Here is a 56528-nt window from a genome sequence, read left to right as displayed (position 1 = left end):
GCTCCATGCACATCCGAGCGGCAGTGTCGTAGGGTGGGCAAAGGCGCATAGCGCCGTGCCCACCAATTTTGGCAGTAAGCGAGAATGAGTGGGCACGCAGCGCTTTGCCCACCCTACGATATTTGAGCTTGTGACACGCAGACACGCTTCGCGGCCTCGCGGCGTAATTCGCCCGAGCTTTGCCTGGTCTCGCCGCCCTCATATGCAAGAGGGCGCAGGGAAGGCCGGGTGCCGGCGGCACCCGCGGTCCGCTGCGCGAAGATGTAGCGCAAAAAGACCGCACAGCAGCATACAGGTGAAGCCCAACACACGGCCTTCCCTGCGCGATGGTCGGACGGCTTATGCCGCGCTCTCCCGGGAGCCGAGTTCCTTCCGGCCTCCCTCACTCCCGCGAAAGTCACCGGTACCGCGCCGGTTGACGCGATCACCGCATTCGCCAGAGCTTGACCGTAGCAACGACGGCCAGGACCACACGGTTTTGCCGTACGCGCGGTTCGTTGGCGCCGCAGGGTCCGACGGCGTTGTGCACGTTGCCATCGACATGCCGGCGCGACGAACCTGACAGCGCCGCTCGTCCGCACGAAGCATCGGGCTCACGGAGAGCAATCCGCCCTGCCCTTGGCATCTCGTACACGACGCTGCCGCGTCCACCGCAAGCCCGGCTCGCGACAATGACGACCGCATGATCGCCCCTCGAGATGAGCCGGGATGGGCGAGACATACGACATTTCCGAATTTCGGTAAAGCGGAATGTTTTTGCACGAGCGGGTTGACAGCCCGGCGAAACACCCCACTCCCGTAGCCCAGATGGAGCGCGAGCGTAATCCGGGAAAGTGCACGATGCCGGGCGAGCGGCCCCGGATTAAGCTACCCGCTCCATCCGGGCAACCGGCCACCTGCAATCGCGACAAGTTGCTCGCAGCTGGCACGAGCTGCGACAATCTGAACGCGGTGCCGACACAAAGCTGCGGCATTTCTTCGCTTTCTCCTCCACCCCCGCCTGTACTTCCCCGGAGTTCCCATGTCTTCTGCCGATCGGCCGGCGACCCGCCTTGCCACCCGGCTTGCCTTCCTCGTCGCGGGCTTCGGCATCGCGTGCTGGGCACCGCTGGTGCCGTTCGCGAAGGCGCGGCTCGCCGTCGACGACGGGGTCCTCGGGCTGCTCCTGCTCAGCCTCGGCATCGGCTCGGTCGTCGCGATGCTGCTCACAGGCATTCTCAGCGCGCGCTACGGCAGCAGGCCGGTCATCGTCGCGGGCGGGCTTGGTCTGACGCTGGTGCTGCCGCTGCTCGCGATCGCAAGCTCACCGCTGTCGCTGGCGCTGGCGCTGATTGCGTTCGGCGCTGCGCTCGGCTCGATCGACGTTGCCATGAACATCCACGCCGTGGAGGTGGAGCGCGCCGCGGGACGCCCGCTGATGTCCGGGTTCCACGCCCTGTTCAGCATCGGCGGATTCGCCGGATCCGCGCTGATGACGGCGTTGCTCTCGCTGCAGCTCGGCGCGCTCGCCTGCACCCTGATCTGCTCCGTGCTGATGCTGATCGCGATGCTGGTGACCTGGCCGCGACTGCTTCGCTCGGTGCAGGTGCAGGAGGGCCCGTTGTTCGTGCTGCCGCACGGATCGGTGCTGCTGCTGGCGCTGCTCGGCGCCATCACCTTCCTGGTCGAAGGCGCGATGCTCGATTGGGGCGCGCTGCTCGTGATCGGCGCCGGGCTCGTCAGCGAGGCGCAAGGCGGCATCGGCTACATCGTGTTCTCGATCGCGATGACGGTCGGCCGGCTCGGCGGCGACGCGGTCGTTGCGCGCATCGGAGACCGCACGACATTGCTGTGGGGCAGCCTCATTGCGATCGCCGGCTTCGTGGTGCTGCTCACCGCCCCCGTGGCAGCGGTCGCCATCGGCGGATTCCTGCTGATCGGGCTCGGCGCCTCGAACCTCGTGCCTGTGCTGTTCCGCCGGGCGGCGCAGCAAAAGGTGATGCCCACGGGACTTGCGGTCGCGGCGATCACGACGGCAGGCTACGCAGGCGTCCTGCTCGGCCCTGCCGGCGTCGGCTTCGTCGCACAGCTCGGCGGACTGCCGATGGCATTTTGGCTGCTCGCCGCCTTGATGGGTCTCGTCACGTTGACGGCGCAGATCGTCACCGCGGAGCAGCGCCCGACCGGGCCTTAGCCTCCGACCGCCGCAGCGCGACGCGGCAGTTTCCAGCCGGGCCGGATGAAGTGGCAGGTGTAGCCGTCAGGATAATGTTCGAGATAATCCTGATGCTCGGGCTCGGCTTCCCAGAACTCGCGGGCGGGCGCGACCTCGGTCACCACCTTGCCGGGCCACAGGCCGGACGCCTCGACGTCGGCAATGGTGTCTTCGGCAATCCGCTTCTGCTCCTCGCTGGTGTAGAAGATCGCCGAGCGATAGCTCGTGCCGATATCGTTGCCCTGACGGTTGAGCGTGGTCGGATCATGGATCTGGAAGAAGAACTCCAGCATGGTCCGGAAGCTGGTCCTGGCTGGGTCGAACACGATCTCGATCGCTTCGGCATGGCCATCATGATTGCGGTAGGTGGCGTTCTTGACGTGCCCGCCGGTGTAACCGACGCGGGTGGAGATCACGCCCGGCTGCTTGCGGATCAGATCCTGCATGCCCCAGAAGCAGCCTCCGGCCAAAACTGCGCGTTCCGTCGTCATGTGATGTGCTCCCAATGATCGCCAAACGGCTCGTGCATCATATAGGCTTTCGGCCACCCGGCCGAAAGCCACGCATTGACGCGGGTCCATCCGGTGCCTGGACCGGACGGACCGGAAGCAAACGCTTGCCCTAGACCAGCTTGGCGTCGAGCGTGATGGCGGCGTTGAGCACCTTGGACACCGGGCAGTTCTTCTCGGCCTCGCCGGCGAACCGGGCGAAGCCGGCATCGTCGAGACCAGGCACTTTCGCCCGCAGGGTCAGCGCGGATTTGCTGATTTTGAAACCCTTGCCTTCGGGCTCGAGCGTGACGGCGGCTTCGGTCGAGAGCTCGTCCGGCGTGAAACCCGCCATCTGGAGGCCGAAGGCAAGCGCCATGGTGAAACAGCCGGCATGGGCTGCGGCGATCAACTCTTCGGGATTGGTGCCCTTCTCGTTCTCGAAGCGGGTCTTGAACGAATAGGGCGTCGCGGCAAGCACGCCGGATTCGCTCGACAGATGGCCTGCGCCATCGCGACCAGTGCCCTTCCAGACTGCTGTTGCCTTGCGGATCATCTCAGCTCTCCTTGCTTGTCTACACCGGATCGAACGCCCGGATCGGCGGCAGATTGCCGGTGAACTTCTCCACCTCGACGGTCGTCAGCTGGCCGGTGCAGCCCTGCGCCAGGGACGAGGTGCCGACGTCGCGGGTCAGCACGTTCGGATTGCCGTGAACGCAGAGCGGCGCCTCGTCTTCGGGATCCATCGGATCATACCACGCGCCGGTCGGAAGCTGAACCACGCCGGGCGCGATGCCGTCGGTGACGTGGACCGCGGCGAGGCACGCGCCGCGCTTGTTGAACAGGCGGATGATGTCGCCGTCCTTGATGCCGCGCGCTTGCGCGTCGACCGGGTTCATGCGCGCGACCTCGCGGCCGCGATGCTTTGCGGAGAGCGAATGCCCGCCGAAATCGAGCTGGCTGTGCAGGCGCGTCACCGGCTGGTTGGCGACGAGGAAGCACGGCGCTCCCGGCTTGGGAATATCGGTCTTGTCGAGCCAGACCGGATGGCCCGGACAATCCGCATCGCCGTGCGCTGCGATCTTGGCCGAGAAGATCTCGATCCGTCCGCTCGGCGTCGGCAAGGCGTGATTGACGGGGTCCTCGCGGAAGCGGCGCAGCCGGCCGCCGTCGTCGGGCTGCTGCGGCACGACCAGGCTGCCGCGCGCCCAGAACGCGTCGAAGTCAGGTGCCTCCAGGCCGCGCTTCGCCAGCGAAGCGCGCGTCGGCTCGTAGAGATGCTCCAGCCACTGCCGCGACGTGCGTCCCTCGGTGAAGGGCTCACGCGCACCGAGGCGTTCGGCGAGATCGGCAAAGATGTCGTAGTCGTCGCGCGCCAGCCCGAACGGCTCGGCGATCCGGTGCATGGCGACCATGAGCGGATCGTTGGTGGAATAGCCGATGTCCTCGCGCTCCAGCGTCATCGTCGCGGGCAGCACGATGTCGGCGTGGCGGGCGGTGGCGGTCCAGGCGAGCTCGTGCACGACCAGCGTGTCCACCTTCGCGAACGCCTTGCGCAGGCGGTTGATGTCCTGATGGTGATGGAACGGATTGCCGCCCGCCCAGTAGACCAGACGAATGTCCGGATAGGTGCGCGTCTCGCCGTTGTAGCGATACGTGCCGCCGGGATTGAGCAGCATATCGGCGATGCGCGCCACCGGGATGAAATCAGCAACGCCGTTGCGGCCCTGCCCCAGCGTCGGCCCCGGCACGTCGTTGACGCGGCGGCCGTAATAGCCGATCGCCCCCAGCGAATAGGCATAGCCGCCACCGGGAAGGCCGATCTGGCCGAGGGCCGCCGCCAGCACCATGCCCATCCACACCGGCTGCTCGCCATGCTCGGCGCGCTGCAGCGAATGGGAGACGGTGACGAGCGCGCGCTTTCCGGCAAGACGCCGCGCCAGCTTGCGGATCGCATCCGCCTGGACGCCGCAGATCGCGGCGGCCCATTCGGCGTGCTTGGCTTGCCCGTCGCTCTCACCGTTGAGATAGCGCAGGAAGATTGGCCAGCCCTCGGTGTAGCGATCGAGGAAGGCCTGGTCGTGCAGGTTCTCACCGACCAGCGTATGGACGATGCCGAGCATCAACGCGGTGTCGGTGCCGGGCACACAAGCCATCCATTCGGCGCCGGCTTCGACCGGCAGATCGTCGCGAAGCGGGCTGACCAGGATGAACTCGCAGCCGCGCGCCCGCGCCGCCGCCATGGCGCCGCGCTCGACATGCTTGCTGATCGAGCCGCCGGCCACCATGGAGTTCTTCAGCGCCATGCCGCCGAACGCCAGCACGATGTCCGTCTCGGTCGCAATCTGCTCCCAGGTAACGTTGCGCTTGGTGATGTCCTCGTAGCCGGCCAGGATCTGCGGCAGCAGCACCGAGGACGCACCGGACGAATAGGTGTTGACCGAGCGCACATAGCCGCCCATCGCGATATTGAGGAAGCGATGCACCTGGCTCTGGGCATGATGGAAGCGCCCGGCACTCGACCAGCCATAGGAGCCGCCGAACACGGCGCCGGGCCCACGCGTGTCGCGGATGCGGCCGAGCTCGTCGCCGAGGAGATCGAGCGCCTTTTCCCAGCTGACGGAGACGAATTCGTCGCGGCCGCGGCGATTGTCGGGGCCCGGCCCGCGCTCGAGCCAGCCGCGGCGGATGGCCGGCTGGGCGATGCGCGCCTGGTGGCGGAGCGCGCCGGGAAAATTGTCGATGATGCCGTTCGGATCGGGATCGCCCGCATAGGCCCTGACCTCCAGCCCGGCCGCGCCTTGGCGCGCGGAGAACACGCCCCAATGCGAGGTGTGCGGCTTGAAGCCGTCCGACAGGTCAAGACCGGGGTCGGGGAAGCCAATCGTATCGTCCATCTCTGATCCTCGTTCCGGCGGCGTCGGCAAAGGGTGGTAATATACCGATCCGCTCCGGACGTCGTCGAGATCAGGGTTGACGGGAACGCTGACCTGCCCCGCGCAAAGCCAGCCTCAGGGCTGTTGACACTCCCGAGTGTCATCGAGCGCGTTATGGCGCCGACGCTGCATCATCCGCGTGCGCAGCAATCGACCAGCAGATTCCAGATCCGCTGCGTCTCTTCTCTCTTGTTCGCCTCCGGCACGTTCTCCGCGCTCGACCGATCAAGCGCGGCGATAGTGGGGGGTTGGCGAGGCACGATCCACCGCTCCGAAATCGGGTCGTACCATTTGCCGATATTCATCTCAGTCACGACGGTCGACTCACAGATTGACAGGCTCGGGCGATGCGCCCCGCGCGGTCCTCATTGGAGCCCGTGTGGCGCGCCACCCGATTCACCAATCAGGAGATCGCACGTTGGTTCCAGGCCCGCTGCGTCAGCCTGGCGGGGCTGGATGCAGCGTGCGCGGATGCCGCTCGTGCAGCAATCGCGCGAGCTCCTCGCGCTCGGTGTCGCGGCCCTTCATCGCGGTCTCGAACAGTGCTTCCTGGATGTCGCGAGGCATGTCGCCCCACACGTCCATCGCCGCACGCCCGAGCAGGTCCGCAAAATGATCCACTCCATCGCTCATTCGGCTCTCCCGATCTGCACACGGGAATGGAACAGCGGCGGCCGCGCCGCGTTCCACTGCCATCATTGTGAAAAGGAGACGTCTTTTATGGGATTCTTCACCAAGGACATCAAATCGATGGAAGACCTGCTGCTGCACGGGCTCCAGGACATCTATTACGCAGAACAGCAGATCCTGAAAGCGCTGCCGAAGATGATCGACAAGGCGACCAACAGGGATCTCGTCGCCGGGCTGAAGGCGCATCTGGAAGAGACCAACAAGCAGGTCGAGCGCCTCGACAAGGTCTTCGCCAAGCTTGGCAAGGAGCCGAGCGGCATGCATTGTCCGGCCATCGACGGCCTGATCAAGGAAGCCGACGAGACCGCCGGGGAGATCGAGGACAAGGCCGTGCTGGACGCTGCGATCGTCGCCAACGCACAGGCGGTGGAGCACTATGAAATGTGCCGGTACGGCACGCTGATCGCCTGGGCGGAAGAGCTCGGCCACGACGACATCGTGCGCTTCCTCACCACCAATCTGAACGAAGAGAAGGCCGCCAACACCAAGCTCAACACGGTGGCCCTGCGCAAAGGCGTCAACGCCAAGGCGTCCAACGCCGCGTGATCGAGGCAGACTGAGCAAGACGATGGCGGCGCCCGCGGCGCGGCCATCCTGATCTCCGCTGCGAACAGATACGTCGGGTCAGATGAACGGCTTGCCACCGGTGACGGCCAACGTCGCCCCCGACGTGTAGCTCGAAAGCGGATCGGCCAGCATGACATAGGCCGTCGCGAGCTCGGCCGGCTGGCCGGCGCGCTGCATCGGCACCTGCTTGCCGAAGTTCTTGACCCTTTCCTCCGACATGGTCGAGGGAATCAGCGGCGTCCAGATCGGCCCCGGCGCCACCGCATTGACCCGGATACCCTTCTCAGCCAGCATCTGCGCGAGCCCGCCGGTGAAATTCTGGATGGCACCCTTCGTCGTGGCATAAGCCAAAAGGCTCGGGTTCGGCATGTCGGAATTCACCGAGGCCGTGTTGATGATCGCGGATCCCGGCCGCATGTGGGGGACGGCAGCCTTGGCCAGATAGAACATGGCGTGGATGTTGGTCTCGAACGTCCGCCGCCATTCCTCGTCGCTGATATCCGCGATGTCCTTGAACGTCGCCTGATGGGCGGCGTTGTTGACGAGGATGTCGATGCCGCCGAGCTCTTGGACGGTGCGACGCACGATGGCGCGGCAATGCTCGGGATTGCTGATATCGCCCGGGATCAGGACGGCCTTGTGTCCCTCCCGCTCCACCAGCGCCTTGACCTCGGCCGCATCCTCGTCCTCGTTCAAATAGGAGATGACGATGTCCGCGCCTTCACGCGCATAGGCGATCGCCACCGCGCGGCCGATGCCGCTGTCGCCGCCCGTGATGATGGCCTTCTTTCCAGCAAGACGGCCGGCGCCCTTGTAACTCTCTTCGCCGTGATCCGGGCGCGGCTGCATCGCCCGCGTCGAGCCCGGCATCGGCTGCTGCTGCGCAGGATAAGGCGGCTTTGGATAATCGATCATGGACAACTCCCGGCGTTTGCTGCGCTAACGGAGCGCCGCCGAAAGTGTTCCTGTTGTTTGAGCCTGCCGCCTGGGCAGGCCCGGTTCCGCCGCCGCCACGGTCCGCGACCGCGCGCGCGTCCCTAACCCGATGCCACAAAAGCTGCATCCCTTTTGGGACTGAGCCGCGCACCGCGTCTGCCGTCGTCGGCTGCCACAATCTGCACCTGCACGTCCCTCGGCTTAGCCAGATCTGCGCTCAATCCTCGACATAAACGAATTGATTTCCGGCGCCGGTCGCACGGCCCGTTGATGCCCCCATCACCGTCAGGCGGACGCGCGCCGCCATCCGATGCTACCCCTTCTTCTCATCAAGCAGCTTGGCCACACGACGCAAGCCAAGCAGATAACCCTGAGTGCCGAACCCTGCGATGACCCCATCAGCTCGTTTAGAGACGAACGAGTGGTGGCGGAATTCCTCGCGCTTGTGCACGTTGGAGATATGCACCTCGATCACCGTCCCCTCGAACGTATTCAAGGCATCCAGGATGGCGACCGACGTATGGGTGAACGCCGCCGGATTCATTACGATACCGGCAGCCGTCTCGCGCGCCTCGTGGATCCAGTCGATCAGCTCGTACTCCCTGTTGGATTGATGGAAGCGAATCTCCAGGCCAAGCTCCCCGGCCAACGCTCGACAATCCCGCTCCACGTCCGCAAGCGTCTCGTAGCCGTAGATATGGGGCTGGCGCTTGCCAAGCAAATTGAGATTTGGCCCGTTCAGGACGTAGACAAGACGACTCATGAGATAACTCCGTTCAATGATGGGCAAGGATCTCGCCGAGGAACTGCTTGGTGCGGGCATGCTGAGGATTGCGGAAGAAGGCGTCGGGCGCGCCTTCTTCGATGATCTGGCCTTCAGCCATGAAGATGACGCGATCGGCAACCTGGCGGGCGAAGCCCATCTCGTGGGTGACGCAGATCATGGTCATGCCATCATTGGCGAGGCCTATCATCGTATCGAGCACCTCCTTGACCATCTCAGGGTCGAGCGCCGAGGTCGGCTCGTCAAACAGCATCACCTTCGGCTGCATGCAGAGCGCGCGCGCGATCGCGACGCGCTGTTGCTGACCGCCGGAAAGCTGAGCCGGATACTTCTCGGCCTGGTCACCGATGCGGACGCGCTCGAGGTATTTTCGCGCGGTCGCCTCCGCCTCGGTCTTGCTGATCCGGCGCGCGCGGATGGGCGCGAGCATACAGTTCTGCAACACCGTCATATGCGGAAAAAGGTTGAAGCTCTGAAAGACCATGCCGACATCCTGACGTACGACATCGATGGCCTTGATGCTGTCGTCCAGCCGATGGCCGTTCACCACGATACTGCCCTGCTGGATCGGCTCCAGGCGGTTGATGCAGCGGATCAGCGTCGATTTGCCCGAGCCGGACGGGCCGCAAAGCACGATCTTTTCACCTCTGCGCACGGTGAGATCGACGTTGCGGAGAGCTTGGTATCCGCCGTACCACTTCTGCACGCCCTTCATTTCGATCAGGATCTGGCCCTGCATGCTGGTCTCCGCCGTTGGGCGGCGGCCAACGCGCATCGCGTCGGCCGCTCGCAGTGGCTTACTGGACGGTGAAGGGAACGCCGGGTACAGAGTCCGGGAAGACAGGGACCGGGACCTTCATCCATTTGGCGTAGAAAGCGGCCAACTTGCCGTTCGACTTGATCTGGTCGATGAACTTGTTGGCCGTCTCGTTCCATTCCTTGTCGCCCAGGCGCGTGCAAGCGCCGTTGTAAAGCGCGGTGAAGTGAAGCTTGGGCTCGAAGCCGAGTTCCGGCTTTGCGGCGTTGAGGCGCTGGGGATAAAACAGGTTCGCGCCGACCGCCTGGACCTGCCCGGAGAGCAGCGCCTGGATCGTAGCCGCGTCATCGTCGAACCTACGGATCTCGGTCCCGGACGGGGCATTGTTGGTCACCTGAGTATCCTGCGTGGAGGACCTGGGAACGCCGATGACGAATTTCCTCATGTCGGCATTGCTATTGATCGGCGTTGCCTGGGCGGCAACCAGCGTGATCTCGTTGGCGACGTAGGGCTTGGAATACTGCACCGCCTTCGCGCGCTCGGGCAGCATGGCCATGGTTGCGAAGAGGATGTCGACGCGGCCCGTGGTCAGCGCCGGAATACGATTGGCCACCGCCAGAGGGACGAACTCGGCCTTCACGCCGAGATATTCAGCGAAGGCACGCCCCATGTCGGCATCGATGCCATCCTGCTTTCCCGAGCTATCGACATAGCCCCACGGAGGATTATCGCCCTGAATGCCGATGACGACGACGCCCTTCTTCTTCACGTCTTCCAGAGTGCCCGCCTGCGATTCGCCTGCGACAGCGATGGCCCCCAGAGTCAAAAGCGCAACGCCGAGCTGGCGACGATTGAGTGAAAACAACATGAAACTCCTCCTCCTTGTAATGGCTGTATTGATTGAGCAGGTGCGCCATTCCTACCTTTGACTGGCCAGGGCGAGCCTGGCTTCCATCCGGCTGCCCCACCACGAGAGTGGCCAGCAGAGGATGAAATACATTGCGCCGACCACTCCGAAGACGAGCAACGGCTGGAAGGTCTGGTTCGATACGATTTGGCCGGCGCGAGCGAGTTCGATGAAGCCGACGATGGCAGCGAGCGAGGTGCCCTTGATGAGCTGCACGAGATAGCCGATGGTCGCCGGCAGCGAGATGCGGATCGCCTGCGGCAGCACGATGTCGCGCATGCGCGACGAATAGTGCAGACCAAGCGCCATCGCTGCCTCGGTCTGGCCACGCGGCACGGCCTGGATCGCTCCGCGCCAGATCTCGCCGAGGAAGGCGGAGGCATTTACGGTAAAACCGATCGCCACCGCGACGAACGCGTCGAGCTTCAAGCCGGTCAGCGCCAATCCGTAATACACGACGAAGAGCTGCAGCAGCAGCGGCGTGCCCTGGAATATCCCGATATAGATGCGGGTAATCCACTCCACGCCCCTGTGGCCGCAGGTGCGCAGCAAAGCGATAGCGAGCCCCGCCGTGCAGCCGCCCACGAACGCGACCAGCGTCAGCAGCACGGTCCATTGCAGACCACGCAGCAGGAAGCCGAACTCGGGAAGACCAAAATGCGGTGTCATGATCGCCTCCCTCAGCGTGTCGGATATGAGAAGAAGCGGTGAGAGATGATCGCAAAGCCCAGCATCAACAGCCAGGAGATCGCGAGGTAGAGGAAGGTGACGGAGAAGTAGACCTCGAAGCTGCGGAACGTGTCGCTTTCGATGCGCTGCGCAACCGACGTCAATTCGTAGGCCGATACCGCCGAACAGATCGACGAGGTCAGCGTCAGCATGATGAACTGGCCCGTCAGCGAGGGGTAGATCGCGCGCAGCGCGGGCTTGAGCACGATGAACCGGAACACCTGCCCTTTGTGCAGTCCGAGCGCGTAGCCGGCTTCGACCTGTCCCTTATGGATGGATTGCACCCCGCCGCGGATGATCTCGATGGCATAGGCGCCGCCATTGACACCGAGAGCGATGATGGCGGTGACCGTCGGATTGAGCTTCAATCCGACGAACGGCAGGGCGAAGAACAGAAAGAAGATCTGCACCAGGAACGGCGTATTGCGCACGATCTCGACGAAGCCGATCACGAGAGCACGCAACCAGGGCGACTTCGAATCGCGTGCCGCGACGCCGGCGACACCAATCAACATCGCGAGCGTCATGCCGGCAAGCGCCAGGCCCAGCGTACCCACGCACCCCCACAGCAGCGCGGGCATGGCATGCCAAACCACCGAGAAATCGAGCGTATAGCCCATCTTGCGTTTCCTCTCGGGCGTTGTCCGTGCCGCTCGCCCATCGGCCGGGTGTCACCCTCCCAGGGATGCAAAGGTCGCGAAAAAGACGTCCGGATCAGGTGAGATGCCCGTGAACAGGCGGAATGCTTCGGTGCCCTGGAAGATCGCCATGCCACCGCCGTCGACGGTGCGGCAGCCGAAGGCGCGCGCCGCGCGCAGCAATGCGGTTTCCAGCGGGAAATAGACGATCTCGGCGACCCATAGATCGGGACGCAGCAGGGAAGTCGGCAGCGGCGTGCCCGGATATTTGTCCATGCCGATCGGCGTCGCGTTGACAATTCCGTCTGCGGCAGCAACGGCGGCCGCGATATCCTGGCCGACCTTCAAGCGCCCTTCTGCAAATCGCGGGGACAAGCCGTCGACCAGGCTCTGCGCCTTGGCCACGTCGACGTCGACAATGGTCAATTCCCGCACGCCGAGCTTCATCAGCGCGAAAGCGACCGCCGCGCCCGCGCCGCCGGCGCCGAATTGGACAACGCGGCCGAGCGGCGCACCTTGCATGTTGCGGCGAAAGTTCTCGGCGAAGCCGAACCAGTCGGTGTTGTGGCCGCTCATTCGACCGTCCCTGATGACCACGGTGTTCACGGCACCAAGGGCCTCCGCGTCCGGCGAAAGCTCGTCCAGGAGCGGGAGAATCGCCTGCTTGCAGGGATGGGTCACGTTCAGCCCGTCAAAGCCCATCCGCTTTGCCGCCGTGAGCAGTTCCGGCAGCGCTTCTGCACCGAGTTTCAGCTCCGTCAGATCGATCTTCTTGTAGAGATAGCGGATGCCCGCGGCATCAGCGGCCGCTTCGTGCATCGGCGGGGTGCGGGACGCCGCGATGCCGCTGCCGATCAGGCCGACGAGGAAGCTGGATTTCGGATGCATGTTCGGCATCGCCGGTCAGCTCAGGGGGACGGTCAGTTCGGCGATGACCTGAGCCGTGCTCGGCCTGACGCCGCGCCACCAGGCAAAAGCTTCGGCCGCCTGCTCCACCAGCATGCCGACGCCGTCGGCCAGCCTGGCGACACCTTCGGCGCGGGCCGCTTGCAGAAACGGAGTCAGTCCTTTGCCATAGGCGAGTTCGTACGCCAGCTCCGCACCGCGGAAGACGTTGCCTGGAAGCGGCGGCATTTCACCGCGCAGGCTGGCCGACGTCGCGTTGACGACGACGTCATAGCCTTCGGCAAGGTCGGCCAGTTCGGCATAGCCGCTGACGATCAGGGGACCACAGCCGGCAAACTCTTCGGCCAATGCCACCGCTTTCGACAGCGTTCGGTTGACCAGAACCAGCTCGGACGGCTCCTGGCGCAGGAACGGCAGCAACGCGCCGCGCGCCGCTCCTCCGGCGCCGAGCATCAGGACGCGGCGGCCGGCGAGTTCGAGACCGAGATTGACAGTGATATCACGCACGAGGCCGATCCCGTCGAAATTCTCGGCAATGATCCGATCACCGACGAACTTCAGGCAGTTTGCGGCGCCAGCTCGCTCGGCGCTTTCCGAGAGCTCGTTGGCGTATTCGAAGGCATCGAGTTTGAACGGAGCGGTGATGTTCAGCCCCTTGGCGCCCTCTGTCCGGAATTGATCAACCCGTTCGTTGAAGCCATCGAGTGGTGCCTCGATCGCCTCATAGACGAGGTCCTGTCCCGTCATTTTGGCGAACGTGCCATGGATGAGGGGTGATTTGCTGAAGCCGATCGGATTGCCGATCACCGCATAACGATCGCTCATGGCTCACTCCTGCACCGCGGCTTCGTTGTAGAGAACACCGTCGCGCACCATCGCCTCGACGAGCTCGGCCGACAAACCCAGCGACTCTGCAATGCGACGATTGTCCTGGCCGAGCAGTGGTGCCGGCGTGCGCACCGTGGTGTCGCAATCGGAGAACCGGAACGGCAGGTTCGGCAACGTCACCTTGCCGAGGACAGGATGCTCCTGCTCGACCAGCATGCCGCGCGCGTGGATCTGCGGATCCTTCACCACCTCTTCGATCGTCTGCACGGGAGCCGACGGCACACCTGCTTCGTCGAGGGCCGCGAGGCAGGCATCCCGGGACGGCTGTGACAGCGTCCAATTGCGCACGATGTCCATCGCTTCGGCATAATGGGCGTTCCGCGCCGCGGGCGTGGTGAAGCGTTGGTCGGATGACAAGCTGCTTCCCCCAATCAGAGTCGCCAAGCGTCGCCACGCATCGTCGACTTGCGCGGCGATGACGAGATTGCCGTCCCTGGCCGGAAAGACGCCGTAGACGGTCGAGTCCGGCTGTCCGCTGCCGGTCTGCTTCGGCAGGTCGGCACCGCCCGAGAGGAAGTAACGCTGAACCGCATAGTCGTGCATCGAGACCATGCAGTCGTACAGTGCGAGATCGATATGCTGGCCGCGTCCGGACGACACGCGGCCAACCAGCGCGGCATTGATGGCAGCCACGCCGTGAATACCGGTATACATGTCGGCCAGCGGCATCCGCAGCAGCGGCGGCGCTTCGCCGGGATTGCCCAGTTGTGCCAAAGCGCCCGACATCGCCTCCGCGATCAGGCCGAAGCCCGGACGGTCGGCATAGGGACCGGTGTGGCCATAGGCGGAAACCGAGCAGTAGATCAGTTCGGGATTCCGCGCCGACAGCGCCTTGTAACCGAGCCCGAGGCGCTCGAGTGCGCCGGGGCGGTAATTCTCGATGAACACATCTGCCGTGTCGATGAGCTTCATCATCATGTCGAGACCGCGCTTGTCGCGCAGGTCGATGCACAATCCCTGCTTCCCCATGTTCTGCTGCAGGAAGTAGCCGGATTGTCCGTCCTTGAAATAGCCGTGGGCGCGGCCCGCATCGCCTGCCTTCGGACGCTCCACCTTGATCACTTCCGCGCCCATCGCGGCGAGGCAGCGGCCCATGAACGGGCCTGCCAGGAAATGGCTGTAGTCGATGACGCGAATGCCTTTGAGGGGCAGATCTTGCGCGGTCATGCCTGCTCTCCTGCGGCCTGGGCCTTAGAACGCATCGGAATCATCAGCCGATGCTCACCGAGCTGCACCACTTCGCCGCGCTGATTGATCAACTCCGAGGGAAGCACCACGATGCCCCACCCTTCGCGCTTAGTTGTTCGCATTGAACCGACGCGAAACTTGACGTGGACGGTGTCGCCGAGCTTGATCGGCAGCTTGAAATCCCATGTCCAGCCCAGCGACATTCCCGGAAGAAAGCGGTAGTCGGCACGGGTCTTCAAACCGTCGGCCAGCGACAGACCAAACAGCCCGTGCGCGACGCGCGTACCGAATGGTGTGGTCCTGGCGTATTCCTCGTCGACGTGGACCGGCGTGAAATCACCCGTCAGCTCGGCATAGGCATTCACCATCGCCTCGGTGACCGTCACCGAGGGTGTGACGCATTCGTCACCGACCTTGGCATCGTCCCAATAGCGCTCGACGGTCATATCGTGTCTTCCTTAGGCTCGTGGATTGATCGCAAGGGCCGCTTCCACGGCGCCTGCGCTGGCTTGCAAGATCTCGACGTTCAGGCCGCCCGGCAGCTCGAGCCAGTTTGGCCCGGCAGGCAACGCCTTGGCGCCCCACGCGGCAGCACGGGCGAGTACACCTTCGTAATCGTCGACCATGATACCGAGATGGGCGAGACGCCCCTCCGGTCCGACGAAATTGGGCTCTTCGATGAGCTGCACGCTTCCGAGCACCCAGACCTGACGCGGCCGGGCACCATCGGCGGGTTGCTCGTCTCGGATCGTGAGACCAAGCACCTCACGAAAGAAGTCGACGTGACGATCAACGTCCGGCACGCGGATCGCGACATGTTCGACATAGGCCCGCGGTAGCGACATCGTCTCAGGCCTTTCCTGGATAATCGCTGCGGGCGTATTCAAGCCCCTTGACCAATGCGACGAGGGTGGAATTGACGGGGGTCGGCACGTTGAGCTTGGCGCCCCAGCGCACGACCGAGCCGTGGATGTAGTCGACCTCGGTCAGATTGCCGGACTGCAAGCTCTGCAACATCGACGTCTTGAATTCGGGCGGCAGTCCAGCGGACGCCATCGTCCAGGCACGGCGCGGATCGGCAATCGAGATCTTCACGCCGGCAGCCTGCGCGACCGCGATACCCTCCGAGATTGCAGCCAGCGCGCAATCTTCCAGAAGCGGCAGCGAATAGAGACCGCCATAGGTCAGCCCGGTCACGGCGGTGATTCCTCCTCCGGCGACGTTGATGAACAACTTGTCCCACATCGTGCCCATGATGTTGTCGCTGAGCAGCGTGAGAATGCCGGCACGATTGAAGGTCTCGGAAATCCGCTGTGCACGTTCCGTCAAGCGTCCATCAAGCTCGCCGATGATGGTTTCCTTACCGACGACCCCGGAGCGAACATGACCGGGGCCGAGCAGCACGCCGCCAACATAGGTCTTGCCTGCCATCACGCGGTCACGACCGACTTCCTCCGAAAGGATGTCCTCGTGGCCAAGACCGTTTTGGAGCGACATCACAACCGTCTGCGGCCCGATGATCGGTGCGGCCGACCGGATCGCATCCCGCGTGTGGTAGGATTTGACGAGGACGACGACGAGGTCCGCCACGATGCCGACCTGAGTCGCCGAGGTACAGGCAGAGACCTTCACGACGGTCTCGGCGTCACCTTCGAGCATCCGCAGACCGCTGGCGTTGATCGCGTCGACATGGGCCTGAAACGGATCGATCAGCCAAACTTCGGCACCACCGCGCGCCAGCGCGCCACCGATGGTCGAGCCCAGGGCTCCCGCTCCGATAAAGCAGATCCTCATCCGAACGCTTCTCCCTCGCCCATTTTGGCGTTGGAAGCGTGCTAGCAAGCCGCTTGATATTTGGATATGCTATGATCCTTATAACCATTATTGCGAAACGCAATGAAGCACCTGGACCTCTCCGAGGCAAACCTTTTGGAGCCGCGCCTGCTCAGGCTGTTTGACGCCCTGTTCACCACCGGCAGCGTCACCAAAGCAGCCGAGAAGCTCGGTCAAAGTCAGCCGACCATTTCGATCTGGCTCGCGCGCCTGCGGAAAGAATTGGACGATCCGCTCTTCATCCGGTCTGCGGAGGGAATGCTGCCGACGCCGCGCGCGGAGGCTCTCATCGGCACGGCCAGACAGGCGTTGGAGATGCTGCGGCGTCTGGCGGAGCTTCGCCCTCAGTTCGATCCGGCGACTGCAAAGCGCCGCTTCGTCATCTGCATGACGGATGCGAGCCACATCACGCTGCTTCCCGCCATACTCGCCCACGTTCGCCGCGCCGCGCCGGGTATCCGCATCGAGGCAGCGCAGATCGGCAGCGAAACGCCACGAATGCTGCAGTCCGGCGAGGCCGATCTGGCGCTCGGTTACATCTCGGATCTCGACGCCGGACACTTCCAACAAGCACTGTTTCCGCAGGATTGGGTCTGCCTGGCAAACGCAGGACATGCCCGGATCCGCGACCGCATCACGATGAAGGATTTCAGGCGTGAGGCGCACGTCCTCATTCGCTCCGGCACCGGACATCAATTGCTCGCGGACGCGCTAAAGCAGCAGCAGATGATCCTCGATGTTGCGCTGGAGCTCCCCGGCTTTCTGGGGTTACCCGCAATCGTCGGAACGACCGACCTGATCGCCACCCTGCCAAGGCACATCGGCGAAACGTTGGCTCACTATTACGGACTGCGCGTGCTCGATTGCCCGCTGGCGATCGCCGGCTTTACGGTCAAGCAATATTGGCACGCCCGCTTCCATCACGACCCAGCGAGCCAATGGTTGCGTGATCTATGCGGGGAGCTTTTTCAACAGCAGGACGTGCGGGGCCTGCATCGTTCCGGTCGGCCACGGAAACGAAGGCCGCGCGATGCGCAGCCGTAAGCCGCGCCTTCGTGACGGGTCCCATTTCCCCGGATTGCCCGGATCTCGTGAGAGCGATGCTGCAAGCCTCTGCTCTACGATTTCAAATCGTACTGACCCGCCATCTCCTCGCAGGTCAGAAACGAGATACCGGGTAGATCTCGTAGCCACGACAAGAGCCTGTCCAGCGCTGCGATCCGGCTCGCCCGCGCGCTGCCGTAATCGCTGCGCGGGTGCAGCGTCAGCGTGATCAGGCAACGCTCGCGATGCATCGCCTCGATCTCCTCGCGCCACATCTTCATGACACGATCATGGGTCTGGCGCTGGCCGTAGAGCGTCGCGTCGATCAGGATCTCGGCATGCGGCACCTCGACCATACCGAAGCCGCCATCGGCATCGAGCCGGTACGGATGGTCGTCGTCCTGGAAGCTCGAATCGTAGCGATAGCCGAGATCGGCGAGGTGCTCGAGCGTGCGTTCGGTGAGCCGGCCATGAGGGGCCCGGAAGCCGCGCGGCGCGCGGCCGACGATCCGCGACAGCGCCCGATGCGTGCGCTCCAGCAGCGCGCGCTCGTCGATGCCGGCCGCGTCCATCTCTTCCATCGCCCAGCCGTGCGCGGCGATCTCATGACCGCGGCCGGCGAGCGCGGCGATGTAGGTCGGATTGGCCTCCGCCTCCGCACCTGGCACGAACACGGTGGATCTGATGCCGTGGCGGTCGAGCAGCCCGAACAGTCGTTCGCAGCCGACTGCATAGGCGTATTTTCCGTAGGAGGCACGGCCAAACAGGGCATCCTCGCCTAGCTGGGTCAGCTCCACCGTCTTGCCCTGGAGGTTGACGGTCACGATGACCGGAACGGCTGGTCTGCTCATTGTCCGCTCCAGTCGCGCCGCCAGTCGGTCGGACGCTTCAGGCACCATTCCGCCAGCTCGAGCATGCCGACGAAGCGCACACCCTCATGGCGCTTGGCATATTTGATCAACCCCTCGACCGCCGCGACGCGTGCGGGCGAGCCTGACCCGTAGCCGACGCGCGGGTGAAAGGTCAGGTTGTAGTAGCCGCCCTCGGCATAGATCGCATCAAACTCCTGCTCCCAATGCGTCAGCACCTCCGACGGCGGCGTGTAGCTGACGCGGTAGAACGGAAAATCGTCCAGGCTCGACGTGTTGTTGGGCAGGCAGACATAGTCGCTGTGCTCCTCGCCGTCGTAGCGCGCGAGATAGGGCAGGTCGAAATCCTTGTCGCTGGAATCGTAGACATAGCCGAGCTCGCGGAGCTTGCGCAGCGTGCGCGCCGTCTTGTGGCCGGACGGCGAGCGCCATCCCCGCGGCGCGATGCCGGTAATTTCCGTGAGCAGCCGGTGCGTCCGTTCCAGCAGCTCCGGCTCGGCATCGCCGGGATCGACGCCTTCGTGAAAATAGCCGTGCGAGCCGATCTCGATGCCGGAGCGGGAGATGTCACGGACGAGGTCGGGGCTCTCCTCGGCATCATAGCCGGAGACGTAGAACGTCCAGGGCACGTTGTGACGCGTGAACATGTCGACAAAGCGCGGGATGCCGCATTTGGCGGAATAGCGGCCGTGGGAGCGCGCCCCGAACGGCAGCTGGCGGCGGCCGCGTTCGAGCGAGGTGCCGTCGAAATCGAGCGTGAGCCCGACGACGCAGCGCGCGCCGTCCGGCCAGGGATGTTGCCTGCGCCGGGCAAGGGAGGTCATCTGACAACCTCGACATTCCAGAAGCGGGGCTTGCGGCCGGCCCACGGCGCATAGCCGCGCACTTTGGGCGATACCGCTGAGACGTTGACGCCGGAGCTCCACACGATCATCGGCGTATCATCGACGAACAGCTTGTGAAGCGCATCGAACAGCGGCTGGCGCGCTTCCGGCGCGGGCGTCTCCATCAGCTTGGCAAGCAGCTCGATCGCATCGCGATTGCCCCAGACCCGATCCGGCTGCACGGCCTTGTCGCCGATGAAGCGGTCGAGGCCGAACGCAGGATCCAGATAGGGCGTGTAGTTCCAGACCATGAGCTGATAGTCACCCTTGTTGTAGCGGCTGAGCTGGGCCGCGAACTCGACGACCTCGACGGTGAGATTGAGGCCCGCCTGCTGCGCCATCGCCTGCACCAGAACGGCGACGTCGTTCATCACCGGAAACCGTGAATTGGTGGTGATCCTGATCGGCTCGCCCTTGTAGCCCGCCTCGGCCAGCAGCTTCTTCGCGCGCCCAATGTCGAGGCTTTGGCCGGCCTGCTCCACCGCGCCGAAGTAACGGCTCGACAGCGGCACGAGCGAGGTGCTTGGCTTGGCGTAACCATCAGTCAGGCTGTCGCTCATGCTGGCGTAATCCAGCGAGGCCGCGATCGCCTCGCGGATGCGTTTGTCTTTGAGCACCGGATCATTCGTCTGCATCACGATCGCATTCAGCGAAGCGACCGGAGCCGAGGCGATCACGAGGCCCGCCGACTTCAGCTCGCCTGCGAATTTCGGGTCGGCAGACGGCCAAAGATCGAGATTGCCCGACTGGATCGCGGCCTTCGCCGCCGCCGGATCGGGCACAATCGACAGCTTGACGCGATCGACCTTGGGCAGCTTGGCGCCGGCGATCCCGTCGGCCGGCTCGCTCCGCGCCCCATAGCTTTCGTTGCGGATGAGCTCGATGAACTGGCCGCGGCGCCATTCGGTGAGCTTGAACGGGCCGGTGCCGATCGCCTTCTGCCAGGCACCATCGGCGCCGACCGAGTCCGGATGCGCGATGCCGGTGCTGTCGCAATCGGCGCGCGCCATCGTGCTCAGGAACGCGCCGCTCGGCTCGGCCAGGCGGAAGACGACCTGCTCCGGCGACGGGGCCGTGATCTCGACAATCTTGATCTTGCGCGTGCCGTCGAAATTGGTCCGGCACGGCCAGGCGGATTTCGGATCGAGGAAGCGCTCCCAGGTCCACGCCACCTCGCGCGAGGTCAGCGGCGCACCGTTGTGGAACGTCAGGCCCTCGCGCAGGGTAAAGGTGTAGGTGCGCCCGTCCACCGACGTCTCGATCGTCCTGGCCAGCATCGGGGCGACAGTGCCGTCGGCACGCCAGGCCACGAGGCCTTCATAGATCTGCTGCAGCACGAGGCCGGTGTTGTCGTCAGGGCTGTTGCCGGGCATCAGGCCACGGATGTCGGTGGTGACCATGCTGCGCAGGACGCTCTCGGCGCGGGCCGCGGACAGCGACGCAAGGACCAGACACAACGCAACGACAAACCGTTTCATACGCAAGATCCCGTTCAGCCCGAGGCGCGCTCTGCCGTCGCCCCGGCGAAATCCAGGACGGGCGCTGCCGCGAGCAGCGCCTTGGTGTAGTCATGCCGGGGGCGATCGAACACGTCGTCGCGCGAGCCCTGCTCGACGATCTTGCCGCCCTGCATCACCACGACGCGGTCGGCGACCTGCTCGACCGCGGCGAGATCATGGCTAATGAACAGGCAGGCAAAACCGTATTGCGCCTGCAGCCGCTCGAACAGTTTCAGCACCTGCGCCTGGATGGTCATGTCGAGCGCCGATACCGGCTCGTCGGCCACGACGAAGGCCGGTTCGCGCACGATGGCGCGCGCAATCGCAATGCGCTGCCGCTGACCGCCGGACAGTTCGTGCGGCCAGCGCGCAGCCAAACCGGCAAGCCCGACCTCCTCCAGCATCGTCTCGACGCGCCTGTCGCGTTCAGCCGACGTCAATTTCGGCACGTGGCGCAACGGTTCGGCGACGATCTCGCCGACGCGCATGCGTGGATCGAGCGAGGAATAAGGATCCTGGAACACGAGCTGCGAAGCCAGGCGGAAATCGCGATCGACGGTCGCGGTCACGTCCCTGCCCCGGAACCTGATCTCACCGCCGGAGGTCGGGATCAGCCGCAGCATGGCGCGGCCGAGCGTGGTCTTGCCCGAACCGCTGCCGCCGACGACGGCGACGGTCTCGCCCATGGCGATGTCGAGATCGACGCCATTGACGGCGGAGACGCCGTTATCGCGGCGGAACAACCGCTGCCGCCCGGCAAAGCCGACCTTGAGCCCGCGCACGCTGACGAGAGGCTCGCCTGCCTGCCGCGCCTTGGTCGCGGCGCCGCGGCGCGGCAGGGCCTCGACCAGACGCTTGGTATAAGCTTCGCGCGGCGAGAACAGGATCTGCCGCGTCGTGCCTGTTTCGACTATCCTGCCCTGACGCAGCACCAGCGCGCGCTGCGCATAGCGCGAGACCAGGCCGAGATTGTGGGTGATCAGCATCACCGAGGTGCCGTGGTCGCGGGCCAGCCCGACCATGAGGTCGAGCACCTCGCGCTGCGTCAATGTATCAAGCGCCGTGGTCGGCTCGTCCGCAATCAGCAGCTTCGGTTTCAGCAGCATCACCGATGCCAGCATGATGCGCTGGCGCATGCCGCCCGAGAATTCGTGCGGATAGGCATCGAAGGTCCGCTCGGGATCGCGGATCTGGACCCGCTCGAGCATATCAATACAGCGCTGCTTGATCTCTCGCCGGCTGAGCCGCTCGTGCAGGCCGAGGCCTTCGGCCATCTGCGCGCCGACGCTGATGGCGGGATTGAGCGAGACCATCGGCTCCTGGAACACCATGCCGACAACAGGGCCGCGCAGCGTCCGCATCTGGCGCGCAGAGACATTCGCAAGGTCGATGCCGTCGAGCACGATGCGGCCGCCGGCCGTGCACAGCCCTGGCGGCAACAGGCCGAGCACGGCGCGCGCCGCCGCCGTCTTGCCGCTGCCGGATTCGCCGACGACGGCGAGGAACTCGCCACGCTCGACGGCAAAGGACAAATCCTCGACGATCGCCCCCTTGCTCGCGGAGGCCTCAATGCGCAGATTCTCGACCGACAGCAGCGTCATCCGTGCGCCATCCTGGGGTCGAGGCGATCACGAAGAGAATCGCCAAGCAGGTTGATGCCGAGCAGCGTCAGCGCAATGCAGAGGCCCGGCGCGATCGAGAGCCAGGCCGCGGTCTCCATAAACGGACGGCTCGCTGCCAGCATGTTGCCCCAGGTCGGCGCCGGCGGCGGAACGCCGAGACCGAGAAAGCTCAGCGCGCTCTCGGCGAGCAGCACCCAGCCGAACATGCTGGTCGCGAGCACCGCAACCGGCGCGATCGCGTTCGGCATCACGTGGCGAAACATCGAATAGGCTTCAGAATTGCCGATGACGCGCGAGGCCTCGACATATTCTTTCTCGCGGATCGACAGCACGGTGCCGCGCACGACGCGGACCACCGAGGGGATGTAGGCGAGCCCAAGCGCCAGGATCAGCCCGGCCTTGTTGGCGCCGACCACGATCATCACCGCCAGTGCCAGCAATATGCCGGGGAACGCCAGAAGCGCGTCGTTGACCGCCATGATGATGCGATCGACCCAGCCGCGGATGTAACCGGCCGCACAGCCGATCACCATGCCGGCGGTCACCGCAAGCAGCACCGTGATCAGGGCAATCACGACACTCGCGCCGGCCCCGACCATGATGCGACTGAGCACGTCGCGGCCGAACTCGTCCGTCCCGAACCAATGCAGTGACGACGGCGCCTGCAGGCGCGCGCGCAGATTGATGCGGAGCGGGTCGAACGGCGTCCAGAATGCAGCCGTGAGCGCCGCACCGAGCAGGAGCGCGATCAAGCTACCGCCGATCGCGGTGTTGGCGCGCATCCTCATGCCACCGTCACCCTCGGATCGAACAGCGGATAGCAGAGATCGACCACCAGATTGACCACGACATAGATCACCGCCGTGAACAGGAGGCAGCCCTGCACCACGGGATAGTCGCGGGCGAAGATGGAATCGACCAGGAGCCGGCCGAGACCCGGCAGCGTGAACACTGTCTCGATCACGGCGATGCCGCCCAGCAAATGTCCGAGCACGAGGCCGATCAGGGTCCAGGTCGGCGCAAACGCATTGGGCAGCACGTGGCGGGCAAGGACGCGCCATTCCGGCACGCCCTTTGCGCGTGCGTGGGTGACATATTCGAGCCTGAGCACCTCGATCGAGGCGGCGCGCGCCATGCGCGTGAGCACGCCGATCTCCACCATGGTCAGCGTCGCAATCGGCAGCACGATGAAGGTCGCCGCCTGCCAGAAATTCTCCGCGAACGGCACATAGCCGATCACCGGCAGCCATTTCAGCTTGAGGCCGAACAGCAGCAGCAGCAGCAGGCCGAGCCAGAAGCTCGGGATCGACAGCAGCAGCGTGGCGCCGCCGACCACGGAGAGATCGAGCAGGCTGTTCTGCTTCCAGGCGGCGACGAGGCCGGCCGGAACGGCGATGCAGGCAGCCGCCGCGACCGCCACCAGCACGATGACGGCACTGACCTGGAAGCGATCGAGGATCAGCGGCAACACCGCCAGGTTGTTGGTGATGGAGTGGCCGAAATCGCCGGACGCAAGCCTGGCGATCCAGTGCATGAACTGAACCGGGATCGGCTGGTCGAGCCCCAGCTCGGCGCGGAGCTGCGCCGCCTGCGCGGGATCGGCGGCATCGCCCAGCATCACCTGAACGGGATCACCGGGAATGAGCCGGACCAGCGCGAAGACCGCGACGGCGACCAGCAGCAGCGTCGGGATCGTCATGGCCAGCCGTCTTGCGAGGTAACTCAACATCCCGACGCCCTATTCGACCGTGACGCCCCAGAAGCGCGGCTGCGGATACAGCCAGCCGGCATAGCCCTTGATGCCCTTGCGCAGCGCCGTCAGCTCGGCGCCGTTGAACAGCACGATCATCGGCACATCGGCGATGAAGCGCCTGTGCATCTCGTCGAACAGCGCCTGCCGCTTCGCCGCGTCGTCGATCATCATCGACTGGCGCAGCATCTCCTGGCCCTCCGGATTGTCCCAGACCTTGCGCGGCTGCGCGGCCTTCGGCCCGGTCAGCATCTCGAAGCTCAAGGACGGATCGAGCCGCGCCGAATAGACGAAAGCCATCGACTGGTAGTCGCCGCGATTGTAGCGGTCGAGCTGCGCCGCCCAGTCCATCACCTCGAGCTCGATATTGATCCCGACGGTCTGCGCCATCGCCTGCACCAGCACAGAGGAATCGAACACGAAGCTGTAGCGCTTGTTGGTGATCATCTTGATCGGCTGGCCGCGGTAGCCCGCTTCCGCCAGCAGCTTCTTGGCTTCCGCGATGTTCTGCGTGTAGCCGTGCGACTGCGCCTCGCTGTAGAACGGGCTGCCGAGCGGCAAAGCGGAATTGTTCGCCCGCGCGGTGCCCATCATCACGGCGTCGACGATCTGGGCGGTATCGATGGAAAGCGCGATGGCGCGGCGGATCCGCACGTCCTTCAGCAGCGGGTCCTTGGTCTGGAACAGGATGCCGGTGAGGCCGAGCGCGGGCGTGATGCTGAGCTGCACGTCCGAGCGCGATTTAAGCTCCTCCAGATCGGGAATCGACAGGCTCATGATGACGTCGAGCGAGCCGCTGAGCAGCCCAGCCTTCGCCGCAGAGCTGTCCGGGATCACGTTGAAGCGCACGCGGTCGACCTTGACGTCCTTGGCGCCAGTGTAGCCGGTGCGCGGCTCGCTGCGCGAGACATATCCGTCGAATTTAACGACATCGACATATTGTCCGCGCTTCCATTCGCCGAGCTTGAACGGGCCGGTGCCGACAGGGGCGATCCATTTGCCATCGGGCCCGACAGAATCGCGGTGGATGATCGCGGTCTGGCCGCAATCGGGCCGCGCCAGCGTCGGGAGGAACAGTGCCGTCGGCTGATCCAGCGTGATGGCGACGGTGAGCGGATCGGGCGCCTCGATCTTCTCGATGCGCGCAATGCCTGTCGCGCTGAACTCGGAGAGGCAGCGCCATTGCGTCGCGGGGTCGAGCCAGCGCTTCAGCGACCAGACCACGTCGTCCGCCGTCACGGAGGCGCCGTTGTGGAACTTGACGCCTTGGCGCAGGCGGAACGTATAGGTCCTGCCTTCGTTCGAAACGGTCCAGCTGTCGGCCAGCATCGGGCCGATCGCCGTGTCGTCACGGAAAGCGACAAGGCCCTCCACCACATGCGCGATCACGCCGTCGGTGTTGGCGTCGCGATTGGTGCCGGGATCGGTGGAGCGGATGTCGGCGTTGAGCCGCGTCCGCAGCAATGTTTCGGCGCCGGCCCTTCCAGGCATGGCCAGCAAGACCAGCGCGGCCAGACCGACCGCCCATGCCGGCGATGGCTGACGCCGCCGCATCACGCAGCCCCCGCGGCGGCAGACCGCTCGAACGCGGCCCGCCCGATCTCGTCGATCTCGAGCCGGTACTCGGTGAACTCGCGGTTGAGCGCCGGCAGCGGCGCCGCCTGCATCAATCCGCTCGCCGGCTCCATCAGGATCATCGCCACGGTGGCGCTGAGATTGTTGCTGAGATTGCGGCGCGGCGGGCGGCAGACCGACCAGGGATAGGCGAACTCGTCGAACAGGGCGTTCTTGACGGTGTCGAAGGTGATGCTGCCGATGTGCGGCTGAAGCAGATCGCGGACGCGAATGTCGCGGTACAGGCTGTCAGGCGTATTGAAGATGCCGGTGTCCTTCAGCTTGCTGAGCGCGACTGGGCTGAGGAAGTTGTTGGCGTGGACCAAAAGGCCATTCTGCGGATGCACCTGGAAGGTCTCGTCGGGCGCGCACTCGAAATCGATCGCCACACCCTCACGATGGCTGACGATCATGTTGTTGGCGGCCGACTTCTTCGTGCAATAGACCGCACGCATCGCCAGCGCGAGATGCTCGTTCTCCAGCACCTTGCGGCGGATCAGCGCCAAGGGCACGCCGGCCTGGCGATAGTCGCGGTCGCTTTCCAGATAGTTCGCGGTGATCGCGATGCCGACGGAATTGAAGCCGCAGCGGCCAAGCGCGCCGGCTTCAGTGAAGGTCATGAGGTCAGGCCCGTCGTCGCGCCGCACCTTCAGCACCACCGCCGTCTCCGCGCATTCGCGCTTCCAGTCCCAGTTCTGGGCGTGGATGAGGCGGCCGCTGGCGGCCGCCTGCGGCATCACGACGACGCCGGTGCAGCCATCGGGATCTTCCGGCGCCTTCAGGCGCGCGCGGATCGCAGGGTTTGCAAGCTTGATGATTTCGGTACGGGCGTTGAGCAGGACGACGTCCTCGAACGGAACGTCGGCGCCCTCGGCGATGCCGCGCATCTCCTCGATATAGCTCGGATCAAAATCCTGGATGACCGGCAAATATTCGCGCACCAGCTCGGCAATTCCCTTGGAGTCGAGCGAGAGCTCCTTCAGCTGCGCGAAGTAATGCGTCGTCCCCTTCTTGATGCGGGCCGCCGCCTTCTGCCCGTACTGACGGCCACGCTCGCGCGGAGGACCGGAGATTTCGATCAGCGGAAAGGGTTCGACCATGGGACGCCAAATTCCTTCTTGAAGTTCCTTTTGCTTTCTCATGAAGGCTAATGTATTTTGTGATGACATGAAACAAAAATCTTTGACCGCGAAATCCGCCGTGGAAAAAGCGGCGCCGAGCCGGCTCCAGCGCGAACTATCGGCCGGGATCATGGACCTGATCCGGAGCGAAGCGCTCGCGCCCGGCACGCGCCTAGCCGAAGTCGCGCTTGCCGATCGCCTGCAGGTCTCGCGCACGCCTGTGCGCGCCGCGCTGAAGCTGCTCGCGCGGCGCAAGCTCGTGCATGCAGGCGCCAGCCGCGGCTATTTCGTCGCTGAGGCCGCCCCCGCCGCGCACAAGACCCCGCCAAAGCCCAGCCCCGACGATACCGACCGGCTGTTCCTCGCCATCGCGCGCGATCGCCGCGCCGGCCGGCTGCCGGAGGACGTTTCCGAGCGCGACCTCATGCAGCGCTATGACGCGACACGGCCGATCGTGCAGCGCGTACTCAGCAAGCTTGCGGAGGTGGCCGCAGTCCAGCGCAAGCCGGGCCATGGCTGGCGCTTCCAGCCCACGCTCGCCGATACGCAGGCGCGCGACGAGAGCTATCGCTATCGCCTCCTGATCGAGCCGGCCGGCCTGCTCGAGCCGGGCTTCAAGCTCGATCCGGCCTGGGCCGCCGAGATGCGCCGCCGTCATCAGGAGATGCTGGCGATGCCATGGAGCGACACCGCCAGCATCGCGCTCTACGAGATGAACGCGGCCTTCCACGAAGGCCTCGCCGCCGCATCGGGCAACCGCTATCTGCTGGTCGCGGTTCAACAGCAGAACCGGCTACGGCGCTTCGGCAACTACGACTGGACCTTCGGCCACGAGCGCGTGATCGTGAACTGCCGCGAGCATCTCGCCATCCTCGACCAGCTCGAAGCCGGCCAGAACGAGGCCGCAGCTGCGCTCCTGCGCCGGCATCTCGAAGGCGCAGCAAAGCTCAAGCGCAGTCCGGCCAATTCCAACACGCCATCCAAAGCCTCCTGACCTTTGCAAGAGTTGCCATGAACATGAATGCCTTCTCCTCCAACAGCCCCCTCACCCGCGAGGCCATGGAGCCGTTCTGGCTGCCGATGACGCCGAACCGCCAGTTCAAGTCGAAGCCGCGCATCTTCGTCGGCGCCGAGGGCATGCACTACATCACCGACGACAACAGGCGCATTCTCGACGGCATGGCGGGGCTGTGGTGCGTGAACGCCGGACATGCGCAAGGGCGCATCGTCGAGGCAATCCAGGCGCAAGCCGCGAAGCTCGACTTCGTCTCCTCGTTCCAGATGAGCCATCCGGCCGCCTTCGAGCTCGCCCGCCGCATCGCCGAGATCGCGCCCGCCGGACTCGACCACGTCTTCTTCACCAATTCCGGCTCGGAATCGGTCGACACCGCGCTGAAGATCGCGCGCGGCTATCACCGCGCCCGCGGTGAAGCCAGCCGCATCCGCTTCATCTCGCGCGCAAAAGCCTATCACGGCATGGGTTGGGGCGGCCTGTCGGTCAGCGGCATCGTCCGCCACCGCAGGGATTTCGGGCCGCTGCTGCCCGAGGTCGATCACCTCCCGCACACGCATAGTCCCCAGCACGCGGCGTTCTCGCGCGGGCAGCCGCAATGGGGCGCGCATCTCGCCGACGAGCTGTCAAAGCTGCTGCAGGTGCACGATCCCTCGACCGTCGCCGCCGTCATAGTCGAGCCCGTGACCGGCTCCGGCGGCGTGCTACCGCCACCGGTCGGCTATCTCGAGGGGCTGCGCCAGATCTGCGATCAGCACGGCATTCTCCTGATCTTCGACGAGGTGATCACGGGCTTCGGTCGCCTGGGCGCAGCGTTTGGCGCCAACGCCTTCGGCGTGACGCCCGACCTCATCACCTGCGCCAAGGGCATGACCAATGCCGCCGTGCCGATGGGAGGCGTCGTCGTCAGCGGCAAGGTCTATGACGCGCTGATGCAGGGGCCGGACAACGCGATCGAGCTGTTCCACGGCTACACCTATTCGGCCCATCCGCTGGCCTGCGCGGCCGGTCTCGCCGCGCTCGACGTGTATCAGGATCTCGGCCTGTTCGAGCGGGCGCGCCGCCTCGCGCCGGTGTGGGAGAACCATGCGCACGGCTTGCGCAACCTTCCCCATGTGGTCGATATCCGCAACATTGGGCTGCTCGCCGCAATCGATCTGAAACCGCGCGAGGGTGCGCCGGGCGCGCGCGGCAGCGAATGCGCCAATCGCTGCTATGAGGACGGCATCCTGATCCGCGGCAGCGGCGATACGCTGCTGATCTCGCCGCCTCTGATCATCACCGAGGAACAGATCGCCGATATCTTTGCGGCCATTGGCCGCGCATTGAACAGCATCAGCTGACGGCCGACCTCCTAAAGTGCCGCCACCGTTGCAAAGCCGTGCTCCGCGGCCTCGAGAGCCGCGGCGATGTCGGCCTCGGTGTGGGCGGCGCAGAGGAACATGTTGTGCTTGGGATGGAAGTAGACGCCCCTTGCGAGCATCGCGCTGCAGAAGGCCGAACCTTTCCGATAGTCCGGGTCCTCTTCAAACAAAAGGGTCGGCATTTGCACAGGTCCCGATTGACGGATCGAAAGACCGAACTGACGGGAACGCGTCTCCAGGCCATCACGCAGCGTCTGCCCGAGCTGCGCGAGGCGGGTCGGAACATCGTCCCTGCGCACGATCTTCAATGTCGCGACGGCAGCAGCCATGGCGACGGCGCCGGCCCAGAATGAGCCCGTGACGAAGACCTGGGAGGCGGCACGGCGCAGCCAATCGGCTCCGGTCACAGCCGCCAGGGCATGACCGTTGGCGATCGCCTTGCTCCAGGCCGACAAGTCGGGCCGAACACCAAGACCTTCCCAGCTACCCGCGGCATTCAGGCGGAAGCCGGCGCGAACTTCGTCGATGAGCAGCGCGGCCCCCTTGCCGTCGCAGATGCGACGCGCCGCACGCGCGAACTCTGCGGTTGGAAGTTCCTGGTCGCACCCGAGATCGTGGCGGAACGCCGAAATCAGGATTCCGGCAAGATCATCGCCCGCCGCCTTGGCCGCCGCCTCGACGCTCTCGACGTCGTTGAACGTGAAATATCCAAGATGGGCGCGATCCTCCGCGGTCACACCGAGAAGCGACGGTGAGCACCACGGCACGGCACCATGATAGGCCCCCTTGGCGACGAGGATCTTTCGTCGACCCGTTGCAGCCCTTGCGATCGTGACGCACGTCGTCGTCGCATCGGTGCCGTTCTTCTGAAACTGCGTCCAATCGGCATGTCCCACCATATCGACGACAAGCTCGGCCAACTCGACCATGACTTCGGCCGGACCATTGAGGCAGTCGCCGTCGCGCCGCTGACGCTCGGCGGCTTCCTCCACCTCGGGATGGTGATGGCCAAGCAGGTTGGGACCCCAGCTGCACATGAAGTCGACGTAGCGATGACCATCGACATCCCAGAGCACGCCGCCCTCGCCGCGGCTGAAGAACTGCGGATACGTCTCCGGCAACTTGGCCGCGTGGAGATGTCCCCACATCCCGCCTGGCACGACCTTCTCGGCCCGCGCCCGCAGGGCAGCATCCCTTGTCCTGATCATCTCCGGCATGCTCTCTCTTCTCCAGTTCTGATATATCATATATTATGTTGTCGGCTACAAGGGAATTGTTGCTTTGCCGGCCCGGACCCGTAGACCTCGTATCAAAGGCTAGGGTCCGGATCCGACCCCGTATCGGCGCGGATTGCCGAAACAGCCCAGACCTTGCGGGGACCGAGAATGGTTGACGTTGAACGGAGAGATGGCGAGGGCGGCGTGGGTCCGATCGCGCGCGACAGCCTGACAAGCCTGGTCTACAACAATCTGCGCCAGGCGCTGATGGAAGGCCGGTTCTGGCCGGGCCATCGCTTCAAGATTCGCGACCTTGCCGCGACCATGAACGTGTCGGAGACGCCGATTCGCGAAGCCCTGATGCAGCTCGTGCGCGGCCGCGCGCTCGAGATGCAGGCGGGACGCTCGATCATGGTCGCCCACATGACCGCCAAGCAGTATATCGAGCTCAGGACCGTCAGGCTGTTTCTCGAGGGACTTGCCGCCGAGCACGCAACCACGCGCATCTCGGACGCCGACATCGACAGGATGGAGGCCACTCACCGCGAGCTGATCAGCGCGGAGAAAGAGCACAGATGGTCCGACGCGGTTCGCGCCAACTGGCAATTCCACCGCGGTCTCTATGATGGATCGGGGCTTCCCGAAGTACTCGCCATCCTCGACGATATCTGGATGCGGAACGGACCCTTGTTGAATTTCCATTATCCGCACGCCCCCCCAACCTATCCAAACGAACATCAGCACCTGTCCGTTCTCAAGAATCTGCGGCAGCGCCGGCCGGACAAGGTTCGCGAGTCGATCCAGGCGGACATGATGGAGGGCGGCCAGAATCTCGTCCGGTTGCTGGAAAAGCATGGCGGCACGCGCTTCATGACACCCGAGACGGCCATCGACGAAGACGTCGATATTGAAGCGACGAAGACGCGCGCTGCACCACCTGCCAAGGCAGCACGCGCGAAATCCAGGCGTCGCTGAAAGTTGCTCACGCGGAGCGAGGCGCAGTGAAGCGATCGAGGACGTTGCGGGTGATCCGCTGCGTGTACGGATCGCCGCGCTTCAGCCCCATCACCCATTCGCAGCTCGCGGCTGTCAGCACCTCGCCCTTGCCGCGGGTCATGTGCACCATCATGCCGGAGCCGTATTTGTAGCGGGCCAGATCCTCGGGCGTGACCTCGCCGGTGATGCACTCCACCAGGCCTTCGTGGTCGCTGTTGCGGATGTAATAGCGGAAGCCCTCACCCTGCGGCTCGTCTTCGGCCAGGACGGCCGGCGCCATCGCCAGAATCTGAATGGTCTCGGGCTGCCCCTCGGCCGGGACTGGAAAAGGAAGCCCGTTGCGGAACGTGTAGTCCAGCCCGTCGACCTCGTAGGCAAAGATGTGCTGCTTGTCGCCGAAGATGTCGGCATAGTGTAGTCCTGTGCCGGCAAACGCCCAATGCTCCGGGCGATAGACCGTAAAGCCTCGTTGGCCGTTCGGCGCGAATCCGCCCCAGGAGGCGTAGAGGCCGTGCGCACCGTTCACGCCGACCGTCGAGGCGCCGGGCCAACGGACGTTGCGATCTTCCCAGGCGGACGTCATCAGGCGCGCGCGGTCCGTGCCGACGATCGGGTCCTTGTGGATGGCTTTGAACTTGTAGCAGACTTGGCGCTTGCCATCGTCCTCGAGCCGGATCTGCCACAGGAAGTTGGCGCCGAAGCGCGCGAGCCGCCCGCCGCCCTCCACATAGCGCTCGATCGCCTCGCGCATCTCCCATGTCCAGTACTCGTCATGGCCGATGATGGTGACGCAAGGGTAGGCCTCGAGCAGCTCGGGCCGGTAGTGAAGATCGGTCTGCGTGATCATGTCGAGGGCGTAGCCTTCCTTCTCCACCCAGAGCACGAAGTGCCGATCGAACTGGGCCCAGCCCGCTGCCGCGTAATATTGGCCAAAGCCGTTGGAGAACGCCCACTCCTTCATCTGATAGCGTGGCGCGTCGCCCATCTCGGGCGCGGGATTGGCGCAGATGCGCGGTGCGCCGGGCGGCAGCCAGACCACGCCGCGCGTCCATGGCCGCTGCAGTGACAACACCGGCGACGGCTCGTCCCTGTCAGGACCTTCGACGCCGAAATAATGATTGGCACCGCCGAAATCATTGTAGGCGGTCCAGGTGCCCGTCGGCAGGATCATCAGTATCTTCGCGCGCCGCGTTTTCTCGGTCGGGCGCACGACGAAGAAATGATGCTGGACGAAGCGGGCCCCATTCGCTCGCTCGCACGACGAGACGACGCGATAGAAGCCCGAGCGCAGATCCGGCGGCAACGTCCAGCGATGAACGACGGGCCAGTTGCAGCCATTGCGATAGGCATCGGACGGCGTAGCCGCGAACACGCCGTCAAGCGCATCGACCTCATGCACCATCTCGGGCTCGAGACCGTCGCGATAGATCTGCAACCGCCAGGCCTTTGCGGTCGCGGAGGAGCGAAAGACAACTTCGTCTCCCGGGTCGTAAGACATCGCATCGGTGTAGGTGTAGACTTCCGCGACGGCGGGATCGCCGCGCGGAAGCTCATACCAGGGCTGGCTGGCCCAGTGCTCGTCCGCATGCATCGGACGCGCCTTGCGGGGAGCGACGTTGAAGGATCCCAATTCCGGCGGGTGAAACTCAGGCTTGTCCGACATGACAGCCTCCCTGGTTCGAGAAGCCATCTCTGACAACGAGATGGTAATTTTGCATGTTGGGCCGAAATCGAGGCCGCAGTCTAGGTCTTGGCAGGCATGACGAACGGCCTTGGATCGAGAAAGCGATTCACGACGTTCAACGTGATGGTGCTGATGTTGTTGTCGTAATTGTTGTGACCCAACGACATGCCGTAGGTGATCGATCCCGTCGCAAAGACGGCGCCGCCATGGGCGGTCTCGAAGAACACCATGTCGGCGCGCACCAGCGCATTCTGCGTGCCGTCGAGTCCGTCGACCACGGTGCGAAACTCCTCCGGCGTGGGCAGCGCGCCCGCGCCCAATCCGTCCGAAGTCGCGATCCGCAAGGCATGCGGCGGCGTTCCGAGCTCGAGATCGTACCGGTCGATCTCGCTGCCGACGGCACCATTGTAGCGAAATCCAAAATCACCGAACTTCTCGTGACGGCCCGTGCCCTCGAAGATAAACGCGACGCGCGCATCCTCGCTTTCTGCGGTGCGCAGATAGTAGCCGCAGGTATCGTTGATCATGGCCGAGAACCCGACGCCGACCAGCTTTTGCGGCGCAAAGCCCGAATGCCGCCACAGCGAGCCCGGCTCGCCGGTGCCGGCAAGATGCACTTCGCCCGGCTCCGATTCCCAGGTGCGCGTTCCGGCCATGCCGCGTCGAACCTCGAGCGCGGCCGGCGCGGCCGGGTGAAAGCCGCAGCGCCAATAGAATGCGTTGCCTCCCATCGAGATATGCCGCCCGCCGGCGTTCTGATACGCCATGATCGCGTTCATCATGTTGAAGCTGTAATATTCGGGATGGGTCGGCGTCATCATGACCCGGTAACGGGCGAGCGCCCGCGCTCCTTCCCGGTCAAGCTCGACATCCGTGATCAGATCATAGGCGATCCCCTTCTCCTCAAGCCAGTCGAGGATGTGGGTGTCGTTGATCAAATTGAACCAGTAGCCGCGCGGACGCATGTTGAGGACGGGCCGCAGCCAGGAGCTGTACGCCCGCCCCGAGCCGTCGACATGGCAATCGTAGGTCGACTGGCCGATCTCCGGGTTCTCCTGCATGAAGACGTCATCTTGCGGCAACCACAGAACGTGCTCCATCAGCGTTTCGAAGTGAACCTGATAGAGACGCAGCGCGCTGTTGGCATAAGCCAGATATGTCGCGACCGAAGCGACCAGGACGAGATCCGCGCGTCTGGACCCCTTGCCCGGCGTCACGAAGAAGGTGACGTAGCTTTCGCAGTCCCGGTCGGGATTGTCGCCACCTGACGTCAGCCGGAGCGCATAGACTCCGGATCGCCAGTGGGCTGGCACGTCGAGCGTGCAAGTTGTCTGCCACTCGCAATCGTAGATGTCGTCGCTGTGGAAATGAATCGCCGCATATTCCTGCGGCGACAGCCGCCAGTCGTGGACGGAGCCAGACCAGTGAAAGCCGGTGACGCCCCTGCGGGGCAACTGGCGGAGGCTGCCATGCAGGCCGTTCGGCGAAAGGTCCTTGATCGACAGTGACGAGATTCCGTTCGAGAAATCCCAGAAGGCGACAAGCCCGGCATCGCTTGCTCCCGTTCGCTGCCGGCCGTCGAACACGCGTAGCGCCTCTGCGTCCAACGGACACGAAAAGACGCGCGGAGCTTCGATCTTGCCGTCGAAGTGCGAGGTATATTGGCGATCACCATTGGCATGATGGGCCGCGATCAGGAACGGCAGGCCGGAATCGAGCGCGGGCGCTTGCGGCAGGGCGAACGATTTCGAATGGGCCGCGGCCGGCCGAACGCCGTCCGCCGGAACGATCAGCGACAAGGAGGCCGATCCCCGCGCAAGGTCAAGCGCGCACGATACGAATGCCCAGACGCGCTGCCGTAGCTTGACGTCGAGGACAAAACGCGCCGGCGTACCGCTCACCTGGCCCAGCACCAGGACCAGTTGCCCCTCCTCGTCGAGCTCGAGCGCATAGCCGCGCGCCAAACGCTCGCACCAATTTCCCATCACGGCCTTGGCTTTGTCCGCGATCCGCGTCGGGTGCACATTGGCTCCGAAACACCAATGCGCGCCGGTCGGGACCAGCGCACCGTCGTGTTCAATGACGGCGTTGGATCCCGGGCGGATCGGTTGGTCGAGGCAGGCATGCTCACCGTCAATGGGGCTCGTCATCACCTCATATTTGAAGCCTGGGCCGTTGGTGTCGACATCGCCGCAGCGCAGCCTGAGCACCTCGACCTTCACGCTTCTCCGCTTGCTGCTGAGCTGGAATCTGACGGCCTCGCCTGCCGGGACACTGATGCGATCCGGATAGCCGAGATACTCGTTAGTCTTATAGATCACCGGAAATCTCCGCAGGCAGCGTCGTTCCCGTCATCTCTTGCCAGCGCAGCTTGAAGACATGCCACTCCGCTTCAACAAGTGAGGTGAAGACGCGATCATCGACGAAAGGCATCGGATCGCCCCGACGCTTGGGGATGCGCGACAGCTGCCAGGCCTTGCCAGGCTCGAGCACGATCAGAACAAGCCGCCCTTCCGGCTTGCCCCATCGCATCCGCGCCAACAGCTTGCGAAGTTCCGGACTATGCACGCCGAGCGGACTTGCGCGGAACTCCTTGACGAGATCGAGCCTTCCGGGATCGATCACGTAGCGCAGCGCGCCGGGGTCACTGGTGTGATCCATGGTCGGTCCTCACTTACAAGCGCAAGATGGCAGCTAATGCGGCTTAGCGGGTCAGCCAGGCCATCCACCGCTCACGCAGCTCGTTACGGTGTTCGCCGATCCAGGCGAAATCGGGCTTGACCAGCTTTTCGTAGTTCTCCGGTGAGGTCGCGTAGAGATTGCGCTCCTCCGGCTTCAACAGCTCGATGGCCGACTTGCTGGCGGTCGCATAGTTGACGGCGCGCATGAACGGCACGTGCGCGTCGGAGCTTGCATAGAAGAAGTCGAGATAGGCCATGGCGGCATTGAGGTCAGGCGCACCCTTGAGAACAGCCATGTAACCGGTGTCGCGAATGGCCTGGTCCCAAGACATCGCAACCGGCACGCCCTCCTTCACAACGGCGAGCGCGCGGCCCGAGTAGCTCATGGCCATAACGACCTCGCGGCTGCGCATGATCTGCTGCACCTGGTCCCCTGTCTTCCACCACACCGCAACATTGGGACGGATCTCGTCCAGCTTCTTGTAGGCGCGATTGATGTCCAGCGGGAAAAGCTGCTCCGGCTTGACGCCGTCGGCGAGCAGCGCGGCGACCGGAACCCACCAATCGCTGTCGCCGGTGTCTGGCAGCCCGCGCGGCCCGGGAAACTGCTTGACGTCCCAGAAGTCAGCCCATGTCTTGGGCGCCTTGGCCTTGAACGTTTCGGTATTGTAGGTGATCAGCATGCCGCCGGTCGTCCGGGCGACGCCGTAGGGCTGACAGGCGTCGGAGACGCCGAACTTCTGGACGCTGGGCAGTTTCGCACAGTCGATCTTCTCGAGCATGTCGGTGCGTCCGACCAGGTCGGGACCCGTTGCCGTGACGATGTCGAACTCCACCTTGCCGGTTCGCTGCATCGCCTTGGCGCGCGCCCACTGGTCGGGGACCTCGATCGCGACCGGGACGATTTCGACATTCTTGGCCTTGTTGAAGGGATCGTAGAAGTACTTCGCGAGGGTGTTGCCCATCAGGCCACCCGTCGTGGCAATCACCAATTGGTCTTCCAGTTTTTGAGCGGCAGCCGGCAACGCTCCACAAAGAACCGAAGCAAGCACGACAGCTGCCGAGTTCCACATCCAACCTGTTTTCAGCATCGACGATCTCCTCTCTGGTTCTCACTGGCTCGCTACCGGGTGACGCTGCGGGATCGGAGGACATGGGCCCCCAGCAGAATCAAAATGGATAAGACGATCAGCAGTGTCGCGATCGCGGGAATCACCGGCGTCAGGTTCTGCTCGATGTCCTCGAACATTCGGCGCGGCAGCGTCTTCTGGCGCACACCGGACAGAAAGAACGACACCACCGGCTCGTCGAAGGAGATGATGAAGGCGAACAGCGCACTGCTGGCGAGACTCGGCAGGACGAGTGGCAGCGTGACCAGGCGAAAGGCTTGGAAGCGTGTCGCGCCGCAGCTCATGGCGGCCGCCTCCAGGTTGGGATCGACCTTTCCCAACGCGGCGGCCATGGTGAAAACGACGAACGGCAAGGTGAGCACCGTGTGCGCCAGCACGAAGCCCGGAATGGTGCCGGAGAGACCGATCGTCTGAAAAAACAGATAGAGGCCGACAGCGAGCGCGATATGCGGCACAATGATCGGCCCGATCAGGAGGATCTGGAAGGCCGTGACCAGCCGGCTGCGGCCGCGGATCATTGCATAGGTCGCGGCCGTGCCCATGACCGACGCGAAAAGAGCGGTCAGCAAGGCGACCTGTACGCTGAGCCAGGTGGCGGCACGCCATTGCCTGCTGTCAAAATATTCCGCGTACCATTTCAGCGTGAAGCCGGACGGCGGAAATGCCAGATAGTCGTTCTGGCTGAACGACATTGGAATGACGATGACGAGCGGCACGATGATGAAGGCCAGCACGGCGTAGACATAGGCTCCCAGCGCGAGCGATCCGCGGTCGGTCGGCGGTTTCACGAGGCGTTCCCCATCAGCCGGTCGAACCGCAGCGTCTTGCTGAAGATGATCGCCAGCAGCGTCACGAATACGGTCAGTACCCCGACCAGCGCCGCAGCGAAGGGCCAATCGAGCACCTCACGGATCTGCTTCGAAACGAGCGTCGAGATCATCATCTCCTGCGGCGAGCCAAGCAGGGCGGGCGTGATGAAGAAGCCGATCGCGGTGAGAAACACGAGCAGCGAACCGGAGACGACGCCCGGCAGGCTCAGGGGAAGGATCACTTCCAGAAAGGCCCGCAGGCGCGTTGCGCCGAGCACGGCGGCCGCACGCCCATAGTCGTTCGGAATGCTGCGCAATGCGCCGTAGATCGGCAGGATCATGAACGGCAGAAGCACGTGGGTCATGGCGATGACCACGGCGCTCTGGGTATAAAGCAGCTTGAACGGCTGTGAGGTCAGGCCGAGCCCCATCAGCGCCGAATTGATCAGCCCGTTGCGCTGGAACAGGAATGACCAGGCGGCCGTGCGCACCAGGACGCTCGACCAGAGCGGCAGGATGACACAGACCGCGACAAGGGCGGCGACCGTCCCCTTCGCCCGGCTCATGTAATAGGCGACGGGGAAGCCGAGGATCACCGACAAGGCGGTCACCAGCGTCGCAGTCCAGAGCGTGCGCATCAGGACGCGCATGTGAACCGGATTCTCGACGACGCGCGCATAGTTGTCCAAGGTCGGATGCGGCTCGAGGATGCTGATCACCAGGAGCTGCAGGATCGGATAGACGAAGACGAAGGCGATGATGGCGAAGAACGGCAGGAGCAGCAGCAGCGTCGACAGGCCGCTCAGCCGGCGGCCGTCGGAATGCCAGAAATGCGATCGCCTCGCCTCCGTCACCGCCGCTTTCCCCGGTAGAGCAGCATCGCCTCCGTAGGGATAGTGAAGGACGCAACGTCACCCGGGGCCAAGGAGCTGAGCTGCGAGGCGCCGGGGATTCGTGCGCGCATCTCGGTGCCGTCAGGCAGACGTCCGATCAGAAGCAGGGCTGCCCCGGCATAGACGATGTCGCTCAGCGCCACAGTGATGACTTGCCCGGCGGGACCGGCGCCGAGCTGCAGCCGCTCGGGCCTCACGGCCAGCACCGCCGCCTCGCCGGCTGCAACCGGCTCGACGGCCGCCGTGGCCGGCAGGCACCATGTTTCACCCCAGGGCAGCGCCACAGAGATGCCGTCGCCGACACCTTGGACGGCAACGTCGACGAAATTCATCTCGCCGATGAAGCCGGCGGTGAAGAGATTCGCGGGCCTTTCGTAAAGCTGGCGCGCCGGCCCGATCTGCTGGATCTTGCCATCCCTCAGGACGGCGATCCGGTCGGCCATGGTCAGCGCCTCGCTTTGGTCGTGGGTGACGAAGATGACGGTGATGCCAAGCTCGGCGTGCAATCGCTTGATCTCGAGCTGCATGTCTTCCCGCAGATTCTTGTCGAGCGCACTGAGCGGCTCGTCCATCAAGAGGACGCGTGGCTGATAGACGATCGCACGCGCGAGCGCCACGCGCTGCTGCTGGCCGCCGGAAAGCTCATTCGGACGACGGTGGCCATAGCCTGCCAGACGCACGGTCGCGAGCGCGGCTTCGGCGCGTGCGTGACGCTCAGCTGTCCGGAGACCGCGCATCTTCAAGGGAAAGGCGACATTGTCGAGAATCGACATGTGCGGGAACAGCGTATAGTTCTGGAACACCATTCCCAGATTGCGCCTGTTCGAAGGGACATAAGTCAGGTCTTCGGAATCGACGTGAATGGTGCCGCTGGTCGGGAATTCGAATCCCGCAACGCTCATCAGGATCGTCGTCTTTCCGGAGCCGCTGGGTCCGAGCAGGGCGATGAACTCACCGGCAGCAATATCGATATCGACGCCATCGACGGCGGACACGGCACCGAAGCGCTTCTCCAAGCGATTGATGCGGATCGATGCGCCCGACGCCGATTGCCTGGCCGATGCAATGTTCACGGAGCCTCGCTTCCTTTCCGTCTGCCTTCGGGCGGCCCTTGCGTCCCATCCAAAGCCGCCCCAACGACTTCGATATAATATTTGATATATCAGGCTATCGCGCGATGAACCCTGCGACAAGGGCCATCTGCGCGTCGAGCATAGGCTTTCCGCCGACGACCTTTGCGCCCTGCGCAGCCGCCCTTGCAAGAAGCCGGGTCACTGCAGGATTGACGATAATGTCGCTGACGGTGGCGCCGGGACCGACACCTTCGATGTCGAGCGGAAGCGGATCATCCGGCTTCATGCCGAGCGACGTCGTATTGACGATGAGATCGAATGCGCGCGCCTCCGCGCGGCCGGCGCTCACGTTCGTGGCGGGATAATGCGCCACCACGGCAGCCGCAAGCGCACGAGCTTTCTCCTCATCCCGGTTCATGATCGTGAGTTCGCGCGCGCCGGCCTCCGCCAGTCCGAATGCAGTTGCACGCCCCGCGCCACCGGCACCGACCTGGAGCACTTTCCGGTCGCGCACCGCAACGTCATGCTGCGTGAGGCTGGCGATAAATCCCCTCGCATCCAGATTGTCGCCAACGAGGCGCCCTTCCGCCGTCCGCTTCACGAAATTGACCGCGCCAATCAGTCGCGCCGTCGGCGTGATCTCATCGAGATGCTCGATCACGCCGGTCTTGTGCGGGATCGTGACGCCGAAGCCGAAGACGTTGCGCATGAGCCTGATGCTTGCGACGACCTGGCCGAGATCGCCCGGCAGGACGTGGATCGGCGACACCGCCAGATCCTCGCCAATCGATCCGAAATAGGCATTCATGACCGCACTCGCCCGCACATGATCGATCGGGTCGGCGAGCACGAACATGATCTTGGTCTTGCCGGTGATCTCCATGGACTAGTCCTTCTCAGGCCGGCAGAGCAGCGCGGCCGTAACTGCCATAACGCTCGACCACCCGCGCCATTTCGTCGTCGGCAAGGATCGCGGGTGCGCCGGCCTGACAGGCGAGGAGATACTGCCGGGCAAGGGTTTCGAGCTTCACGGTGAGGTCGAAGGCCGCCTGCAGCCCTGTGCCGACGGCAATCATCCCGTGGTTCGCGAGCAGGCAGGCCTTGCGCTGCTTCAGCGCCGCGACGGCGCCGTCGGCGAGAGCCCTGGTGCCGAACGTGGCGTAGGGTGCGCAAGGCACATCGTTGCCACCAAAACTGGCGACCATGTAGTGGAATGCCGGGATTGGCTTTGCGAGGCAGGACAGCGCGACGCAGCAATCGGCATGGGTGTGCACCACCGCGTTCACTTGCGGATAGGCGTTGAGGATCGCCAGATGCATGTGCCACTCACTGGAGGGCAAGCCGTCTCCAACCACCGTCCCGTCGCGCTTCAAATGGACGAGTCCGTCGATGGTCGTGTTGCTGCTATTGCCGCCGGTCGGCGTGATGAGAATGTCTTCTTCGATGCGAGTGCTGACGTTTCCGCTGCTGCCGTGATTGAAGCCCTTGGCCTCGAGGCGCGCCACGATATCCAGCACGGATTGCCTGAGTTCGCGTTCCTTCAATTGGCTGCCTCCGGATTCAACATTGCTTCGAGCGTCGTCGCGAACAGATCAACGGGGCCCAACTTTCCGGACTTCAGACAGAGGGCCAACGGATCCCCATCTTCTGTCACCGCAGTCCCGATGCCGGGTCCACCATAGGGACCGACCTGCAAACGCCGAATGCCGAGCTGCTCGACGATCGCACCAGAGGTCTCGCCACCGGCCACGACGAAGCGCCGTACGCCGACACTGCGAAGAGAGACAGCGAGTCGACCAAGAATGGCTTCGGCGAGCTTCGCCGCGCCTTCACGACCGTATCGCTCCTGAACCATCTTGACGGCTTCCGGCGTGTCCGAAGTGGCAAAGCCGATAGGACCATTCCGCAGCCGCGGCCGCGCCCAGTCGAGCGCATCGCCAACCGTCGCCGCCACATCTTCAGCGTTCAGAAGATTGATGCGAAGCAAGGGATGGCTCTTCTGGAATTCAGCAAGTTGCTCCAACGTCCGCTCGGCGCAACTCCCGGCGAGAACCACGCCGCCGCCACCAACCGCGCGCAAGCCGGGCGGTCTCCTGGCGGCGGGGATGAGCCCCCGCGCCTTCCAGATGTCCGGATAGTGCTGCACGATCGTCGCATTGCCCGTCATCAGCTTCCAATCGCAGGTGAGCGTGGCGAGCGTATCGAGATCCCGATCGTAGATCGCATCTGCAATGAAGTAGCGGATACCCTGTGCCGCCGCTTCCGCGATCGTGCGTCCGGCCGAGTCCGCGCCGGCGTTGACCTGCGAATGCACCAGAAGACCAACCCTGGTCCGCGTCTGGCGCTGCAGAACCCGGACCAGATCGGGATCGGTCATCGGCGTCAGCGGATCATTGCGTTTCGGCGAGTCCGAGATCAGCTCGGTGCCGAGAAAGAGATGACCGTTGTAGACGGTTCTTCGAAGAGCGGGAGAAGCCGGGCAAAAGGCGGTGTATTCTGCGCCGGTCAGCTGCATCAGCAGGTCGGAGACCGGGCCGATATTTCCCTGGTCGGTGGAATCGAACGTCGCACAATATTTGAAGAAGATCTGCCTCGCGCCCCGCGCAAGCAGCGCCCGTGCCGCCCTCGCCGTCATGCTGACGGCTTCGCTCGCGGGGATCACCCGCGTCTTCTGCGCGACCACGATAGCCGGCACATCGCCGCAGCCGCGAACGAGATCGGGGTCGGTGACAAATCCGCATTCGATGCCGGCAGCGACCAGCATCGCGGCCGTTTCCATGCCGCCGGTCAAATCGTCCGCCACCACCCCGAAGATAAGCTTCGTCATGCGTCCCGCAGATCTCGAGTAGATCGTCTGCGAACTTTGATACATGATATATCAAATATGGGCAAGACTCCACGAGGTAAAAGGTCCCGGAGTGCGGCTGGCAAGATGGCGGAGAGCGAGAGTCGAACCGACGTGTCGCGACCACAGACTTCGGACATGTGAGACCGCGCCGGCTCTCGTCCGCCGCCTGTGCACACACCGCCTCTAACGACGAGCACGTGATCGATCTGCTCAAACGGAAGGGGCGAAAATAATGAAACGAAGGAAGGTTCGCAGGGCAATCTGGCCGCGGGAAAGGTCGCACGAGAGCCGTTTCGGGCTCGGCAGTTCTTCCCGCAATTCATTGAAGAAGATCGCTCTCGCGATGGTGGGCGCACCAGGGCTCGAACCTGGGACTCGCTGATTAAGAGGCAGCCTCGGGTTGAGAACAATCGATGAACTTACTGGTCGCAGCATCCGCGTGGTCGGAGCATCCGCGGGGGTGAACCCTGGCATCTAGTTGGCGGCCTATCTCTTGAAACTACTCTTAGAGCAGCTCACGGGGCGGTTTGGAGCCTTTTCCGTTCCGATTGATCGAGTCCTCGGGTACCCTATTCTAGCTGCATCGGCGGAACTGCTGAAGTTGATGGATGGCCGCATGGAGAGCGGAGATGAGCCGGCTCGATAAGCAGATGGATCCCTTCCACCCTGCTGCTCATCTGACAACGGCGGATCGCGTCCCTGAGAATCGAGGGCTTGAGCAAGTCGACACGGCGTCGTTCGTTGATCCAGCCCGAGAGCAAGCCGCCTCGTCGGCCGCTCATTTTGGGTCAGGCCAGGCGGCGACCGGCGTCACGGGATCTCCCAATTGGATCGACCGAGCACGACGCATCTGGCGGCGCCATCTCCAGCGCGATCAACTCCCCCGGACGACCGGAGGGTCGATGGGAAACTTCGAGCGGTGGTTGATCGCACTGCTGAGCGTCGGCTTCGTAGTGAGTTGCGTTTGCGCGATCATTGTCATCATGCAGGTCAACGCGCGCAAATTGGAGATCGCAACACTGCAACGTGATATCATCGCGCTCAAGCTACGCGTAGCCAGGCTCGATCAGATCGCAAGCGCCAATGAGATCCGCGAAAAGGCAAGCAGTGGAACACCCAGGCCGCCGTCGGAGACCCAACCTGACCAGGCTCCGCTCATCCTGTCACGTGAAGAGATTCAGCTTATCCGAGACCATATCAAGCCTGCACCAGTTACGGGCCCCGCGACTGAAGCGATAAGGGTCGGCGATCCCGTCGCGGGAGAAACCGTTCCCTTTCCCTCTCCGATCACGGAGAAGGTGCGGAAACTGCTCGGCGCAAGATTTACCATTCGCAATGGCGTTGTTGTCATCGTCCGCAGCGGCAGCCGTCACGCTGATGCTGTGATCGGGCCAAATTGACGAGAACTGGCCGCGATCGCAGTAGCCGACCGCCGCCTTAAGGCTGGTTGTTTGGTGGTCTTTCAATGAACCGCCGGCTGCCATTGAGAAGCTCGAGGTTATTGGCGATGACCGGGTTGCCTGGATCGAGCGAATAAGCCTTCTCAAACTTTCGGCGCGCCGCACTCAGATTGCCGCGCAGCATGTACGAATATCCCTGGTCATTCAGGACTTGCACAGTTTCGCCGCCGAGCCGGATCGCTCGGGCATAGGCCTGGTCAGCAAGGTCGAAACGACGCAGCTTGTCGTAGCTCGCCGCGAGCCCAATCCAGGCCGTGACGTCCTTGGGTGATTTCTCGACGGCGTCCTTGAAATAGCGCTGTGAGAGTCCGTAACTGCCCCGATTGTAATGCTCCAGACCCAGCCGCACGGGCTCGTCCGACGGGTAGTACTTGACGTCGGTCGGCTCCTGCACCGGATCCCCGCCCGGTGGCTCGACCGGAGCCACGATGGCAGCCTCCCGCGTGGTATAGTCACATGCCGCAAGGCCTGGCGCCAGCCAGCAACAGGTCAGCAGTAAAATGGCACGTCGCATAATTTTGTCCCCGCCCGGCCCAGCGGACTCACTGCACCGCACTTAAAATGTCCCATCGCCCAACTCAATTACCTGAGGCCGCTACCTGCCCTCTGCCCGGCCGACTGGCACCGATACTCCCGCCGATGCTCCCGCACCCAATCCAGTTACGTTGACGTTCTGCGTGACCGGAGGCCGCTGGCCCATGAGTTTCGTCGGATCGCCCATGTCGGGAAGCTGATCCACCGGCTGTTGCTGGTTGCCGTAACGCGTCACGGCGGAGCCCACACGTCGAGCATCGTATGCGATCCGGCGATCGCCGACGTATCGCGGCCATGGATGGATTGTATGGGTGACGGCGTTGACCTCCTTGGCATTGCCGGCGGTCATAGTGATGGTGTCGGAACGTTGAAAGTAGCGATCCACCTCGTCATGACCGGCGACGCCGTAACATCCCCCGAGGAGGAAGGGCGCAAACAGAGCCAGATACCTGATCGTCATCTCGCGCGTCCTCTAGTTTAGAGTTTTGACGACCGTCTGATCGGCACTCGCGGCCGGGACGACGACGGGGGCCCTGAGTTCAGGCGCGATGATGTGGCCATACGGTCCCTTCACCTCGCCTCCGGAGTTGACGTAGTCATGGTAACGCTTGCGGACTTCCATCTGGCCATTGAGGAAGAAATCAACGTCATTGGCCGGAAGGCGGGAGTCGAGCGGTGACGCCAGTTGCTGACCGGGTGCGGCCGGTGCGACCAGGCGTGGGGTCACGATGATCACCAGATCGGTTTCTTCCTGCTGGTACGATTTGCTGCTGAACAGGGCTCCAAGCACGGGCACCGAGCCGATCCAGGGCAATTGCGAAACGTCCTGACGGTTGCGGGTTTGCAGCAAGCCGGCGATCGCAAAGCTCTGGCCGTCCCGCAGCTCCACCGTGGTGCGTGCATCGCGGCGGGTCAACGCCGGAACAGTCGTCCCCTGGATCGTCACCGCATTGGTGAAATCAAGCTCGCTGACCGACGGCTCGACGCGAAGATTGATCACACCGCGCGATAGCACGGTTGGCACGAAAGCCAGTTCGACGCCGAACTTCTTGTAGTCGATCGTGATGGTCGGAAAGCCGTTCGTCGTCTGGGTCGGTATGGGCACTGGAAACTCACCGCCAGCCAGGAAGCGGGCGGCATCGCCGGAAAGCGTGGTCAAGTTTGGCTCGGCCAGTCGGCGGGCCAATCCCTTGGTTTCCAGCGCGGAGATCAACAAATCCACCGAGCCGCCATTGCTGGTTCGAATGAGACTGGTCAACAGACTTCCGAACGGTGCCGGCGCGACCCCCCCTGCAGTCCCGGCAAGCGTCCCCAGAGTTCCGAGGATCGGAAGACTACCCGTCGGCGGAGCGCCGACAGCCCCTCCCCCGGCACCGAGAGGACCGTTGGCGGTATTGATTCCACCAATCGGCGCTCGACCGGCGCGTGTCACACCGCCCAGCCCGCTGTTGCCAACGTTCGTCCCATTGGCATTCGCCGCATAGAGATTGACGCCCAAGTTGCGTCCAGCCTCCCGGCTTACCTCGAGAAAGCGCACCTCGAGCATCACCTGTTGCGGCGCCGCGACGCTCATCGCGTTAACGACGACGCCGCCTTTCGCGACCGTACTGGTGGCGATGGCCATGGCCCGCTCGGCGGTGACCGCGTCGGCTGCGGTCCCGCTCAGCACCACCTGCCCCTCGGAAGCCGACACGCGAATACCGTGGCCACCGGTGCTGGTCCGGATGTTCTGCTGTAGATTTCCGGTATCGATCACAACCTCGACGTCGAGGATCCCGATCTGCTTCATCGATGAGTCAAATAGTATGACGTTTGTCGTACCGGTCTGCTTGCCCTGCACGTAGATCAGGTGATCGCTGAGCGACTTCACGTCCACAATATCAGGCGAGCCGGCCACGATGGTCGCGAAAGCGGTATCGACCTTGAAGGTGCGTGACTTGTTGACGACGAGCTTGACCCGCTGGACGTCGTTCATTTCGCTGACGAAGACGCCGCCGGAGGAACCCCGCCGGTCTGCAGCCGTCGCGCGGTCAGGGGTCGCAAAGGAGGCGAGCGCCGCACCAAGACCCATCACGCCAAAGGCGAGAAGCCTCCCTACAGCCCTACCCGAAACGCGATCACCACCCATTCGAGTCCCCCCACAGCAATCCGCGGCATCCCCGCAAATCTACGTGCTCGATGCCCTCAACAATTCTCCTCCGCGCACCACGTCGCAGAGCTTACGGTTTGTCCCACTACAATTCGTTACTACGTGCTTCCAAGATCATCGTCCCTCATGCAGCCAGGTTGCAAGACGCGATACTTACCGCACCGCCGCAAGCAGAAAGAAAACTCTTCAATGTTGCCAGCGCGCATCATTCTCTCTGGTTGTGAACTATCCCGGCGGCGCGACCGCTCTGGGGCACGCGCTCCGGTCGTCGCTTTGCGATCGAAGGACGGTCGGTCGCACGCTTGGCGATTCGCTTGGCCGAGTAATTCCGCAACCCGCGCGTTTGGCCCGCATGCCGCGGCCACGAGGCACTGCCGGGGGAAACATGTCAGACTTGCTGCCATATTTGCCCTAGAAGGGAATCTGGTTGGAGGCGCTCGGCGCATTGAGCGCTGTGCCCCATATGGGCATCAGCATCGTGAAGTTTGCCTGGGAAGCTGTAACACTCAGGCTGTTGCTGTTGGCCCCAACGGTCAGCGTTGGCGTCAGACCTCCGAAAAACAGGAAGGGGGCCGCGTTCTGCTTGGCGGCGGTGGACAGGGGATCCCCGGTGCAGCCGGCCGGCGACTGCGGCGGGCTTTGAAGCAAGGCAGGCGTATAGCAGCTAATCATGACCGCACGGGCGCCAGCACTCGCGAGCGTCCGCAAGGATTGCATCGTGATGGCATAACGTCCGAGATCGAAGATGACGAATATCAACGTGAAAAACGCCACGGACACCATGATGAATTCAAACGGCGCCATACCGCGATTGTCGAGCTTTCTCATTACTGCACCAAAGCGACAACTTGGGTGTAAATGATCGTGGCCGGAGCACAGCCTTCCGTGCTGAGGTAGCCGCCACCGCTCATGTCGATGGTTTTGGCGATCACTTGTGAACAGGTCGTATTGGTGCTGGAAGTCGTTCCGGCCCAGCTAACGTCGACCTTGGGGAAGTAGATTGCCCCGCCCAGGCTAACCAGACCGCCACCGTTGATGGTGACCTTGTTGCTGGTCTTGCTCGGAGCCTGATCGTCGATCAGGACGCCATTTAGATCGGAGGAGAACGTGTTAGTGACAGGCGCGGAAAGATCAGCCGTACCCCCGTTGATGGTAAGCTGCGAGTCTCCGAGCAAGACGAGGGTTACGCCTACGCCTTTCAGTTGTCCGCCGGTCATCTTTATATTTGCTTTGTAGAAGAAGTATGTTCCCGGGTCCAAAACGTACTTGTCGCCGTTCTGCACCGTGAAACTGCCGTAAGCTCCAGTCCCGGCGCTATTTGGCGCGCAATGCTTCCAGCCATCCGCCTGAAGGGTGCATGGCATATTTGTATTGCCCGTCCTGCTATTGAACGATGCGGTGTCCAGTTTGCTGAGCGGATTGCTAGCGTACGTCATGAAATAGTTGTGCGGCACGCTAACATTGCTGCAGCTGCCCGAGGGGGTGCAGCCATTCACACCATAAAGTGCCCATCCCGAGCCGGTGAAAGTTGGAGTGCTGGCAAGTTGAACACTGGTATCCGACATCAGAGCGCAGCCAGTTCCGTTGTTGCTGAGGTTACCAGCAAGCTTGAGTGCGCCTGAATCAGGTCCAAGCGCGAGGACGCAGGCCTTGGTCGGCTGCTGGACCAGTGCAATGGCTTGGGCGGGGATGTTGACGGCGGTCAAACCGAGCACTGCCGCCAAGTACGCCGGTTGTTGCTGGCTGACCCTGGCGCGAACGGCATTGCCGGTGTCTGCAGGTGGCGTTGTGAATGTGCCCGCATTGTAGGTGCCGATATCGATCTGCACGGCCCGCGAGATTCCGGTCGGTAGGCTTGTCGGACAGTTTCTGCCCGGATAGGCGGTGGCGTCGTTGGGACTTGAGTTGCAAAATCCGTTCTGTGCCGCGAATTCCTTGCCGCGATAATCCACTGATTGCGCGTCGCAGGCCGCACCCGCCATCGTACATGAAAGCCGCAATGCGCCCGAATAGGCGGCCGAGTCGGCAGCGTTCTGCGCGTGCTGGCGGGTAACGTACCACGATCCGGCCTCGGCCCCGAGCGCGACCACTCCGATGAGCGGCACGAGAGCGATGACCGTTGCGAATGCGATGGAGCCACGTTGGGAACGGAGCAGACTACGCATTTAAGCCTCCTACTGGAAGCGTTCTGAGTAAGGCAGCGTGTAGGTACAAGTGGTGGGACACAGCACCCCTCTCCATACAATTGGAGCCAAAGTGATGGTTGTCGAGAATGTAATGTACTTGGGAGAAGCCAGATTCCCTGGCGAACAGGTGGCCCCTGCGTCTCCGCACAAAACCTGAATGTTGCTGATCGCATGACCCGCGACTGTCGTCTGTAGCCCTGTGTTCCAGCTCACCGTGCCGTCGGGGGCGAGCGGATTAGCGTACTGCACATACTGCCCGAAGGAGCGCAATGCGCTCCATGCGGAGATAAACTGGAAGCCCGCAGCAGCCAGGTCGGCGAGCGGCATGAGCAGGAACGCCACCAAAACCGGGTAGACGATCAATGTCTCAAACGCGACGGCCCCGCGTTGATCCACGATGAACGACTTTTTGTGGCTCATGAGCCTACCTCGACCGATACTTACCCTTCCGGTCGTCGACCGGAACAGCACTCACCAAACATAGGGGATCACCCTCCAGCGCGAGGCTTCGTAACTCGAATACTCAGGGCAGTTGCGCCGAAGCAGGTCCTCTTCGTAATGAATTCGGCAAATCTGGACGCCGATATGAAGGAGGAGCAGGAAGGCCGTCAGCAGCGACGGGTTTTTCAGCACCACACCCAACACCGCGATTTCTTCCGCAAGGTAGAGCGGGTGCTTGATCCACCGATACGGACCCGTCTGCACCACGTTGCGCGCCTGGGGCACCAAGCTGAACGACCTGCCAAGATGCCTGATGGTGACCAGCATCATGATCATGCCGATCAATACGCAAGCGGTGGATGCGAGGTTTGGGAGCGCCTGGTCGGTCTTGCCGAAGAGCGCGATCGACCATGGCATGTAAGTGCCGACGAACGCCGCTATTCTCGGGCGAAGACCTTCCGCCTGCGCCTTTGCCGGCGGCCGCGTGATGGTCAACAGCGCCAGCAGGACGTAGAAGATCGCAAGGCACACGCTCGACAGGAGCGAGGGCCAGGGATCATTCGGCGACGAGCCAATCTTGAAGGCGACGCCAAGTGCCAGCAACATGAACCACATGCCGCCGAACAGCTGCATCGTCCGATCGTAAGAGGAGGATTTCGACAGGACAACGGTGCTCATGGCTATTTACCGAAGCTGGCAAATGAACGTACGAGATGCAGAATGGGACTTCCTCCCAAAATGACGAACATGGCTGGAAGCAGGAACAGGACCATGGGGATGGTCAGCTTGGCGCCCAGCTTGTGTGCTCTTTCTTCGAGCTTGGTAATACGTTCTCGCCGCAGGTCGACGGCGATGCTCCGCAGAGCCTGGCCGACCGGCGTTCCGTATTGCAGGCTTTGAGCGAGCATAGTCCCGAAGCGGCGCAGCCCATCCGACGTAGCTCCCAGCTTCTCGAATGCCTCGCTGCGGCTAGGCAGTATCCGGAGATCATCAAGAAGATTCCTCAACACCCCGGCTATGGACGGATTGGTCTCGTTCATTTCCTGCGCTACCCGCGCCAGCCCGCTCTCCAGGCCCATTCCCGCTTCGCTGCACACAACCAGCAAATCGATCATATCCGGCGTGCCAAGACGAATGGCCGCATCAAACCGCCGCTTCAGCATCGCCAGTATCAACCGCGGCCCCACGATCCCGACCGCCACACCCATCAGTGTGAAAACCAGCACGTCCAGCAGCGGCTTCCCCGAGAGCTGAGCGACCCCTCCGGCAATGATCGGGCATAAGAACATGCTGACGGCCTTGACACCGATCCAGGTCGGCAGGGCTCGACGGTGATTGAAACCGGCTGATTGAAGAATCGCGCGTAGCTGATCCAGATTTTCCTCTGCGTAGAAGCGGCGGTACCGCATTCCGAGCGATGAAAACCAACTGGTCATGTCTTGGAAAGGCGCTGATCGTCCCGCAACGCCCATCACCGCGTGCGATACCCGCACGTCCAAAGCGCGAATGTGCATTTCGCGGATGATCAACACGCAACTCGCAGTACCAGCTGCGAATGCAAGGGCCACCAGACCAAGACCGAGCGTCATAGTGCCGTTTCCCGTCTGACCATCCAACTTATCACCAAGGCTCCGACAAGCACCGAGACCACTGCGTAGGCCAGCAGCTTGTTTCCAACGGGATCAGTGAACAACAGATCGACCGTTTGCGGATTGGCCGCGTATAGCGCCCCGCCCCCAAGCAAGGGCGAGATCGTCAGCGCCCGTGAGGAAAAGATCACCTCTCCTGCCAGCGCCTTGGCCCGAGCAGCGAGTGCAACACGTTGCCTTACGGTGTCTCCCAGGTTCTGTAAGGTCTCCGCAAGGCTACCACCCGACTTCAACTGAACTGCAAGGGTCACCGCGAACATCGCATATTCCGCCACCTGCGTTCGCCGATAGACACTTTGGACGGCGTCCTCGGGAGGTCTTCCAAGATTCACCTCGCTGCATACGATGGCAAACTGCCCAGCTGTTGGTTGCGGCATGTCGCGCGCGAGGGCGCGAAACGCTTCGTGCACAGGCAGACCCGATCGAACGGTGCTCGTCACGAGCTGGATCGCATCAGGCAGTTGTCGAAAAAGTTGCCTGGCGAAGCGACGCTGCTGCCATCCAAAGAGGCCTCGCACGACGACTATGGCGGCAATTGCCGCCGCGACGGACACGTAAAGAAGGGAGAATCCCAGCAGGCGATTGGTGTAAAGGATTGCTGCTGCTGCGATGCCACCGGCAAGCAACACATAGGTTGGATGCAACGTGTAAGGTATCTCGCGATTGTAGTTGGCCACGCGATGGAGCAACAGCGACGGAGACCCAGCCTCCAACCGGCGAATGGATGGTAGGTTGACTGGATGGGAAGCTGGCAGAGCACCCGCCAGCCGGCGATTTATGCGCCGCTCCCGAGCGTCGAGCCACAGCGAAATGGCAGCTGCGCCCATCGCGAGCGCCAGAAAAGAGGCGATTACGGACTCCGGCATCATATCTGCCTCATTGCCTCGGCCCACGCTCCATCCAGCCCGTAATAGACAAGACGGCTCTTGAATTTCGGAGTTGCAAGGTTGCACCTATAGGTGCCCGATAGGCGGCCCTGCTCATCCTCCTCCTTGTATTCGAAGGCTGCGATGTCATTGGTGGTGATCACCTCCCCTTCGAGGCCGATGACCTCACTGATCTGAACGATACGACGTTGCCCGTCCCGCATGCGTTCGACCTGCACAATGAGATCGAGTGCAGCGACGATCTGAGCTCGAATGGCTCTCGACGGTAGATTGACTTGTCCCATCTGCACCATGTTTTCGATGCGGGTCAGGGCATCCCGGGTACTATTCGCGTGGACCGTGGAGATCGAACCGTCATGGCCGGTGTTCATCGCCTGGAGCATGTCGAAAGCTTCCGCGCTGCGGACTTCGCCGACCACGATTCGGTCGGGACGCATGCGCAGGGCGTTCACCAGCAGATCGCGTTGCGTCACCTGCCCTGTGCCCTCCAGACTGGGAGGCCGGGTCTCCAGGCTGATCACGTGCGGCTGCTGAAGCTGCAACTCTGCCGCATCCTCGATCGTTACGATGCGTTCGCTGTGATCGATGAATTGACTCATCGCGTTCAGGAGCGTCGTCTTGCCGGATCCGGTACCGCCGGAGACCAGAACATTGAGCCGAGACCGGGCGGCGATCTCCAGCAGTTTTCCGATGGCCGCGGTCATTGAGCCATTTTCGATCAATCCAGCAATGTCCAAACGCTGGGTTGGAAATTTCCGGATGGAGATGCAAGGACTATGGATTGCCAGCGGCGGGAGAATGATGTTGACGCGGCTGCCATCCAGCAGGCGGCAGTCCACCATCGGGCTGGATTCGTCGACGCGCCGGCCAACCTGCGCGGCAATCTTCTGAGCGACGGAGGCGATATGATCATTGTCGCGGAATCGCACTGCGATTCGTTCCAGCCTGCCGCTTCGTTCCACGTAGACGTTGCTCGGACCGTTCACCATGATATCGTTGATCGATTGATCGAGCAGCAGCGGACGAAGCGGCCCGTACCCCGTCATGTCGTCGGCAATCTCGTCCGCGAGCTGAAGCTGCTCGCGCCCCGACAGTTCGAGCCGCTCCTGGTTGGCAATTTGATGGATGATTTCCTCGATCTGCCGCCGAAGAACTTCGCGCGAAACGGTTGCGGCCACCGCTGGCTCGATCTGCTCGATGACCCGTTCACGCAACGAAGCCGGTATCACCGGGTGGTGGATCGGGGGTTCGTCGCGCCTGGGCGCGGATGCGGGCACGTTTGACACGAGTGGAGGCGCGCTTGGCGCAGATGCAGCAACGTTGGGCATCGACAGAGGCAAGCCTGCCGCAGGACCAGGCAGCCCGGTCCCCAACGCAGCTGCAAAAGCGGACGCCTCTTCCTCACGCCGACCGAACTTTTTCATCGCAGATGTGCTGTGAGCACCCTCCTCCACCAGCTCTTCCGCTCGGCGCCGACGCCGCTGATCTCCCGTACAATCGGCGCCAGGTGACGTCGCAGCTTCCTGACGTGCTTCAGAGCTGGAATTCCGAGATTGACCGCCTCGGTCATCCCCTTGCCGAGATCGGGAACGACGATGTCCGGCTCTGCGCCCATCGCCTTGACAACTGCCGCCCTGGGAAGTCCACCGGGACGACCGGCCCGGTTGAGCAAGGTAAAGACCCGATCTTTGCCAGCGATGTTGATGACGGCGGTGCGCAGTGCGTGGGCATTACGAAGTCCGGTCACCTCGGCTTCGAGCAGCACCATCACGTGACGGGAAAGCGTAATCACCGGATAGATCGACGGGGGAAACGGGACGGGCACATCGACAACGATGTAGTTGAATCGCTGACGGAGCAGACCCAGCACGTGTCGTACGCCGGCTTCCGTGATTTCGAGCTGCGCATCGAGATCCTCGTCGGCCGAGACCAGACAGACCCGCTCGTTGACTTCGATTGCCGCCCGCTCGAGGAACAGCGTGTCCGCCCGCATCGGATTCTCCAGGGCGATGCGCAGCCCCGGCCCGGGACGGACACCCAACATCACGGCGGCTTCGCCGCCCTGCAGATGAAGGTCGAGCAGCGCCACTTTGGCCCTGGTGGTTTCGGCCAGTTGCAGTGCCAGATTGATCGCGATGCTCGTGGCGCCGGCCCCGCCCTGCGCCCCACAGATCGAAACCACGTGACCGCCACGATCGATCTGGTTGGCGGCAACGTCACCCAGCAGCTTGGGGCGCAGCTGGTCCAGCACCAAATCGCGCGTGAGCGGCCGCGGCAGATACTCGGCCAGGCCGAGCTCCAGAAGCTCACGGTAGAAGGTGATCTCCCTGTTCTCGCCAATCACAGCTACGCGGACATCGGGCGGACAGACGCCGGCCAGCCTTTCCAGTTCAGTGAAGGGATCATCAATGCCGCTGATGTCTGTTACCAGCGCGCACAGGTCTGTGTCGGATTCCAGCATCCGTATCGCATTGCGGATCGTGCCGCGCCTGATCGAGAGGTTGGCGCCTTCGAGCCCCTTGCGCAAAGCCGCGGCGCTGATCTCGTCGTTTACGAAACAGACGACGCGGTTACGCGTGACGATCGATGTCGATTCTTCGGGCGGAGCGGCTATGGCAATGTTCATCAACGTTTCTCCGAAAACCTGTTGGCATAAGCTTCGGCCGTTGCGGTCTGGTGCACAACTTCCGAGGCCCCCTCGCAGCTGACGAGAGCGTCCTCGTCTTGCTTTCTGACCGTGTATTGCTTGGTCTCGCCGCCCGAATGAATGACGACTGCCGTTCTCTGACGTGCGATCGCGTACTGGCGAGCAAGTTCCGGGGACACATCACAGCTTGACATCGCGCCAGTGTCGGCCTTGTCCCATTGATCGACTGCTGCACGTACAGCGAGAGACAGTGTTCCAAGCTGTTTTGCGACGATGATTTTCTTGACCTGCTCCTGCGCAAGCTCCAGCGACACGGTTTGCGTTTGCTTGCCTGCCATTCCGCTAATTGGTCGCGCACCCTGCACGATCTCCTGGTCGATCGCGATGACTCGAACGTTGCGCAGAACGGTCTCGCTCAGGGCTCGACGTGCGGTGTCGACCTTCTCGAACACCTGGGTCAACACGACATCAACGTGATCACCCGGCCTGATCAGGCCGGAGACACCCGCCTCCTCGTCAACCTTGATGCTGATGGCACGGCTGTCCGGTGCCAGGACACTGGCCAGGAAGCCTCGATCCCGCGGACGCAGAATGTCCTGCAACGTCACGGGACTGCCTGCTTCAACGAACCTGCGGATCAGAGAACCGGGAAGTCCGGCCTTGGACTCGGGCGTTTCAAGGATCGCGCCCTGAGGAATGCGCTCCGGTGGCACCGACCGCACCGTGAAATCTTCTTCGCGAGCCAAAGTTCCCTTCGGCAAGGAACGCGCCGCGACGAAGTATCCGGCGGTCGTCGCCGGTGCCGGTGCCGGGGCCGTCTCCGTGACTTGCGCCGGGGCCGGAGCGGGCGCCTTCGGCAGGTTCATGTTATAGGCGATCAGCCCGAACGCAGTGGTTGCGAGCAGAAGCACCATGATGATCGATAGACGCAAGGCGGATGACATCTCACAATCCTTTGCTCAAAATCGTCCAGATACCCCCGCACGCTATTGCAACCCCGTAGGGCAGCGGGGCGTGCCGCAAATGGCGCCAACGTTCGATCGCGTAGACCCGGCGGGGGAGTGACGATCTGGCGGGTGCCAGTTTGGGATGAGGCAGGTGGCGCATCATCAGATGCACCAGGGCAAGAACCCCGCCGGCCAGCACAGTTATGGTCAGGAGCTGAATCTGGCCGGTCAGTGGAAACCCGATCGCCAGCGCAGTCAGCAATTTGACATCGCCGCCGCCAATTCCCCCACGGGTGTAGAGGACGAACAGCAGCAGAAAGAGGATCGCGGCCGATATCAGCGACTCGGCAATTTGCATGGGATTGGGCAATTGACTGGCGATCCCGAGCGCCGCCAGCGCCAGACACATTTCATTTCGGATCAGGCGCGTCGCGACGTCGATCGTTGCGACGTAGAGCAACAACAGGATTTCCAGTATCGAGGCGATGTATGAAACCCAGGTCATGAAAATGCATGCCTCAAAGAGGTGGAAGGCACACTAGGAATGCAGGAGAGAACATTGGAGAGGGGGACACATTCCGATGCCCCCCTCTGGTGTCAGATGGCCGCTTCAGCCAGCGATCGCGGTGGCGAAGGCGGTGGTGATAGCGGTGATCCCGGTCGTCAGGGCGGCCCCGATTTGGCCACCAGCTCCACCGCCGAACACGGCACCCACTGCGCCGACGATGCAAACCGCGACGATGATGTATTCGAATGACACCACGCCGTCCTGGTCCGTCCGCAGGCGCTTCAATGCTTCCTTGGTCTCGATGAAATGATGCAACATAGGAGGAATCCCTTCTTTCAAGATGGATTTGCAGACACCTTGGCAACTTCCAGCGGCTGCGGATTTATCTCCGGCCCCGCCACCGATAAACTATCCATTAAATATTTATTATCGTCAACATTTAATGTATTAATGCCTTAATTGAATAACCAGCGCAAAACGAGCCCGTCACGATCGACAAAAACATCGTAATACAAAGGTGATAGCTAACCCAACAATCGAATTCTGAGCAGAGCGTTGGTCGGAGTCGG

At 63.2% G+C, this 56528-nt stretch carries 56 protein-coding genes and 1 pseudogene; 7 read left to right on the top strand and 50 right to left on the bottom strand.

All coding sequences use genetic code 11. The annotated features are described in order from the left end of the window. The first annotated feature begins 1021 nt into the window (after window positions 1-1021). Window positions 1022-2173 carry an MFS transporter gene (locus XI05_RS23470; protein ID WP_271506140.1) on the top strand — a complete coding sequence of 384 codons (1152 nt, stop codon included), beginning with the start codon at window positions 1022-1024 and terminating at the stop codon, window positions 2171-2173. Here XI05_RS23470 and msrA read toward each other — a convergent pair. The 5 genes from msrA to XI05_RS23445 form a co-directional block, all read right to left on the bottom strand. After that, the gene (msrA, locus tag XI05_RS23465) at window positions 2170-2685 is read right to left on the bottom strand and encodes a peptide-methionine (S)-S-oxide reductase MsrA (RefSeq protein ID WP_271506137.1); all 516 of its coding nucleotides are present in this window, start codon (window positions 2683-2685) and stop codon (window positions 2170-2172) included. The genes XI05_RS23470 and msrA overlap by 4 nt on opposite strands. A 130-nt stretch (window positions 2686-2815) precedes the next feature. After that, on the bottom strand, window positions 2816-3238 hold the full coding sequence (locus XI05_RS23460) for an OsmC family protein (RefSeq protein ID WP_271506134.1): 423 nt from the start codon (window positions 3236-3238) through the stop codon (window positions 2816-2818). A gap of 19 nt (window positions 3239-3257) precedes the next feature. Beyond that, window positions 3258-5579, bottom strand: a complete 2322-nt coding sequence (locus XI05_RS23455; RefSeq protein ID WP_271506131.1) for a molybdopterin guanine dinucleotide-containing S/N-oxide reductase — start codon at window positions 5577-5579, stop codon at window positions 3258-3260. A gap of 170 nt (window positions 5580-5749) precedes the next feature. Then, window positions 5750-5932: a hypothetical protein gene (locus tag XI05_RS23450; protein ID WP_212255547.1), complete on the bottom strand. Its 183-nt coding sequence runs from the start codon at window positions 5930-5932 to the stop codon at window positions 5750-5752. A 124-nt stretch (window positions 5933-6056) separates the two neighbouring features. Beyond that, the gene (locus XI05_RS23445) at window positions 6057-6251 is read right to left on the bottom strand and encodes a hypothetical protein (protein WP_271506128.1); all 195 of its coding nucleotides are present in this window, start codon (window positions 6249-6251) and stop codon (window positions 6057-6059) included. A gap of 87 nt (window positions 6252-6338) precedes the next feature. On the opposite strand from XI05_RS23445, the gene XI05_RS23440 reads away from it, so the two are divergent. Beyond that, window positions 6339-6854, top strand: a complete 516-nt coding sequence (locus XI05_RS23440; protein WP_212255231.1) for a YciE/YciF ferroxidase family protein — start codon at window positions 6339-6341, stop codon at window positions 6852-6854. A 78-nt stretch (window positions 6855-6932) separates the two neighbouring features. Here XI05_RS23440 and XI05_RS23435 read toward each other — a convergent pair whose 3' ends face one another. The 12 genes from XI05_RS23435 to XI05_RS23380 all read right to left on the bottom strand — a co-directional run bounded on the left by XI05_RS23435 (window position 6933) and on the right by XI05_RS23380 (window position 16402). Further along, entirely contained in the window at window positions 6933-7790 is an 858-nt protein-coding gene (locus tag XI05_RS23435; protein WP_271506125.1) for an SDR family oxidoreductase, read from the bottom strand. 334 nt (window positions 7791-8124) lie between these two features. Further along, entirely contained in the window at window positions 8125-8574 is a 450-nt protein-coding gene (gene aroQ, locus XI05_RS23430) for a type II 3-dehydroquinate dehydratase (protein WP_271506122.1), read from the bottom strand. Between the two features lie 13 nt (window positions 8575-8587). Beyond that, on the bottom strand, window positions 8588-9334 hold the full coding sequence (locus XI05_RS23425) for an amino acid ABC transporter ATP-binding protein (protein WP_271506119.1): 747 nt from the start codon (window positions 9332-9334) through the stop codon (window positions 8588-8590). 58 nt (window positions 9335-9392) lie between these two features. After that, window positions 9393-10220 carry a transporter substrate-binding domain-containing protein gene (locus tag XI05_RS23420; protein WP_271506116.1) on the bottom strand — a complete coding sequence of 276 codons (828 nt, stop codon included), beginning with the start codon at window positions 10218-10220 and terminating at the stop codon, window positions 9393-9395. A gap of 51 nt (window positions 10221-10271) precedes the next feature. Continuing rightward, a complete protein-coding gene (locus XI05_RS23415) occupies window positions 10272-10928 on the bottom strand; it encodes an amino acid ABC transporter permease (RefSeq protein WP_271506113.1) in 657 nt (218 codons plus the stop codon). A gap of 11 nt (window positions 10929-10939) precedes the next feature. Then, on the bottom strand, window positions 10940-11608 hold the full coding sequence (locus XI05_RS23410) for an amino acid ABC transporter permease (RefSeq protein WP_271506112.1): 669 nt from the start codon (window positions 11606-11608) through the stop codon (window positions 10940-10942). A gap of 51 nt (window positions 11609-11659) precedes the next feature. Next, window positions 11660-12514: a shikimate dehydrogenase gene (locus XI05_RS23405; RefSeq protein ID WP_271506110.1), complete on the bottom strand. Its 855-nt coding sequence runs from the start codon at window positions 12512-12514 to the stop codon at window positions 11660-11662. Window positions 12515-12529: 15 nt separating this feature from the next. Then, complete coding sequence (aroE, locus tag XI05_RS23400) at window positions 12530-13357, bottom strand: shikimate dehydrogenase (RefSeq protein WP_271506108.1); 828 nt, start codon at window positions 13355-13357, stop codon at window positions 12530-12532. A 3-nt stretch (window positions 13358-13360) separates the two neighbouring features. Continuing rightward, window positions 13361-14587, bottom strand: coding sequence for a CaiB/BaiF CoA transferase family protein (locus XI05_RS23395; RefSeq protein ID WP_271506106.1), 1227 nt, complete (start codon window positions 14585-14587; stop codon window positions 13361-13363). Further along, complete coding sequence (locus XI05_RS23390; protein WP_271506104.1) at window positions 14584-15054, bottom strand: MaoC family dehydratase; 471 nt, start codon at window positions 15052-15054, stop codon at window positions 14584-14586. Before XI05_RS23390 ends, XI05_RS23395 begins: the two co-directional genes overlap by 4 nt. Before the next feature lie 12 nt (window positions 15055-15066). Continuing rightward, a complete protein-coding gene (locus XI05_RS23385) occupies window positions 15067-15453 on the bottom strand; it encodes a VOC family protein (RefSeq protein WP_271506102.1) in 387 nt (128 codons plus the stop codon). A 4-nt stretch (window positions 15454-15457) separates the two neighbouring features. Further along, entirely contained in the window at window positions 15458-16402 is a 945-nt protein-coding gene (locus XI05_RS23380) for a ketopantoate reductase family protein (protein WP_271506100.1), read from the bottom strand. 102 nt (window positions 16403-16504) lie between these two features. Between XI05_RS23380 and XI05_RS23375 the strand changes: the two genes are divergently transcribed. Continuing rightward, complete coding sequence (locus XI05_RS23375) at window positions 16505-17485, top strand: LysR family transcriptional regulator (protein WP_271506098.1); 981 nt, start codon at window positions 16505-16507, stop codon at window positions 17483-17485. 74 nt (window positions 17486-17559) lie between these two features. Here the strand turns inward: XI05_RS23375 and XI05_RS23370 are convergent, their stop codons facing one another. Genes XI05_RS23370 through XI05_RS23335 form a run of 8 tightly spaced genes read right to left on the bottom strand, consistent with a single transcriptional unit; the run spans window position 17560 to window position 26823 of the window. Continuing rightward, window positions 17560-18336: a polysaccharide deacetylase family protein gene (locus tag XI05_RS23370; protein WP_271506095.1), complete on the bottom strand. Its 777-nt coding sequence runs from the start codon at window positions 18334-18336 to the stop codon at window positions 17560-17562. After that, window positions 18333-19178 carry a polysaccharide deacetylase family protein gene (locus XI05_RS23365; protein WP_271506092.1) on the bottom strand — a complete coding sequence of 282 codons (846 nt, stop codon included), beginning with the start codon at window positions 19176-19178 and terminating at the stop codon, window positions 18333-18335. The genes XI05_RS23370 and XI05_RS23365 overlap by 4 nt, the downstream gene beginning before the upstream one ends. Then, a complete protein-coding gene (locus XI05_RS23360) occupies window positions 19175-20716 on the bottom strand; it encodes an ABC transporter substrate-binding protein (protein WP_271506089.1) in 1542 nt (513 codons plus the stop codon). Before XI05_RS23360 ends, XI05_RS23365 begins: the two co-directional genes overlap by 4 nt. Window positions 20717-20730: 14 nt before the next feature. Beyond that, window positions 20731-22338 carry an ABC transporter ATP-binding protein gene (locus XI05_RS23355; protein WP_271506087.1) on the bottom strand — a complete coding sequence of 536 codons (1608 nt, stop codon included), beginning with the start codon at window positions 22336-22338 and terminating at the stop codon, window positions 20731-20733. Further along, window positions 22335-23147: an ABC transporter permease gene (locus tag XI05_RS23350; RefSeq protein ID WP_271506084.1), complete on the bottom strand. Its 813-nt coding sequence runs from the start codon at window positions 23145-23147 to the stop codon at window positions 22335-22337. The genes XI05_RS23355 and XI05_RS23350 overlap by 4 nt, the downstream gene beginning before the upstream one ends. Further along, window positions 23144-24088: an ABC transporter permease gene (locus XI05_RS23345; protein ID WP_271506080.1), complete on the bottom strand. Its 945-nt coding sequence runs from the start codon at window positions 24086-24088 to the stop codon at window positions 23144-23146. Before XI05_RS23345 ends, XI05_RS23350 begins: the two co-directional genes overlap by 4 nt. A 9-nt stretch (window positions 24089-24097) precedes the next feature. Continuing rightward, on the bottom strand, window positions 24098-25663 hold the full coding sequence (locus XI05_RS23340) for an ABC transporter substrate-binding protein (RefSeq protein WP_271506078.1): 1566 nt from the start codon (window positions 25661-25663) through the stop codon (window positions 24098-24100). Then, entirely contained in the window at window positions 25663-26823 is a 1161-nt protein-coding gene (locus tag XI05_RS23335; RefSeq protein WP_271506076.1) for a C45 family autoproteolytic acyltransferase/hydolase, read from the bottom strand. The genes XI05_RS23340 and XI05_RS23335 overlap by 1 nt, the downstream gene beginning before the upstream one ends. A gap of 67 nt (window positions 26824-26890) precedes the next feature. Here XI05_RS23335 and XI05_RS23330 point away from each other — a divergent pair, with 67 nt between their 5' ends. Then, entirely contained in the window at window positions 26891-27838 is a 948-nt protein-coding gene (locus XI05_RS23330) for a GntR family transcriptional regulator (RefSeq protein ID WP_271506072.1), read from the top strand. A gap of 17 nt (window positions 27839-27855) precedes the next feature. Further along, complete coding sequence (locus XI05_RS23325; protein WP_271506069.1) at window positions 27856-29199, top strand: aspartate aminotransferase family protein; 1344 nt, start codon at window positions 27856-27858, stop codon at window positions 29197-29199. 11 nt (window positions 29200-29210) lie between these two features. On the opposite strand, the gene XI05_RS23320 is transcribed toward XI05_RS23325, so the two are convergent. After that, entirely contained in the window at window positions 29211-30437 is a 1227-nt protein-coding gene (locus XI05_RS23320; protein ID WP_271506067.1) for an aminotransferase class III-fold pyridoxal phosphate-dependent enzyme, read from the bottom strand. Between the two features lie 168 nt (window positions 30438-30605). Between XI05_RS23320 and XI05_RS23315 the strand changes: the two are divergent. Next, window positions 30606-31310: pseudogene (locus tag XI05_RS23315) on the top strand (GntR family transcriptional regulator); the annotation flags it as partial. 109 nt (window positions 31311-31419) lie between these two features. On the opposite strand, the gene XI05_RS23310 reads toward XI05_RS23315, so the two are convergent. The 10 genes from XI05_RS23310 to otnK form a co-directional block, all read right to left on the bottom strand. Beyond that, window positions 31420-33096 (bottom strand): N,N-dimethylformamidase beta subunit family domain-containing protein, encoded by a 1677-nt coding sequence (locus tag XI05_RS23310; RefSeq protein WP_271506063.1) that lies wholly within the window; start codon window positions 33094-33096, stop codon window positions 31420-31422. A gap of 80 nt (window positions 33097-33176) precedes the next feature. Then, complete coding sequence (locus tag XI05_RS23305) at window positions 33177-35438, bottom strand: N,N-dimethylformamidase beta subunit family domain-containing protein (RefSeq protein ID WP_271506061.1); 2262 nt, start codon at window positions 35436-35438, stop codon at window positions 33177-33179. Then, entirely contained in the window at window positions 35428-35778 is a 351-nt protein-coding gene (locus tag XI05_RS23300) for a hypothetical protein (RefSeq protein WP_271506058.1), read from the bottom strand. The genes XI05_RS23305 and XI05_RS23300 overlap by 11 nt, the downstream gene beginning before the upstream one ends. 43 nt (window positions 35779-35821) lie before the next feature. Beyond that, the gene (locus XI05_RS23295) at window positions 35822-36889 is read right to left on the bottom strand and encodes an extracellular solute-binding protein (RefSeq protein WP_271506050.1); all 1068 of its coding nucleotides are present in this window, start codon (window positions 36887-36889) and stop codon (window positions 35822-35824) included. 32 nt (window positions 36890-36921) lie between these two features. Further along, the gene (locus tag XI05_RS23290) at window positions 36922-37716 is read right to left on the bottom strand and encodes an ABC transporter permease (protein ID WP_271506047.1); all 795 of its coding nucleotides are present in this window, start codon (window positions 37714-37716) and stop codon (window positions 36922-36924) included. Further along, window positions 37713-38543 (bottom strand): ABC transporter permease, encoded by an 831-nt coding sequence (locus XI05_RS23285; RefSeq protein WP_271506413.1) that lies wholly within the window; start codon window positions 38541-38543, stop codon window positions 37713-37715. The genes XI05_RS23290 and XI05_RS23285 overlap by 4 nt, the downstream gene beginning before the upstream one ends. Window positions 38544-38587: 44 nt before the next feature. After that, on the bottom strand, window positions 38588-39697 hold the full coding sequence (locus XI05_RS23280) for an ABC transporter ATP-binding protein (RefSeq protein ID WP_271506411.1): 1110 nt from the start codon (window positions 39695-39697) through the stop codon (window positions 38588-38590). A gap of 100 nt (window positions 39698-39797) precedes the next feature. Continuing rightward, window positions 39798-40586 (bottom strand): shikimate dehydrogenase family protein, encoded by a 789-nt coding sequence (locus XI05_RS23275; RefSeq protein ID WP_271506045.1) that lies wholly within the window; start codon window positions 40584-40586, stop codon window positions 39798-39800. A 13-nt stretch (window positions 40587-40599) separates the two neighbouring features. Further along, window positions 40600-41247 (bottom strand): class II aldolase/adducin family protein, encoded by a 648-nt coding sequence (locus tag XI05_RS23270; protein WP_271506043.1) that lies wholly within the window; start codon window positions 41245-41247, stop codon window positions 40600-40602. Next, window positions 41244-42530: a 3-oxo-tetronate kinase gene (otnK, locus tag XI05_RS23265; RefSeq protein WP_271506040.1), complete on the bottom strand. Its 1287-nt coding sequence runs from the start codon at window positions 42528-42530 to the stop codon at window positions 41244-41246. Before otnK ends, XI05_RS23270 begins: the two co-directional genes overlap by 4 nt. Window positions 42531-43180: 650 nt before the next feature. Here otnK and XI05_RS23260 point away from each other — a divergent pair. Continuing rightward, window positions 43181-43951, top strand: coding sequence for a hypothetical protein (locus tag XI05_RS23260; RefSeq protein WP_271506034.1), 771 nt, complete (start codon window positions 43181-43183; stop codon window positions 43949-43951). Window positions 43952-43988: 37 nt separating this feature from the next. On the opposite strand, the gene XI05_RS23255 is transcribed toward XI05_RS23260, so the two are convergent. The 14 genes from XI05_RS23255 to XI05_RS23190 all read right to left on the bottom strand — a co-directional run bounded on the left by XI05_RS23255 (window position 43989) and on the right by XI05_RS23190 (window position 56277). Then, window positions 43989-44525, bottom strand: a complete 537-nt coding sequence (locus XI05_RS23255) for a tetratricopeptide repeat protein (protein ID WP_135166076.1) — start codon at window positions 44523-44525, stop codon at window positions 43989-43991. Between the two features lie 81 nt (window positions 44526-44606). Further along, the gene (locus tag XI05_RS23250) at window positions 44607-45005 is read right to left on the bottom strand and encodes a hypothetical protein (RefSeq protein WP_271506033.1); all 399 of its coding nucleotides are present in this window, start codon (window positions 45003-45005) and stop codon (window positions 44607-44609) included. 12 nt (window positions 45006-45017) lie between these two features. Beyond that, a complete protein-coding gene (locus tag XI05_RS23245; RefSeq protein WP_271506031.1) occupies window positions 45018-46673 on the bottom strand; it encodes a type II and III secretion system protein family protein in 1656 nt (551 codons plus the stop codon). Window positions 46674-47105: 432 nt separating this feature from the next. Beyond that, a complete protein-coding gene (locus XI05_RS23240; RefSeq protein WP_172785649.1) occupies window positions 47106-47522 on the bottom strand; it encodes a TadE family protein in 417 nt (138 codons plus the stop codon). Then, entirely contained in the window at window positions 47522-48859 is a 1338-nt protein-coding gene (locus tag XI05_RS23235; protein ID WP_271506029.1) for a pilus assembly protein TadG-related protein, read from the bottom strand. The genes XI05_RS23240 and XI05_RS23235 overlap by 1 nt, the downstream gene beginning before the upstream one ends. 9 nt (window positions 48860-48868) lie before the next feature. Then, on the bottom strand, window positions 48869-49300 hold the full coding sequence (locus tag XI05_RS23230; RefSeq protein WP_271506027.1) for a hypothetical protein: 432 nt from the start codon (window positions 49298-49300) through the stop codon (window positions 48869-48871). A gap of 51 nt (window positions 49301-49351) precedes the next feature. After that, entirely contained in the window at window positions 49352-49999 is a 648-nt protein-coding gene (locus XI05_RS23225; RefSeq protein ID WP_271506025.1) for a methyltransferase family protein, read from the bottom strand. A gap of 2 nt (window positions 50000-50001) precedes the next feature. After that, entirely contained in the window at window positions 50002-50910 is a 909-nt protein-coding gene (locus XI05_RS23220) for a type II secretion system F family protein (RefSeq protein ID WP_271506022.1), read from the bottom strand. Next, window positions 50907-51839 (bottom strand): type II secretion system F family protein, encoded by a 933-nt coding sequence (locus tag XI05_RS23215; RefSeq protein ID WP_271506019.1) that lies wholly within the window; start codon window positions 51837-51839, stop codon window positions 50907-50909. Before XI05_RS23215 ends, XI05_RS23220 begins: the two co-directional genes overlap by 4 nt. Further along, window positions 51836-53281, bottom strand: a complete 1446-nt coding sequence (locus XI05_RS23210; protein WP_271506017.1) for a CpaF family protein — start codon at window positions 53279-53281, stop codon at window positions 51836-51838. The genes XI05_RS23215 and XI05_RS23210 overlap by 4 nt, the downstream gene beginning before the upstream one ends. Continuing rightward, window positions 53278-54483 (bottom strand): AAA family ATPase, encoded by a 1206-nt coding sequence (locus XI05_RS23205; RefSeq protein ID WP_271506014.1) that lies wholly within the window; start codon window positions 54481-54483, stop codon window positions 53278-53280. Before XI05_RS23205 ends, XI05_RS23210 begins: the two co-directional genes overlap by 4 nt. Beyond that, window positions 54483-55448: a Flp pilus assembly protein CpaB gene (gene cpaB / locus XI05_RS23200; RefSeq protein WP_271506011.1), complete on the bottom strand. Its 966-nt coding sequence runs from the start codon at window positions 55446-55448 to the stop codon at window positions 54483-54485. Before cpaB ends, XI05_RS23205 begins: the two co-directional genes overlap by 1 nt. A 1-nt stretch (window position 55449) precedes the next feature. Then, entirely contained in the window at window positions 55450-55956 is a 507-nt protein-coding gene (locus XI05_RS23195) for an A24 family peptidase (protein WP_271506008.1), read from the bottom strand. 105 nt (window positions 55957-56061) lie between these two features. Beyond that, window positions 56062-56277, bottom strand: a complete 216-nt coding sequence (locus XI05_RS23190) for a hypothetical protein (RefSeq protein ID WP_018318137.1) — start codon at window positions 56275-56277, stop codon at window positions 56062-56064. Window positions 56278-56528: the final 251 nt, after the last annotated feature.

Origin of the sequence: Bradyrhizobium sp. CCBAU 11357 (assembly GCF_028128865.1) — a bacterium.
Classification (GTDB): Bacteria; Pseudomonadota; Alphaproteobacteria; order Rhizobiales; family Xanthobacteraceae; genus Bradyrhizobium.
Note: the sequence above shows the minus strand (reverse complement) of the source record. Positions and strands in the feature narration are given on the sequence as shown.

What these genes read in the sequence shown, in the direction of transcription:
- XI05_RS23470 (WP_271506140.1), top strand. Translation starts at nt 1,022, where the DNA reads ATGTCTTCTGCCGATCGGCCGGCGACCCGCCTTGCCACCCGGCTTGCC.
- msrA (WP_271506137.1), bottom strand. Translation starts at nt 2,685, where the DNA reads ATGACGACGGAACGCGCAGTTTTGGCCGGAGGCTGCTTCTGGGGCATG.
- XI05_RS23460 (WP_271506134.1), bottom strand. Translation starts at nt 3,238, where the DNA reads ATGATCCGCAAGGCAACAGCAGTCTGGAAGGGCACTGGTCGCGATGGC.
- XI05_RS23455 (WP_271506131.1), bottom strand. Translation starts at nt 5,579, where the DNA reads ATGGACGATACGATTGGCTTCCCCGACCCCGGTCTTGACCTGTCGGAC.
- XI05_RS23445 (WP_271506128.1), bottom strand. Translation starts at nt 6,251, where the DNA reads ATGAGCGATGGAGTGGATCATTTTGCGGACCTGCTCGGGCGTGCGGCG.
- XI05_RS23440 (WP_212255231.1), top strand. Translation starts at nt 6,339, where the DNA reads ATGGGATTCTTCACCAAGGACATCAAATCGATGGAAGACCTGCTGCTG.
- XI05_RS23435 (WP_271506125.1), bottom strand. Translation starts at nt 7,790, where the DNA reads ATGATCGATTATCCAAAGCCGCCTTATCCTGCGCAGCAGCAGCCGATG.
- aroQ (WP_271506122.1), bottom strand. Translation starts at nt 8,574, where the DNA reads ATGAGTCGTCTTGTCTACGTCCTGAACGGGCCAAATCTCAATTTGCTT.
- XI05_RS23425 (WP_271506119.1), bottom strand. Translation starts at nt 9,334, where the DNA reads ATGCAGGGCCAGATCCTGATCGAAATGAAGGGCGTGCAGAAGTGGTAC.
- XI05_RS23420 (WP_271506116.1), bottom strand. Translation starts at nt 10,220, where the DNA reads ATGTTGTTTTCACTCAATCGTCGCCAGCTCGGCGTTGCGCTTTTGACT.
- XI05_RS23415 (WP_271506113.1), bottom strand. Translation starts at nt 10,928, where the DNA reads ATGACACCGCATTTTGGTCTTCCCGAGTTCGGCTTCCTGCTGCGTGGT.
- XI05_RS23410 (WP_271506112.1), bottom strand. Translation starts at nt 11,608, where the DNA reads ATGGGCTATACGCTCGATTTCTCGGTGGTTTGGCATGCCATGCCCGCG.
- XI05_RS23405 (WP_271506110.1), bottom strand. Translation starts at nt 12,514, where the DNA reads ATGCATCCGAAATCCAGCTTCCTCGTCGGCCTGATCGGCAGCGGCATC.
- aroE (WP_271506108.1), bottom strand. Translation starts at nt 13,357, where the DNA reads ATGAGCGATCGTTATGCGGTGATCGGCAATCCGATCGGCTTCAGCAAA.
- XI05_RS23395 (WP_271506106.1), bottom strand. Translation starts at nt 14,587, where the DNA reads ATGACCGCGCAAGATCTGCCCCTCAAAGGCATTCGCGTCATCGACTAC.
- XI05_RS23390 (WP_271506104.1), bottom strand. Translation starts at nt 15,054, where the DNA reads ATGACCGTCGAGCGCTATTGGGACGATGCCAAGGTCGGTGACGAATGC.
- XI05_RS23385 (WP_271506102.1), bottom strand. Translation starts at nt 15,453, where the DNA reads ATGTCGCTACCGCGGGCCTATGTCGAACATGTCGCGATCCGCGTGCCG.
- XI05_RS23380 (WP_271506100.1), bottom strand. Translation starts at nt 16,402, where the DNA reads ATGAGGATCTGCTTTATCGGAGCGGGAGCCCTGGGCTCGACCATCGGT.
- XI05_RS23375 (WP_271506098.1), top strand. Translation starts at nt 16,505, where the DNA reads ATGAAGCACCTGGACCTCTCCGAGGCAAACCTTTTGGAGCCGCGCCTG.
- XI05_RS23370 (WP_271506095.1), bottom strand. Translation starts at nt 18,336, where the DNA reads ATGAGCAGACCAGCCGTTCCGGTCATCGTGACCGTCAACCTCCAGGGC.
- XI05_RS23365 (WP_271506092.1), bottom strand. Translation starts at nt 19,178, where the DNA reads ATGACCTCCCTTGCCCGGCGCAGGCAACATCCCTGGCCGGACGGCGCG.
- XI05_RS23360 (WP_271506089.1), bottom strand. Translation starts at nt 20,716, where the DNA reads ATGAAACGGTTTGTCGTTGCGTTGTGTCTGGTCCTTGCGTCGCTGTCC.
- XI05_RS23355 (WP_271506087.1), bottom strand. Translation starts at nt 22,338, where the DNA reads ATGACGCTGCTGTCGGTCGAGAATCTGCGCATTGAGGCCTCCGCGAGC.
- XI05_RS23350 (WP_271506084.1), bottom strand. Translation starts at nt 23,147, where the DNA reads ATGAGGATGCGCGCCAACACCGCGATCGGCGGTAGCTTGATCGCGCTC.
- XI05_RS23345 (WP_271506080.1), bottom strand. Translation starts at nt 24,088, where the DNA reads ATGTTGAGTTACCTCGCAAGACGGCTGGCCATGACGATCCCGACGCTG.
- XI05_RS23340 (WP_271506078.1), bottom strand. Translation starts at nt 25,663, where the DNA reads ATGCGGCGGCGTCAGCCATCGCCGGCATGGGCGGTCGGTCTGGCCGCG.
- XI05_RS23335 (WP_271506076.1), bottom strand. Translation starts at nt 26,823, where the DNA reads ATGGTCGAACCCTTTCCGCTGATCGAAATCTCCGGTCCTCCGCGCGAG.
- XI05_RS23330 (WP_271506072.1), top strand. Translation starts at nt 26,891, where the DNA reads ATGAAACAAAAATCTTTGACCGCGAAATCCGCCGTGGAAAAAGCGGCG.
- XI05_RS23325 (WP_271506069.1), top strand. Translation starts at nt 27,856, where the DNA reads ATGAACATGAATGCCTTCTCCTCCAACAGCCCCCTCACCCGCGAGGCC.
- XI05_RS23320 (WP_271506067.1), bottom strand. Translation starts at nt 30,437, where the DNA reads ATGCCGGAGATGATCAGGACAAGGGATGCTGCCCTGCGGGCGCGGGCC.
- XI05_RS23310 (WP_271506063.1), bottom strand. Translation starts at nt 33,096, where the DNA reads ATGTCGGACAAGCCTGAGTTTCACCCGCCGGAATTGGGATCCTTCAAC.
- XI05_RS23300 (WP_271506058.1), bottom strand. Translation starts at nt 35,778, where the DNA reads ATGGATCACACCAGTGACCCCGGCGCGCTGCGCTACGTGATCGATCCC.
- XI05_RS23295 (WP_271506050.1), bottom strand. Translation starts at nt 36,889, where the DNA reads ATGCTGAAAACAGGTTGGATGTGGAACTCGGCAGCTGTCGTGCTTGCT.
- XI05_RS23275 (WP_271506045.1), bottom strand. Translation starts at nt 40,586, where the DNA reads ATGGAGATCACCGGCAAGACCAAGATCATGTTCGTGCTCGCCGACCCG.
- otnK (WP_271506040.1), bottom strand. Translation starts at nt 42,530, where the DNA reads ATGACGAAGCTTATCTTCGGGGTGGTGGCGGACGATTTGACCGGCGGC.
- XI05_RS23260 (WP_271506034.1), top strand. Translation starts at nt 43,181, where the DNA reads ATGAGCCGGCTCGATAAGCAGATGGATCCCTTCCACCCTGCTGCTCAT.
- XI05_RS23255 (WP_135166076.1), bottom strand. Translation starts at nt 44,525, where the DNA reads ATGCGACGTGCCATTTTACTGCTGACCTGTTGCTGGCTGGCGCCAGGC.
- XI05_RS23250 (WP_271506033.1), bottom strand. Translation starts at nt 45,005, where the DNA reads ATGACGATCAGGTATCTGGCTCTGTTTGCGCCCTTCCTCCTCGGGGGA.
- XI05_RS23245 (WP_271506031.1), bottom strand. Translation starts at nt 46,673, where the DNA reads ATGGGTGGTGATCGCGTTTCGGGTAGGGCTGTAGGGAGGCTTCTCGCC.
- XI05_RS23240 (WP_172785649.1), bottom strand. Translation starts at nt 47,522, where the DNA reads ATGAGAAAGCTCGACAATCGCGGTATGGCGCCGTTTGAATTCATCATG.
- XI05_RS23235 (WP_271506029.1), bottom strand. Translation starts at nt 48,859, where the DNA reads ATGCGTAGTCTGCTCCGTTCCCAACGTGGCTCCATCGCATTCGCAACG.
- XI05_RS23230 (WP_271506027.1), bottom strand. Translation starts at nt 49,300, where the DNA reads ATGAGCCACAAAAAGTCGTTCATCGTGGATCAACGCGGGGCCGTCGCG.
- XI05_RS23225 (WP_271506025.1), bottom strand. Translation starts at nt 49,999, where the DNA reads ATGAGCACCGTTGTCCTGTCGAAATCCTCCTCTTACGATCGGACGATG.
- XI05_RS23220 (WP_271506022.1), bottom strand. Translation starts at nt 50,910, where the DNA reads ATGACGCTCGGTCTTGGTCTGGTGGCCCTTGCATTCGCAGCTGGTACT.
- XI05_RS23215 (WP_271506019.1), bottom strand. Translation starts at nt 51,839, where the DNA reads ATGATGCCGGAGTCCGTAATCGCCTCTTTTCTGGCGCTCGCGATGGGC.
- XI05_RS23210 (WP_271506017.1), bottom strand. Translation starts at nt 53,281, where the DNA reads ATGAAAAAGTTCGGTCGGCGTGAGGAAGAGGCGTCCGCTTTTGCAGCT.
- XI05_RS23205 (WP_271506014.1), bottom strand. Translation starts at nt 54,483, where the DNA reads ATGAACATTGCCATAGCCGCTCCGCCCGAAGAATCGACATCGATCGTC.
- cpaB (WP_271506011.1), bottom strand. Translation starts at nt 55,448, where the DNA reads ATGTCATCCGCCTTGCGTCTATCGATCATCATGGTGCTTCTGCTCGCA.
- XI05_RS23195 (WP_271506008.1), bottom strand. Translation starts at nt 55,956, where the DNA reads ATGACCTGGGTTTCATACATCGCCTCGATACTGGAAATCCTGTTGTTG.
- XI05_RS23190 (WP_018318137.1), bottom strand. Translation starts at nt 56,277, where the DNA reads ATGTTGCATCATTTCATCGAGACCAAGGAAGCATTGAAGCGCCTGCGG.